Annotated in this window: 48 protein-coding genes, 1 tRNA gene and 1 rRNA gene (1 of these 50 running past the window's edge); 33 read left to right on the top strand and 17 right to left on the bottom strand. The window is 39.0% G+C overall.

The annotated features are described in order from the left end of the window. The 6 genes from prmA to MR054_RS15935 all read right to left on the bottom strand — a co-directional run. Positions 1 to 79, bottom strand: the beginning of a protein-coding gene (gene prmA, locus MR054_RS15960) for a 50S ribosomal protein L11 methyltransferase (RefSeq protein ID WP_242158823.1). 758 nt of this gene lie to the left of the window's left edge; the window shows 79 of its 837 coding nt (coding positions 1-79); it begins with the start codon at positions 77 to 79; its stop codon lies beyond the left edge, outside the window. Positions 80 to 239: 160 nt separating this feature from the next. Continuing rightward, positions 240 to 989 carry a triose-phosphate isomerase gene (gene tpiA, locus MR054_RS15955; RefSeq protein ID WP_242158821.1) on the bottom strand — a complete coding sequence of 250 codons (750 nt, stop codon included), beginning with the start codon at positions 987 to 989 and terminating at the stop codon, positions 240 to 242. A gap of 67 nt (positions 990 to 1,056) precedes the next feature. Next, positions 1,057 to 1,548: a TlpA family protein disulfide reductase gene (locus tag MR054_RS15950; RefSeq protein WP_242158819.1), complete on the bottom strand. Its 492-nt coding sequence runs from the start codon at positions 1,546 to 1,548 to the stop codon at positions 1,057 to 1,059. Between the two features lie 2 nt (positions 1,549 to 1,550). Next, positions 1,551 to 2,627 carry an ABC transporter permease gene (locus MR054_RS15945; RefSeq protein WP_242158857.1) on the bottom strand — a complete coding sequence of 359 codons (1,077 nt, stop codon included), beginning with the start codon at positions 2,625 to 2,627 and terminating at the stop codon, positions 1,551 to 1,553. A gap of 24 nt (positions 2,628 to 2,651) precedes the next feature. Beyond that, positions 2,652 to 3,746: a BT_3928 family protein gene (locus MR054_RS15940; RefSeq protein WP_242158817.1), complete on the bottom strand. Its 1,095-nt coding sequence runs from the start codon at positions 3,744 to 3,746 to the stop codon at positions 2,652 to 2,654. Positions 3,747 to 3,839: 93 nt separating this feature from the next. Continuing rightward, positions 3,840 to 4,379, bottom strand: coding sequence for a DUF1599 domain-containing protein (locus tag MR054_RS15935; protein ID WP_242158815.1), 540 nt, complete (start codon positions 4,377 to 4,379; stop codon positions 3,840 to 3,842). A 190-nt stretch (positions 4,380 to 4,569) separates the two neighbouring features. On the opposite strand from MR054_RS15935, the gene folP reads away from it, so the two are divergent. The 3 genes from folP to MR054_RS15920 are packed head-to-tail and all read left to right on the top strand — an operon-like array spanning position 4,570 to position 6,910. Next, positions 4,570 to 5,400, top strand: a complete 831-nt coding sequence (folP, locus tag MR054_RS15930; protein ID WP_242158813.1) for a dihydropteroate synthase — start codon at positions 4,570 to 4,572, stop codon at positions 5,398 to 5,400. Between the two features lie 5 nt (positions 5,401 to 5,405). Then, positions 5,406 to 6,089, top strand: a complete 684-nt coding sequence (locus tag MR054_RS15925) for a hypothetical protein (protein WP_242158812.1) — start codon at positions 5,406 to 5,408, stop codon at positions 6,087 to 6,089. A gap of 35 nt (positions 6,090 to 6,124) precedes the next feature. Then, positions 6,125 to 6,910, top strand: coding sequence for a diadenylate cyclase (locus MR054_RS15920; RefSeq protein WP_242087423.1), 786 nt, complete (start codon positions 6,125 to 6,127; stop codon positions 6,908 to 6,910). 22 nt (positions 6,911 to 6,932) lie between these two features. Here the strand turns inward: MR054_RS15920 and MR054_RS15915 are convergent, their stop codons facing one another. Both MR054_RS15915 and truA read right to left on the bottom strand, forming a co-directional pair. Continuing rightward, entirely contained in the window at positions 6,933 to 8,702 is a 1,770-nt protein-coding gene (locus MR054_RS15915) for an ABC transporter ATP-binding protein (RefSeq protein WP_242158810.1), read from the bottom strand. Further along, positions 8,703 to 9,446 carry a tRNA pseudouridine(38-40) synthase TruA gene (gene truA, locus MR054_RS15910; protein ID WP_242158808.1) on the bottom strand — a complete coding sequence of 248 codons (744 nt, stop codon included), beginning with the start codon at positions 9,444 to 9,446 and terminating at the stop codon, positions 8,703 to 8,705. Positions 9,447 to 9,536: 90 nt separating this feature from the next. Here truA and MR054_RS15905 point away from each other — a divergent pair, with 90 nt between their 5' ends. Continuing rightward, entirely contained in the window at positions 9,537 to 10,031 is a 495-nt protein-coding gene (locus tag MR054_RS15905) for a metallophosphoesterase family protein (RefSeq protein ID WP_242158806.1), read from the top strand. A gap of 56 nt (positions 10,032 to 10,087) precedes the next feature. Here the strand turns inward: MR054_RS15905 and MR054_RS15900 are convergent, their stop codons facing one another. After that, the gene (locus tag MR054_RS15900; RefSeq protein WP_242087417.1) at positions 10,088 to 10,504 is read right to left on the bottom strand and encodes a DUF4293 domain-containing protein; all 417 of its coding nucleotides are present in this window, start codon (positions 10,502 to 10,504) and stop codon (positions 10,088 to 10,090) included. A 194-nt stretch (positions 10,505 to 10,698) separates the two neighbouring features. Here MR054_RS15900 and rho point away from each other — a divergent pair, with 194 nt between their 5' ends. Continuing rightward, the gene (gene rho, locus MR054_RS15895) at positions 10,699 to 12,291 is read left to right on the top strand and encodes a transcription termination factor Rho (protein WP_242158804.1); all 1,593 of its coding nucleotides are present in this window, start codon (positions 10,699 to 10,701) and stop codon (positions 12,289 to 12,291) included. Positions 12,292 to 12,446: 155 nt separating this feature from the next. Here rho and rpsT read toward each other — a convergent pair whose 3' ends face one another. The 3 genes from rpsT to proS all read right to left on the bottom strand — a co-directional run bounded on the left by rpsT (position 12,447) and on the right by proS (position 14,422). Next, positions 12,447 to 12,698, bottom strand: coding sequence for a 30S ribosomal protein S20 (gene rpsT, locus MR054_RS15890; protein WP_242087413.1), 252 nt, complete (start codon positions 12,696 to 12,698; stop codon positions 12,447 to 12,449). Positions 12,699 to 12,725: 27 nt separating this feature from the next. Then, positions 12,726 to 12,797 (bottom strand) — tRNA-Glu (locus MR054_RS15885). A 146-nt stretch (positions 12,798 to 12,943) separates the two neighbouring features. After that, entirely contained in the window at positions 12,944 to 14,422 is a 1,479-nt protein-coding gene (gene proS / locus MR054_RS15880; protein ID WP_242087411.1) for a proline--tRNA ligase, read from the bottom strand. Between the two features lie 99 nt (positions 14,423 to 14,521). On the opposite strand from proS, the gene MR054_RS15875 reads away from it, so the two are divergent. The 5 genes from MR054_RS15875 to yidD all read left to right on the top strand — a co-directional run bounded on the left by MR054_RS15875 (position 14,522) and on the right by yidD (position 20,038). After that, on the top strand, positions 14,522 to 15,697 hold the full coding sequence (locus tag MR054_RS15875) for a hypothetical protein (RefSeq protein ID WP_242158802.1): 1,176 nt from the start codon (positions 14,522 to 14,524) through the stop codon (positions 15,695 to 15,697). Between the two features lie 81 nt (positions 15,698 to 15,778). Further along, positions 15,779 to 17,293, top strand: coding sequence for an OmpP1/FadL family transporter (locus MR054_RS15870; RefSeq protein WP_242087407.1), 1,515 nt, complete (start codon positions 15,779 to 15,781; stop codon positions 17,291 to 17,293). 201 nt (positions 17,294 to 17,494) lie between these two features. Continuing rightward, positions 17,495 to 18,172 (top strand): GTP cyclohydrolase I FolE, encoded by a 678-nt coding sequence (folE, locus tag MR054_RS15865; protein ID WP_242158801.1) that lies wholly within the window; start codon positions 17,495 to 17,497, stop codon positions 18,170 to 18,172. 37 nt (positions 18,173 to 18,209) lie between these two features. Continuing rightward, positions 18,210 to 19,691, top strand: a complete 1,482-nt coding sequence (gene cysS, locus MR054_RS15860; protein WP_242158799.1) for a cysteine--tRNA ligase — start codon at positions 18,210 to 18,212, stop codon at positions 19,689 to 19,691. Between the two features lie 125 nt (positions 19,692 to 19,816). Continuing rightward, positions 19,817 to 20,038 (top strand): membrane protein insertion efficiency factor YidD, encoded by a 222-nt coding sequence (gene yidD, locus MR054_RS15855; protein WP_242087401.1) that lies wholly within the window; start codon positions 19,817 to 19,819, stop codon positions 20,036 to 20,038. Between the two features lie 299 nt (positions 20,039 to 20,337). Here the strand turns inward: yidD and MR054_RS15850 are convergent, their stop codons facing one another. Then, on the bottom strand, positions 20,338 to 21,807 hold the full coding sequence (locus MR054_RS15850) for an aminoacyl-histidine dipeptidase (protein WP_242158798.1): 1,470 nt from the start codon (positions 21,805 to 21,807) through the stop codon (positions 20,338 to 20,340). Positions 21,808 to 21,880: 73 nt separating this feature from the next. Here MR054_RS15850 and MR054_RS15845 point away from each other — a divergent pair, with 73 nt between their 5' ends. The 8 genes from MR054_RS15845 to MR054_RS15810 all read left to right on the top strand — a co-directional run bounded on the left by MR054_RS15845 (position 21,881) and on the right by MR054_RS15810 (position 30,280). Further along, on the top strand, positions 21,881 to 22,951 hold the full coding sequence (locus MR054_RS15845) for a DUF3810 domain-containing protein (RefSeq protein WP_242158796.1): 1,071 nt from the start codon (positions 21,881 to 21,883) through the stop codon (positions 22,949 to 22,951). 29 nt (positions 22,952 to 22,980) lie between these two features. After that, a complete protein-coding gene (locus tag MR054_RS15840) occupies positions 22,981 to 23,778 on the top strand; it encodes a TrmH family RNA methyltransferase (RefSeq protein ID WP_242158795.1) in 798 nt (265 codons plus the stop codon). Between the two features lie 94 nt (positions 23,779 to 23,872). Beyond that, positions 23,873 to 25,105, top strand: coding sequence for a M48 family metallopeptidase (locus MR054_RS15835; RefSeq protein WP_242158794.1), 1,233 nt, complete (start codon positions 23,873 to 23,875; stop codon positions 25,103 to 25,105). Between the two features lie 193 nt (positions 25,106 to 25,298). Next, on the top strand, positions 25,299 to 27,059 hold the full coding sequence (locus tag MR054_RS15830; RefSeq protein ID WP_242158793.1) for a DEAD/DEAH box helicase: 1,761 nt from the start codon (positions 25,299 to 25,301) through the stop codon (positions 27,057 to 27,059). Positions 27,060 to 27,160: 101 nt separating this feature from the next. Then, positions 27,161 to 27,937: a carboxypeptidase-like regulatory domain-containing protein gene (locus tag MR054_RS15825; protein WP_420868353.1), complete on the top strand. Its 777-nt coding sequence runs from the start codon at positions 27,161 to 27,163 to the stop codon at positions 27,935 to 27,937. 88 nt (positions 27,938 to 28,025) lie between these two features. Continuing rightward, positions 28,026 to 28,658 (top strand): class I SAM-dependent methyltransferase, encoded by a 633-nt coding sequence (locus MR054_RS15820; RefSeq protein ID WP_242158792.1) that lies wholly within the window; start codon positions 28,026 to 28,028, stop codon positions 28,656 to 28,658. A 134-nt stretch (positions 28,659 to 28,792) separates the two neighbouring features. Then, the gene (locus tag MR054_RS15815; protein ID WP_242158791.1) at positions 28,793 to 29,848 is read left to right on the top strand and encodes a hypothetical protein; all 1,056 of its coding nucleotides are present in this window, start codon (positions 28,793 to 28,795) and stop codon (positions 29,846 to 29,848) included. Positions 29,849 to 29,893: 45 nt separating this feature from the next. Beyond that, positions 29,894 to 30,280, top strand: coding sequence for a hypothetical protein (locus MR054_RS15810; RefSeq protein ID WP_242158789.1), 387 nt, complete (start codon positions 29,894 to 29,896; stop codon positions 30,278 to 30,280). Between the two features lie 81 nt (positions 30,281 to 30,361). Here MR054_RS15810 and MR054_RS15805 read toward each other — a convergent pair whose 3' ends face one another. Together MR054_RS15805 and MR054_RS15800 are read right to left on the bottom strand one after the other, a co-directional pair. Further along, complete coding sequence (locus tag MR054_RS15805) at positions 30,362 to 31,018, bottom strand: TrmH family RNA methyltransferase (protein ID WP_242158787.1); 657 nt, start codon at positions 31,016 to 31,018, stop codon at positions 30,362 to 30,364. A 93-nt stretch (positions 31,019 to 31,111) separates the two neighbouring features. After that, positions 31,112 to 31,486: a VOC family protein gene (locus MR054_RS15800; protein ID WP_242087383.1), complete on the bottom strand. Its 375-nt coding sequence runs from the start codon at positions 31,484 to 31,486 to the stop codon at positions 31,112 to 31,114. A gap of 203 nt (positions 31,487 to 31,689) precedes the next feature. Here MR054_RS15800 and rplS point away from each other — a divergent pair, with 203 nt between their 5' ends. The 6 genes from rplS to MR054_RS15770 all read left to right on the top strand — a co-directional run bounded on the left by rplS (position 31,690) and on the right by MR054_RS15770 (position 39,451). Beyond that, positions 31,690 to 32,040 (top strand): 50S ribosomal protein L19, encoded by a 351-nt coding sequence (rplS, locus tag MR054_RS15795; RefSeq protein WP_242087382.1) that lies wholly within the window; start codon positions 31,690 to 31,692, stop codon positions 32,038 to 32,040. A gap of 847 nt (positions 32,041 to 32,887) precedes the next feature. Next, positions 32,888 to 35,098 carry an NADP-dependent isocitrate dehydrogenase gene (locus MR054_RS15790; protein ID WP_242158785.1) on the top strand — a complete coding sequence of 737 codons (2,211 nt, stop codon included), beginning with the start codon at positions 32,888 to 32,890 and terminating at the stop codon, positions 35,096 to 35,098. A 69-nt stretch (positions 35,099 to 35,167) separates the two neighbouring features. Then, entirely contained in the window at positions 35,168 to 37,543 is a 2,376-nt protein-coding gene (locus MR054_RS15785) for a TonB-dependent receptor (protein WP_242158783.1), read from the top strand. A gap of 3 nt (positions 37,544 to 37,546) precedes the next feature. After that, entirely contained in the window at positions 37,547 to 38,362 is an 816-nt protein-coding gene (locus MR054_RS15780; RefSeq protein ID WP_242087376.1) for a DUF4249 domain-containing protein, read from the top strand. Between the two features lie 47 nt (positions 38,363 to 38,409). Next, positions 38,410 to 39,228 (top strand): N-acetylmuramic acid 6-phosphate etherase, encoded by an 819-nt coding sequence (gene murQ, locus MR054_RS15775; RefSeq protein WP_242158781.1) that lies wholly within the window; start codon positions 38,410 to 38,412, stop codon positions 39,226 to 39,228. Beyond that, entirely contained in the window at positions 39,215 to 39,451 is a 237-nt protein-coding gene (locus MR054_RS15770) for a DUF6095 family protein (protein WP_242158780.1), read from the top strand. Before murQ ends, MR054_RS15770 begins: the two co-directional genes overlap by 14 nt. Here the strand turns inward: MR054_RS15770 and MR054_RS15765 are convergent. Then, on the bottom strand, positions 39,448 to 39,948 hold the full coding sequence (locus MR054_RS15765; protein ID WP_242158779.1) for a DinB family protein: 501 nt from the start codon (positions 39,946 to 39,948) through the stop codon (positions 39,448 to 39,450). The genes MR054_RS15770 and MR054_RS15765 overlap by 4 nt on opposite strands. Positions 39,949 to 40,211: 263 nt before the next feature. Here MR054_RS15765 and MR054_RS15760 point away from each other — a divergent pair, with 263 nt between their 5' ends. The 9 genes from MR054_RS15760 (at position 40,212) to MR054_RS15720 (ending at position 57,404) form a co-directional block, all read left to right on the top strand. After that, positions 40,212 to 44,228, top strand: coding sequence for a hybrid sensor histidine kinase/response regulator transcription factor (locus MR054_RS15760; RefSeq protein WP_420868355.1), 4,017 nt, complete (start codon positions 40,212 to 40,214; stop codon positions 44,226 to 44,228). A gap of 558 nt (positions 44,229 to 44,786) precedes the next feature. Beyond that, positions 44,787 to 45,683 carry a hypothetical protein gene (locus tag MR054_RS15755; RefSeq protein WP_242158777.1) on the top strand — a complete coding sequence of 299 codons (897 nt, stop codon included), beginning with the start codon at positions 44,787 to 44,789 and terminating at the stop codon, positions 45,681 to 45,683. Positions 45,684 to 45,694: 11 nt separating this feature from the next. Further along, positions 45,695 to 46,630: a DUF4412 domain-containing protein gene (locus MR054_RS15750; protein ID WP_242158776.1), complete on the top strand. Its 936-nt coding sequence runs from the start codon at positions 45,695 to 45,697 to the stop codon at positions 46,628 to 46,630. A 71-nt stretch (positions 46,631 to 46,701) separates the two neighbouring features. Further along, positions 46,702 to 47,913 carry a hypothetical protein gene (locus MR054_RS15745; RefSeq protein ID WP_242158775.1) on the top strand — a complete coding sequence of 404 codons (1,212 nt, stop codon included), beginning with the start codon at positions 46,702 to 46,704 and terminating at the stop codon, positions 47,911 to 47,913. A 4-nt stretch (positions 47,914 to 47,917) separates the two neighbouring features. Beyond that, complete coding sequence (locus tag MR054_RS15740; RefSeq protein WP_242158774.1) at positions 47,918 to 48,658, top strand: hypothetical protein; 741 nt, start codon at positions 47,918 to 47,920, stop codon at positions 48,656 to 48,658. A 121-nt stretch (positions 48,659 to 48,779) separates the two neighbouring features. Further along, entirely contained in the window at positions 48,780 to 52,244 is a 3,465-nt protein-coding gene (locus MR054_RS15735) for a GEVED domain-containing protein (protein WP_242158773.1), read from the top strand. Positions 52,245 to 52,474: 230 nt separating this feature from the next. Beyond that, positions 52,475 to 53,563: a hypothetical protein gene (locus MR054_RS15730; protein ID WP_242087360.1), complete on the top strand. Its 1,089-nt coding sequence runs from the start codon at positions 52,475 to 52,477 to the stop codon at positions 53,561 to 53,563. Between the two features lie 3 nt (positions 53,564 to 53,566). Further along, complete coding sequence (locus MR054_RS15725; protein WP_242158771.1) at positions 53,567 to 56,518, top strand: MopE-related protein; 2,952 nt, start codon at positions 53,567 to 53,569, stop codon at positions 56,516 to 56,518. Positions 56,519 to 56,528: 10 nt separating this feature from the next. Further along, complete coding sequence (locus MR054_RS15720) at positions 56,529 to 57,404, top strand: PorP/SprF family type IX secretion system membrane protein (RefSeq protein ID WP_242087356.1); 876 nt, start codon at positions 56,529 to 56,531, stop codon at positions 57,402 to 57,404. 143 nt (positions 57,405 to 57,547) lie between these two features. Here the strand turns inward: MR054_RS15720 and rrf are convergent. After that, positions 57,548 to 57,655: ribosomal RNA gene (gene rrf, locus MR054_RS15715) — 5S ribosomal RNA — on the bottom strand. Between the last annotated feature and the right edge of the window lie 16 nt (positions 57,656 to 57,671).

Raw genomic sequence — 57,671 nt, 5'->3', positions numbered from 1 at the left:
ATTCTGCAATCAAAATATCAACCGCAGGTTGCAGCGGCATCACTTTAAAATGGTATCCAAGATAGATTTCGTTTGACATTTCTAACAATTTTTCGCTCTTATGGAATGGTAATCAAATACAGGCAGAGACAAATCATTTGACCTGAATCCAGTACCATTTACTCCTGTTAGGAGAATATTGGAATGAACTGATGAACGCGGAGACGGTGTGGGCCTGACTACCCTTAGCCTCTTAAAATTTAAAAGGCATTGACGATAGCAAAAAAATCTTCGGCATTTAATGAAGCACCTCCTATTAAACCGCCATCGACATCCGGTTTGGTAAAAAGTTCCTTAGCATTGCTTGGTTTACAACTACCACCATAGAGTATGGAAACTCTATTGGCAATATCATATCCAAACTGATTGGCCAAGGTTTTTCTTATAAATGCATGCATGTCCTGTGCTTGTTCAGGAGTTGCAGTTTCCCCGGTACCAATGGCCCAAACAGGTTCATAGGCGAGAATAATATCCTTAAATTTCCATCCCGGCAAGTGGAATAGGGCATTTTTTATTTGACTTGCCACAACCATTTCCTCATTTCCCGATTTCCTATCGGCCAACTCTTCACCAAAACAAAAAATAATGCGCATATCGTGGTCTAATGCGGTATCTACTTTTTTGGCAAGCGCCTCATCCGTTTCATTAAAATACTCGCGTCGTTCACTATGACCCAAAATAACCGTATTCACTCCAATACTTTTTAACATCCCCGCACTTATTTCACCAGTGAATGCTCCATTTTCTGCATAATGCATGTTCTGTGCAATGACTTCAATATTTAATCCTTTTAAAGACTCAAAAGCATGGTATAGATTGGTAAAGGCTGGAGCTACCATTACTTCTGCACTCGACGTTTGTATTTGTTTTTTTAAATTGATCAACAACGCTTCAGTTTGAACTAAATCGTTATTCATTTTCCAGTTTCCTGCAACAATTTGTTTTCTCATAATAATGAACTTAGACTCTTTGCGTAAAGGTTATTTTATTATATCTAATGATGATTTGTCAAAAATACTATTTTTTTAACGCCTTTAACAACTTATTGTCATCGGCTTTTATGGCTTTAAATATTTCTATTTTTCCCGCTTTATTTATTACCATATATCTCGGAATCCAATCGATTTTTACAAAATCGGCAAAAGGTCCCTGTTTCCCTTTAAACATAAAGTAATGTTCCCCTTGCACTCCATGCCTTTCAATCCCTTTTTTCCAGGCCTCTTCACTTCGGTCCAGTGACAAAAAGATGTAGACCACATCTTTATAACGGGATTGCAGATCTTTTACCAGGGGTAACCCAACTAAACAGTCCTTACACCACGATGCCCAAATATCGATTAAAATGGTTTTCCCTTTATGGGGCTGTAAAATGGCTTCTAAATCTCTTGTTCCACCATCTAAAGTCGTAAATGTGTCCTCCAGAGTTGCTTTATTAAACTTTTTCTTGTTTACAAAATCACAACTATAAAAACAGATTAACAGTAATAATAGGGAGGTTTTTTTCTTCATATTTATTGTAATTTTACTTTGGGATCTAACCATACATAAATTAAGTCGACTAAAATATTAATCATTACAAATACCGTGGCAACGACCAGGACCGCTCCCATAATTACGGGTAGATCCAAAGTATTAAGGGCATTTACGATCTCCTTACCCAAACCATTCCAACCAAAAATATACTCCACAAAGACTGCCCCTGCCAACATGGATGCAAACCATCCCGAAATGGCCGTAACAACAGGATTCAAAGCATTTTTTACCGCATGCCTTTTTATGATTTGAAATTCACTTAGCCCTTTCGCACGTGCGGTTCGGATATAGTCTTGACTTAAGACTTCTAACAAAGAATTTCTCATCAATTGAACAACCACCGCCAAAGGACGAATACCTAATACCACCGATGGTAATAGGATGTTTTTCCATTTAATATGCATGGCTTCTCCAAAGTCATCCAATTCATATAAGCTCCCTGTCATTTCTAAATGGGTATACTCATGGAGCACAAACCCGAATACCCACGCAAATAGTATCGCACTAAAAAATGAAGGTACACTCATACCCATTGTGCTCAACACCTGTATGGATTTATCCAACCATTGATCTTTAAACAAGGCCGAAATTATTCCTAAAAGAAGTCCGATAACTATAGCAATGATAATGGCCGATATGGCCAAAATAACAGTATTGGGCAAGGTTTCAGCTAACACTTTTGTGACTTTTTTACCCTGTTTGGTAAAGGATTCACGCAAATAGGGTGTTTTTAAAACGGCATTAATGTTCCCAAAAGAAAACAATACCAGGGCACGATATTTACCATCCCTTAAAAAGGTATAATCTTCTGGCCTTTGAGAATGCAAGGATAAAGGGGATAAATCGTTTAGATAGTATAAATACTGTATACTTACCGGTTGATCAAATCCATATTTTTGTCTTACCAAAGTTAATTGTTCACTGTCGTCATTTTGCCCCATCATCATTTGTGCCGGGTCACCTGGAAGAACATTAAATAAAAAAAATATAACCGTTATCACTCCAAACAAAGTGAGTATCGCGTAAGTAATTTTATTTAAAAAATAGTTTAGCAGTTGTATAGGACGCGTTATAAAATGTTAAAAATCCAAATCTTCAATATCATTCCAATGTACTTTTTGTTTGATCGTCCCTTTATGCAACTTCAAAACTCCAGGATTTGATCGAACTACCGTTTTTAAAGCCTTTTCATCGCACAAATACCATTCAAAATCAATATCATAAGCATCACTTATAATCTTTTTAGTTTCAGGACCGGAAGCGGTTAAACCAATGATATTATACCCATTATTAAGAGCCCTCTCCTGTAAGGCTTTAAGTTTCACGACACCGCCACTTTCAATGGTCTCAAGACTGTATGATATGACAAGTATTAAATGTTCCTCATTTAAAAACGTATCGGTTAAATCCTCGTCTTCACTTTCAATAGAAAAATCAACAATGGGAGGCATATACCCTTCCTTGATAACCTTGGTATCCACTCCTACAAATTCTCCCTCAATGGATGGATAAGATCCATCAGTAACAATAACCTGTTCTTTACCATTAACCCTGAACGTCCACGTGTACTCCAATACCGGTTTTGGAGCATCTTCAGGAGTGTCCATGCCTTCTTTTATGTTATTCCCTATTTTATATGCTCTAAAATCTATAGTTGGTAAATGCATTAAAACATGATATCCAAACCATAAACAAAAAATAAAGCTTAATAAAGCTACAACCGATAGCGTTAACGTCTTAAATATTGGTTTTACGTATTTCCTTCCAAAAAATAAGACTAAAATTAAAAGTAATAAAACGAGGTCTTTAGTAAAACTTTCCCAGGGGGTCAATTTTAAAGCATCGCCAAAACAACCACAATCTTTTACCTTATCAAAATACGCCGAATAAAAGGTTAAAAAGGTAAAGAATACGATCATTGCCAATAAACTCCATATCGTAAATTTTGGTTTGTAGCCAATTAACAGAAAGACCCCTAAAATCACCTCGAAAACAACCACAAATACAGAAATTCCCAAAGCATAAGGTTCTAAAAAAGGCATATTTAAAACGTCTACACTAAAATACTCCTGCAATTTATAAGAAAATCCCAGGGGATCATTCAGTTTTATTAATCCGGAAATGATAAATAAAACCCCTACAAATATTCGAGAAATCAATACTAATATCTTCATAATTCTTTTTGTCCTGCCAAAGCAGGTATCATTTTAATTGAAACATGGTGTTTAATAAAGACGTGAGTGCTGTCCTTAAAGGAATGCCCATTTCTATTCTTCATTTAAATGTATTAAAGCAAAAACGGCATAATTGATCATATCCTGATAATTGGCATCTATGCCTTCACTAACCACTGTTTTACCTTTATTATTTTCAATTTGTTTAACGCGCAAAACCTTTTGCAAGATCAAATCGGTTAAACTGCTAACCCGCATATCTCGCCAGGCTTCACCATAATCATGGTTTTTATCTTCCATTAATGTTTTGGTAATAGCAATTTGCTTATCATACAACTCGGCAGCTTCTTTGGTGCTTAAATCAGGATGTTCGGCTATTCCTTTTTCTAACTGAATTAAAGCCATTATACAGTAATTAATAATACCTATAAATTCACTTTCCTCACCTTCATCTACCTTTCGCACTTCATTTTGTTGTAAACTGCGTATGCGTTGGGCTTTTATAAATATTTGGTCCGTCAATGACGGTAAACGTAAAATCCGCCATGCACTGCCGTAATCCCCCATTTTTTTTACAAATAGATTTTTACAGGTCTCTATGACCGCATCATATTGTTTTAAGGTGTCTTGCATAAATAAAAATCAATTTGGGGTAAATTTCGCATAAATTATTAGAAAGTTCAAAGTTTCATTTATAAACTTTCAAGTTACTTATACAAACAGCATATTGAATGCACCAATAATTGTTTTAAAAGTCTGTTATACCACTAAAGTGTTATATTTTTACCAGACAATTTGTGTATTCGTGATTAAAACATAAAACATGACTATAAACTGTAAAGGCCAGCTCATCGATTTATCAATTCCTAAAATAATGGGAATTTTAAATGTCACTCCAGATTCATTTTACGATGGTGGAACTTACAACAGTGACACAGCCATTTTAAATCAGGTTGAAAAAATGCTTCATGAAGGGGCCACTTTTATTGATGTTGGTGCATATAGCTCCCGACCAAATGCCGATGTCGTGACTGAAGGTGAAGAACAAAAACGCCTTCTACCTGTTATTACTTCCATTTTAAAACGTTTTCCGGAAATATTACTTTCTGTGGATACATTTCGAAGTCAAATTGCCAGGCAGTGCATTGAAGCCGGGGCTGTTTTGATAAATGATATTTCTGCGGGAAAGTTGGACGACAACATGTTGCCTACCATTGCCGATTTAAAGGTCCCTTACATCATGATGCACATGCGTGGTACCCCCCAGACTATGAAACAGCATACGCATTACGACCATTTAGTGAAGGACATTTTATTCTATTTCTCTGAACGCATTGCTGCTGCAAAAGCGTTAGGTATTATTGATGTGTTGGTTGATCCCGGATTTGGTTTTGCCAAAACATCAGAGCAGAATTTTCAGTTGTTAAACCAATTGGAATTATTTCAGCTCATTGAAAAACCGATAGTAGTCGGGTTATCCAGAAAATCTATGATTTATAAAACTTTAAAAACCTCAGCGCAGGAAGCATTAAACGGTACCATCGTTTTAAATACCATAGCCTTACTAAAAGGAGCTTCAATTTTGCGTGTTCATGACGTCAAGGAGGCCATGGAGTGTATGACCTTAGTCCAACAGTTAAAAGTTAGAAGTTAGAAGTTATGAAATATACGTTGCTATTGGCTTGGACGCTATTAATCCTTTCCTGCAATAACAAAACAATCATTCAGTTAGCTGAAATTGATCATTCTAAAATAAATCAAATCAGGGAGGTGTCCGCTGTATATTTATTTTATGATGAAACCCAAATAGACAGTGTGAGACTCAACAGAAAAAATAGTATTAGCACTACCAACTGGCTGGTTAATGTCGATAAGCGTTTAACCTTAAAACAAGTTATCCCCCATATCAAATTTGTGCAGGATAAAAAACAACAGGCAGGGCACCATAACCCGAATGCTAAAAATTATTTTACTTGTCATGATACCAGTAGAAACAATTTGGGTTTCCTGGAGTTTACTAACACAAAATTTGAAGATGAGGTGTCCGATCAAGTCTTTTTGAACGAAGCCGAAAGATCCCATGTCATCCATATCCGTGTCGGTTCATTATCACAAATCCAAATAACATGCTTTTTTGATACCTTGGCCTTTAAATGGTCAACTATTGAAAATTTGAAAAATGACATGACATCGCTTTGGCCTCAGGACAATAAATACACAAAAATTATTCTGAGCTTCGATAATAAAATGAGTTTTCAAGATTATGTAACTATAAAATCTGTGTTATCAAATATTGAAATGGAAAATGTTGTAATATCAAATACGGAATACATTCTTAATTAACCATATTTTACTAAATTTACCAAAATCACCAACCTTTGGATATCTTTAAAGATCTTTTAAAATTTACGGTTGTAGACGTTATAGACGTTATACTGGTTGCCCTACTCCTCTACTATCTCTATAAATTGGTTAAAGGTACCGTTGCTATTAATATATTTATTGGTATTATCATCATATATGGCGCCTGGCAATTAACCGACTTCCTTAACATGGAATTGTTAAACGGTATTTTTGGTGGTTTTATGAAGGTTGGAATTATAGCCTTAATTGTAGTCTTTCAGCCTGAAATTAGAAAGTTTTTGCTCATGGTGGGTTCTACTAACTTTGGAAAACGTGGTAAATTCATAAAACAATTCAAATTTTTAAAAACTGAGGCTACAGACACAACCGATGTCGAAGCTATAGTTTCCGCCTGTAATAAAATGGCCATGACTAAAACCGGAGCTTTAATCGTGTTGGAACGTAACAACAACCTTGATTTTTTATTGGCTTCTGGTGATGAAATGAATATTAAAATCACCCAACCCATTATTGAAAGTATTTTCTTTAAAAACAGTCCGTTGCACGATGGTGCCATTATTGTCAGCAACAATATTGTAAAAGCCACCCGAGTAATTCTCCCGGTAAATAATGAAAAATCAATCCCACAACGTTTTGGACTGCGTCATCGTGCTGCCATTGGTGTTACAGAGAAAACCGATGCTCTGGCCCTGGTCGTTAGTGAAGAAACAGGCCATATATCCTATTTTAAGGATGGTGAGTTTGTAATTTTTGAGAATACGGATGAATTGATTAAAATTATTAAAAACGATTTAGTTTAATTCACAGGTAGTAAAGGAAGACCTAAAACACTTCTTCTTTTTGCAGAAATTGTACCTGATAAAGGTGTTTGTAATACCCGTCTTTCTTTTTAAGCAATTCCTTATGAGTACCTTGCTCAACAAGCCTTCCCGATTCCATCACTAAAATTTTGTCTGCTTTTTTTACAGTGGCTAAGCGATGGGCAATAATTATGGATGTTCTGCCCTTAGTAATCTTGTCAGTAGCATTTTGAATGAGCTGTTCGGAATACGAATCAACGGAGGATGTCGCTTCATCCAATACTAAAATACTTGGGTTCGTTACATAAGCTCTCAGGAAAGATATGAGCTGTCTTTGACCTGAAGACAGCATGGCCCCTCGCTCTTTAACGTTATAATGATATCCGCCGGGTAAACTGCTTATGAATTCATGAACACCTATGGCTTTAGCAGCCTCGATGACTTCAGCTTCTGAAATTTCCGGATGGTTAAGGGTAATATTATTTAAAATAGTGTCGGCAAACAAAAACACATCCTGTAACACCACTGCAATTTGGTTGCGTAAGGAGGCTAAAGTCACTTCTTTTATATTCATGCCATCGATGGTAATAAGACCATCATGAATTTCATAAAAACGATTCAATAAATTAATAATAGTGGACTTTCCAGCTCCAGTAGCACCAACAATAGCCACTGTTTCACCTGCATTTACTTGAAAAGAAACCCCTTTAAGGACTTCCTCATGTTCCACATAACTAAATCGCACCTTTTCAAATCGAATCGTACCTTCAAAGTGCTGTGCTACATAGGTTCCCGCATCATCAATTTGTGAAGTGGTGTCCAATACCTTAAACACCCTATTGGCCGCAACCATGCCCATTTGCAAGGTGTTAAATTTATCGGCTATTTGACGTAATGGCCTGAACAGCATAGGGATATACATAATAAAAGCGATCAGCACACCTTGTGTCACATTAGTGTCCAAAACCACATTTAATCCACCATACCAGGCTACCAAACCTATGGTAACTGAAGACGCTAAATCTGCAATGGGAAAAAAGAAGGAGTTATACCAAACGGTTTTCAACCAGCCCTTTTTATGACGTTCATTTATGGCTTTAAATTTTTTGTACTCAATATCTTCTCGGGTGAATAACTGCAGAATTTTCATTCCGGTTAAACGTTCCTGGACAAATGAATTCAAATTGGACACTTCGGTACGCACCTCCTCAAAAGCCCTTTTCATATATTTTTGAAAAATTCGGGTAGCATAGATTAATACCGGTAGCATGATAAAGACGATTAAACTCAACTTTAAATTAGAATAAAGCATAAAAGTAAACACCACGGTCATGGTCAGTAAATCTCTAATGATCATAAACAGCCCTTGACCAAAAATATCCGCGATGCGCTCCATATCTGTAACTGCACGGGTAATAAGGACGCCCACAGAGGAGTTATCAAAATATTTCATTTTAAACTTAAGCAAATGATCAAAAAGCTTGACACGCACATCCATGACTAAATTTTGCCCCAACCAGGATGCATAGTAAATAAATAATAATTGAAATATGGTCTGCAAAAACAACACGCCCAGCATCAAGACAATATAGAACGAAAAATCCTCCTTTTCCTTCGTAGCAATACTATTATCAATGGCATATTCGGTTATCTTAGGGGTCGCCGCACTCACTACTGCTAAAAGAATAACCAGGAGTACCAATGCGATAAAGACCATTTTATAAGGCCTGATATATTGGAACAGGCGCTTAAATAGTTGAAAATCGAAAATATGTTCTTTTTTTGCTTTCATTTAAAGTTTGATGTCGTCCGGATATGCGACGGCTGTTAAATACAATGCATGTGCGGGAACCGAATATCCGGCCTCACTCCTATCTTTAGACTGTATGATATGATGTAAATCCTCAACCATTATTTTCCCAGTTCCAATACCAATCATGGTGCCAACAATCGCTCTAACCATATTTCTTAAAAACCGGTCAGCCGTAATCCATAACTGCAACTCATCTTCCTTTAAAACCCAATCACAGGCCATCACAGTGCAATGATACGTTTTTACATCGGTATTACTTTTTGAAAAGCATTTAAAATCTTTATAGTCAAATAGTATTTTTGAAGCTTCCTGCATTTTTGAAATATTCAGTTGCTGCTTTACGTAATAGGCCTCCCTACCGGTGAAGGCATTTTTTTTTAAGGCTATTCTATATAAATAGGTTCTGCTTATAGCGTCAAATCGCGCATGAGCATTAGCTTTTACCTGAAAAAGGTTGTGAATGGCTATATCTTTTGGTAAGAAGGCATTCAGTTTATACACCACGTCGGTTTCCACTAAAGCGATTCCTGTATCAAAATGTGCAAACATTTGTTTGGCATGCACTCCGGCATCTGTTCGTCCTGCGCCTGTTAGGGATATCGGTGTTCCCAAAAGGGTGGAAAGGGACTTCTCTATGACTTCCTGTACCGAAAGGGCATTAGGCTGGCTTTGCCAACCATGATAATCGCGGCCGTTATAAGAAAGTTCAATAAAATACCTCAAATGCTTTTTATATTTTTGTCCACAAGACAAAGATATACAGTTTTACAATTTTCGCATTAGTGGAACTCTTAATTATATATTAAAATTAATATGACCAAAATACTGTTGCTTTCAGATACTCATGGCTATATAGATAACGACATATTAAAATATGTAAAACAGGTTGATGAGGTTTGGCATGCCGGTGATATCGGTCACGCCAGGGTTACCGATGCCATAAAGGCCTTAAAACCATTGAAAGCGGTTTTCGGTAATATTGATGATGCCTCTATAAGACAGGAATTCCCGGAACACCATCGTTTTTTATGTGAAGCTGTGGATGTTTGGATAACCCATATTGGTGGTTACCCCGGTGCCTATAACGTGAGCGTCCGCGATGCGATTAGAAAAAATCCTCCTCAACTATTCATTAGTGGCCATTCCCATATTCTAAAAGTAATGCCCGATAAAAAGTTAAACCTGATACACATGAATCCCGGTGCAATAGGTAAATATGGATTTCATAAAACCCGTACCATGCTTCGATTTACCATTGACCACAAAAAAATAGATAATTTGGAAGTTATCGAATTCAATAAAAGATAAAAAACCCAAAGTTTTCACTCTGGGTTTAACGCACTAATACTACTAAGATATTAGGTTTATCGCAATCGATCTACAGATTTTACAAGATCTTCATCCTTTTTAATGGCTTTATTGGCTAAAACCAAAAACACGATAGAAACAATAGGAAGAAGCATCCCAATACCCTTCTTGGAAACTAACGTTTCTCCAGATACATTTAGAGATTGATATACAAAAAATCCTAGTAAAAAAAAGTTTAATATGATATTAAGGCGCCCCAGGATAAATTGAGACTTCCTGTTTTTATATTTGAAAATTGAAATCAAGGATAACAATGCCGAGCCCAAAAACATACTCAAGGTCACCACCTGATCCTCAGCAAATACCCATACGCCTTCATTACCGGTAATCTGGAATAAAGGAAACACAAATATTAACCCCGAAGAGGTTATTGCGGCTAATAATAGATATATGGTTTGTATGCGTTGTAACATGTAATTTTTAATATGGAACGCAAAAATAATAGTTTCTTTTATAATTTAAGCAGTAAAAATTAAAATAAAGTTGTATAATTGCATTAACAATTCTCAACCATCACAATTGCAGATTGTTAATTCTTCAGAATAAAAAATCATTTTTTTCAGAATAACTCAAAAATAAAAGTAAAAAAATTTTCAATTAAACATAAATGTTTGAAATTTCACAATTAAAAGCAAAGAAGCTCTCTGATCTACAAGAGATTGCAAAACAATTACGCGTTCCTAAGTACCGCTCTCTTAAAAAGTTAGATTTAGTATATCAAATTTTGGATGTACAGGCGGCAGATCCAAAGACTGCCAAAGAGATTGCCAAACCCGCCCAGGAACAAAAAGATAATTCTGGCACCCAACAAAAAGATAAACCTGACACTCGAAGACCACGAAAGCGAATGCAGAAAGAGAATACTCCCAAACCTGAACCAAAACAAGAGAGTCAAAATGAGTCCGGTTCTACTAAAAATATGGACGATAAAAAGCAGAAGGAAGACCATGTCGGTGCTAAAGACAAGCAGCATACCCCACCAAAGAAGGAACAAAATCAACCGCATAAGAACAAAAATCAAAAAAGCCCCCATAACAATGGGAACAAGGATAACAGAAACCGCTATCGTGAACCGGATTATGAGTTTGATGCCATTATAGAAAGTGAAGGTGTTTTGGATATCATGCAGGACGGTTACGGTTTCTTGCGATCTTCGGATTATAACTACCTGTCTTCTCCGGACGATATCTATGTCTCTCAATCCCAAATACGATTGTTTGGATTGAAAAAAGGGGATACCGTTTTGGGTCAGGTACGTCCGCCAAAGGAAGGTGAAAAATATTTTCCTTTAATAAAGGTGACCAAAATAAATGGCCAAAAACCTGAAGTTGTTAGAGACCGGGTAGCTTTTGAGCATTTAACACCCTTATTCCCTAAGGAAAAATTTAATATTGCCGAAAGGCAAAGTACCATTTCCACGAGGATAATGGATTTATTTTCCCCTATTGGGAAAGGACAACGAGGCATGATTGTGTCCCAGCCTAAAACAGGTAAAACGATGCTTCTAAAAGATGTGGCCAATGCGATCGCCGCCAATCACCCGGAAGTTTATCTTATGATTTTATTAATCGATGAACGCCCGGAAGAAGTGACAGACATGCAACGAAATGTTAGAGGTGAAGTGATATCATCCACATTTGACAAAGAAGCCCATGAGCATGTAAAGATTGCGGATATTGTTCTTGAAAAAGCAAAACGTTTAGTGGAGTGTGGACACGATGTGGTAATCTTGCTCGATTCTATTACCCGATTAGCCAGAGCCTATAATACGGTGCAACCGGCATCAGGTAAAATATTGAGTGGTGGTGTAGACGCCAATGCGTTGCATAAGCCAAAACGTTTCTTTGGTGCCGCTAGAAATATTGAAAACGGCGGCTCACTTTCCATTATCGCCACTGCACTTACTGAAACCGGTTCGAAAATGGATGAAGTGATTTTTGAGGAATTTAAAGGAACAGGTAATATGGAACTGCAGTTGGATAGAAAAATATCCAACCGTAGAATTTTCCCTGCTATAGACCTGACCTCTTCAAGTACGCGTCGAGACGATTTACTCCTGGATGACAACACCATTCAACGCATGTGGGTTATGCGCAAGTACCTGGCCGATATGAATCCGGTTGAAGCCATGGAATTTATTAACGAGCGCTTTAAGCAAACCAGAAATAATGAAGAGTTTTTAATTTCAATGAATGGTTAAAAGATTTTAAAAATAATGTTCTGTGAAAGCCTTGAAAATACCATTCAAGGCTTTTTTTAACTTTGATGTCATCTGACCAGTCCAATGGTATTACAGATAAGCAAAAAAGCCTTTCATTTCTGAAAGGCTTTATATGTTTTGTAATCCTTAATTTATTAAAGAGCAGCGACGTACTTCGCTAAACCAGACTTTAGGTTAGCAGCTTTATTGGCGTGAATTACATTTTTCTTTGCTAGTTTATCCAACATGGATGCCACCGATGGATACATGGCCTCAGCTTCTTTTTTATCCGTCAATTCACGTAATTTTTTAATAGCAGTACGTGTGGTTTTATGTTGATACCTGTTCGTCAAGCGTTTAGCTTCACTACTTCTTATTCTTTTTAATGCTGACTTATGATTTGCCATTTTATTTTTTTACTTATTAAAATATTGTAGCCCGTAGGGGAATCGAACCCCTCTTACCAGGATGAAAACCTGGCGTCCTAGCCGATAGACGAACGGGCCATTCGGTAATGAGAAGGCAAATATAAATTTAATATCTGCTTCCACAAAATTTTTCAAATAACCTACAACGTTTCCATTGCGGATGCAAAAATACAACTATTTTTAAATGCTGCAAGCCCTAAATAATTTTTTTTATTTTTTTTACTTTAATACGCTTTAGCGAACAATACCCTGCCTTTAGAAGGTTTTCCACTATATACACAAACCCCTTCCTCCGCTACCATATCCAAAGGAATGCAACGAATGGTAGCTTTTGTCAACTCCTTAATTTTATCTTCGGTTTCATTGGTGCCATCCCAATGAGCCGAAATAAACCCGCCTTTATGTTCCAGAACGGTCTTGAAGTCATCAAAGTGATCGACTTCTGTAATGTGGGAATTTCTAAATTCCAGAGCTTTATGAAACAAGGAATCCTGAATTTCATGTAACAGTTGTCCTACCCTTTCAACCACAGTGTCCAAAGCAATAACTTCTTTGGTACGGGTATCACGTCTAGCCAATTCTACCGTACCATTATCCAAATCTTTTGGTCCAATGGCTATACGAATGGGCACCCCCTGCAATTCGTGTTGTGCAAATTTCGCACCTGGTCTAAGCGTATCTCGGTCGTCATATTTAACCGAAATATTGTTTTTAATTAAATCCTGCCTAATGCTGTGTACAACATCTGAAATGGTTTTTAGCTGTTCTTCCCCTTTATAAATAGGGACTATAACCACCTGGTTCGGGGCTAAGCTTGGCGGGAGAACTAATCCGTCATCATCGCTATGGGTCATAATCAGGGCTCCCATCAATCTAGTAGACACCCCCCATGAGGTCGCCCAAACATAATCTTGCTTACCGTCCTTATTCACAAATTTAACATCAAAAGCCTTTGCAAAATTCTGTGCAAGAAAATGGGAGGTTCCGGCTTGCAATGCCTTACCATCCTGCATTAATGCTTCAATGCAAAACGTTTCTTCGGCACCGGCAAATCGTTCATTTTCTGTTTTTACACCTTGAATTACCGGAATCGCCATAAATTTCTCCGCAAAGGTGGCGTATACATTGTTCATTAATTTGGCCTCATCCATAGCCTCAACTTCAGTGGCATGTGCGGTATGCCCTTCCTGCCATAAAAATTCGGCCGTCCGTAAAAACAAACGTGTACGCATTTCCCACCGTACCACATTGGCCCATTGATTTACCAGAATGGGTAAATCCCTGTAGGATTGAATCCAGTTTCTATAAGTACTCCATATTATAGCTTCGCTGGTAGGCCGAACCACTAACTCCTCTTCGAGTTTCGCTTCGGGATCCACACGTAACTTGCCAGGATGTTCCGGATCGTTCTGCAAACGGTAATGGGTTACAACGGCACATTCCTTTGCAAAACCCTCCGCATTTTTTTCTTCGGCCTCAAACAAACTTTTGGGAACAAAAAGTGGAAAATAGGCGTTTTGATGTCCTGTTTCCTTGAACATTCTATCCAATTCTGCTTGCATTTTTTCCCATATCGCATAACCGTAAGGTTTTATGACCATACAACCTCTAACCGCCGAATTTTCTGCAAGGTCTGCCCTAACAACCAATTCGTTATACCATTTGGAGTAATCTTCAGCTCTACTTGTAAGTTTTTTGCTCATACTAGTGTTTTGGCACAAATATTGTGATTATTTGTAATAAAGAAATAGTTTGGCAAAACTAACTATTTTTGTGATGTTCAACAATAAAATTCTAGAGATATGCAATCAAATAACTACCTATTAAGAAAAATGCCAATATTAGCCATTTTAGGGCTAGTTATTGGTTTGACATCGTGCGGTTCATATCAGTATGTTGGAGTTGACAATGATGGTATCTACAATACCGATGAACGACCTGTCCAATACGGGGAAACTGTTGTTGAAATACCCAATCAATCCAATAGTAATTACTACAAAAACTACTTTAGGAACAAATCTCTGGAAGCCGAACTAATAACCGCCGATGACGCTATTTTTACTGATATAGACTCCTACGCAAGTGACAATTTTGTGGAAAATGATTCCCTGACCAATGATTATCAAGGCTATGCTGGTTGGGGACAAGATAGTCAAAGTGTTACCATAAACTACATAGATAATGGTTGGAATAACTGGGGCTGGTATGGAGGCTTTGGTTGGGGCTGGAATAGCTGGAGATGGAACCGTTGGAATAACTGGGGCTGGAACAGTTGGAATAACTGGGGCTGGAACAGTTGGGGCTTTTATGACCCCTTCTGGTGTTCTCCTTTTTACGGCGGATTTTATGGCGGCTGGGCTTTTAACAGTCCGTACAGATATGGTTATCCTTATGGCTATTATGGTTATAACCGGCCTTATAGATCCCGTTATTATGGTTATGGTAACTACTATAGTCCAAGAGTCTCCTACAGTGCAAGCAGACGCGGCAGCTATGCGACTAGTAGAAGAACCAGCAGTGCTTCAAATCTGGCAAATTCAAAATACTACACCTCAAGGCGTGGCAGTGTGGCATCATTGAACAATCGTAGATCCAGTTCGGATATTAGATCAAATACCGTCCGAAGATCATCCGGTAATGCAACTAGAACCTACACCTCAAGTCCTAGAAGTTCATCGTCTTCAACCATAAGAAGAAGTCAATCCTTAACCCCTTCGACGAATTCTACGAGACGCTCCTCATCTTCAAATGTGAGAAGAAGTTCGAGTACTGTTTACCGTTCGTCCCCTTCTTTTTCCAGGAGCAATAGCTCTAATTACAGCAGAAGAAGCAATTCGTCGTCAAATAACAATAGTTACAACAGTAGTCGCAGTAGCTCAAGATCTTCAAGTTCTTACTCTAGACCAAGCAGTAGTAGCAGTAGTAGTGGCAGGAGTTCTGGATCATCCAGAAGTAGCGGTGGCGGCAGAAGGCGTTAATATGAAATCATTTCCGTAATTTTAATATCATTAATATTGATAAGAGGATGATTACATCCATTATTTTAAACACACCTATTTATGAAAAAGTTAAACCTATTGCTGTTAAGCTTAATTTTTGTTTCTGCCTTAAATGCACAAGACTTAAGTGATGCTTTACGATATTCTCAGGATGAAATTCAAGGAACAGCTCGATTTCGGGCATTAAGTGGTGCTTTTGGTGCCCTCGGTGGCGATATGAGTGCTGTAAGCATTAACCCTGCAAGTTCAGCAGTTTTTAGTCAAAGCCATGCGTCGTTAAGTTTGTCGAATGCCGATATTACCAATGATACCCGCTATTTTAATGGTTCGGGCTCAACCAACGATTCCAATTTTGATATTCACCAAGGCGGGGCGGCCTTCGTTTTTGCCAGCAGGAATGATTCTCCCTGGCGTAAATTCTCCATAGGTATTGCCTACGACAGAACCAATAATTATGATAACGCCTGGGTTGCTCGTGGAACAAATACGAACAATCAATCCATTGATCTGTATTTTCTAAACTATGCCGATGGCGTGAGATTGGGGGATATATCGTTATTGGATGGTGAATTTATTGAGGAAGCCTACAACGATATTGGGAATATATTTGGATTTGCCCATCAGCAAGCGTTTTTAGGTTATCAGTCATACATATTGGAACCTGATGTGGATAATGATAACAATACATCCTACTTTTCGAATCTATACGACGGTACTTTTAACCATGATTACATCTATACAAGCTCCGGCTATAACGGTAAAGTCGCATTCAATTTTGCAACGCAATATCAAGATAATCTTTACCTGGGATTAAACCTTAACTCTCACTTTATAGATTACCAAAGAACCACATCACTGGAAGAAACCAACGCCAACACACCTCCAAATACAGATCCTGATCTCAATTTTATCAGATTCGACAACACCCTGTCAACAAGAGGCAGTGGGTTTTCCTTTCAGTTGGGTGCTATCCTTAAATTATCTCCAGAATTCAGGGCCGGATTAACTTACGATTCCCCTATTTGGTATACCATCGAAGAAGAAACAACCCAACTTATTGATTCGAACCTCGCGGATCCGGACATTGTTTTTGTCTCAGATATTATAAATGTGTATCCCGAATATAAAATTCAGACCCCGTCTAAAATAACAGGCAGTTTGGCTTACGTTTTTGGGCAACAAGGGTTGATTAGTTTCGACTATTCCCTGAAAGATTACGGTAAAACGAAATTTAAACCTGAAACAGATTATACAGGGCTTAATGCCGATATTAATGATGCCTTTGCACGTGCTGCCACATATCGATTGGGTGGTGAGTACAAATACAAAGAATTTAGTTTTAGGGGCGGATATCGCTTTGAGGAAAGCCCGTATAAAGATGGAGTTACCGTGGGCGACTTGGATGGCTTTTCATTAGGTATCGGCTACAATTTTGGCAATACCAAATTGGATATTACATTCGACCAGTCGAACCGAAGTTTTGAAACACCAATGTATAATGTGGGATTAACCGATCCGGTTTCCATAGACAAAACCAATTCTAATATAGCACTTTCATTGAGTTTTAATATATAAAACACCTTTTATCCCCATAAATAAGAGCTTGAATTCGGGTATTCAGGCTCTTTTTTTTGGAGTGATTCAAAGGCTTTTACCGAGGCCCATAGCTCGAAAATTAAATGTTAGTTAAAGACTAACCATTAAAAAGTGAAATGTTTATCTTTGCAAACTAAATCTTAATTAATTTTAAGAAGTATCAATAAAAAATTTAGACACGTGAAACTTAATAACGACTTCGAAGAGTTTGATGCTTTAGGTAATGATCATATTGGGACATCCCAGGATACGCCCCTTAGAAGTGATGCCTTCATATTATCGAAAGATGAAAAAATAGATATCATAAAGGATGATGTTCGTCACATAATGGAAACATTGGGATTGGACTTAAGTGATGACAGCTTAAGTGGGACCCCTTTGCGTGTGGCCAAAATGTTTGTCAAGGAATTATTTGGCGGTCTGGATCCGGAAAAAAAACCAAGTGCTTCCACATTTGAGAACAAATACAAGTATGGTGAAATGCTTGTTGAAAAAAATGTTACAGTATATTCCACATGCGAACACCATTTGTTGCCTATTGTGGGTAAAGCCCATATAGCTTATATTTCAAACGGAACGGTCGTTGGACTTTCTAAAATGAACCGGATCGTTGATTATTTTGCAAAGCGTCCTCAAGTACAAGAACGTTTAACGATTCAGATTGTAAGGGAATTACAGAAAGTTCTGGAAACCAAGGATGTGGCATGTGTTATAGATGCAAAACATTTATGTGTGAATTCCAGAGGCATTAGAGATGTAGAAAGTAGTACCGTCACTTCAGAATTCGGTGGGCGGTTTAAGGATAAAGCCACAAGACAAGAGTTTTTAGATTATATTAAATTGGATACAAAATTTTAAATCACTCGCTATCCATTTGCCAATTTATAGAACACCCATGTTACTATACCCATCCCAAAGTATAAAAATTTATAACTCCCTTTCCGGACAAAAAGAAACCTTAAAACCTATTAATGCAGGCCATATAGGGATGTATGTCTGTGGCCCAACTGTTTACAGCAATGTTCATTTGGGCAATGTGAGAACTTTTATGTCTTTTGATGTTATCTTCAGATACTTAAAACATTTGGGCTATAAAGTACGTTATGTGCGGAATATAACCGATGCCGGTCATTTAGAAAATGATGCCGATACCGGTGAAGATCGTATTGCTAAAAAGGCTCGGATTGAGGAAATAGAACCAATGGAAGTGGTTCAGCGCTATACGGTCGACTTTCATAATATTCTCAATGCCTTTAATTTTTTACCGCCCAGTATTGAGCCTACGGCAACGGGACATATTATCGAGCAAATTGAGTTGATTAAAAATATCGTTGACAATGGTTTTGCTTACGTGGTAAACGGCTCGGTATATTTTGATGTCCATAAGTTCAACGAAACGAACGATTATGGCAAATTAAGCAAGCGCAAATTGGAAGATTTGATTCATAACACCCGTGAATTGGATGGACAAAGTGATAAAAAGAACCCACAGGATTTTGCCCTATGGAAACGTGCCGAACCACAGCACATCATGCGCTGGCCGTCACCCTGGAGTGATGGTTTTCCCGGCTGGCATTTGGAGTGTACGGCCATGAGCACCAAATATTTGGGCGAACACTTCGATATTCATGGTGGTGGTATGGATTTGAAGTTTCCCCATCATGAGTGTGAAATCGCACAAAGCGAGGCAGCCAAAGGCCAAACGCCGGTAAATTATTGGATGCACGCCAATATGTTGATTATGAATGGTAAAAAAATGGCAAAATCAACTGGTAATTATATTTTGCCGGGTGAAATTTTTACGGGAGAGAATCCCCATATTTCAAAATCGTATTTACCCAGTGTCGCACGATTTTTTATGCTACAAGCACATTACAGAAGTATTTTAGACTTTACTGACGACGGGCTTTTAGCCAGTGAAAAAGGTTTTAATCGCCTCATGGACGCCCTAAGTATTCTGAACGACCTAAAGGCCTCAAATACCTCGTCTGTAGCTATAGGAGCATGGAAACAGAAATGTTATGATGCGATGAACGATGATTTTAACTCCCCCATATTAATTGCACAATTATTTGAAGCCGTAAAATATATCCATCAAATTAAAGAAGGTAAAGCATCCATTTCTTCTGAAGATTTGAACCTTTTAAAAGAAACCATGAACATCTTTATTTTTGATGTTTTAGGTTTGGAGAACAGTTCCGGAACAGCTGCAGGAAGTGATAAATTGGCAGGCGCAATTGACGTACTCATAAAAATAAGACAGGAAGCCAGGGCGAATAAAGACTTTGCCCTATCTGATAAAATTAGAGATGAATTGGCCGAAATTGGAATCCAACTTAAAGACGGGAAGGATGGAACGACATTTAGCCTTAACTAAATCGGCGCCAAACCGGGAAATGTCTTATGCTACAATTCAATGCTTTCGTATTCCCCGGTTCGTTGAAATGCAATAGTACATCACTTGTATGTAATAGGATTTCTACTCTTGTGGAATAACATAACATGAAAAAACTTCTAATTGCTCCGTTTTTGTTTTTAATCAGGATATACCAAACCCTAATATCCCCAATGACGCCTTCAACGTGCAGATATACCCCTACATGTTCGCAATATTCAAAAGAAGCACTGGAAAAATACGGATTGCTTAAGGGGGGGTGGTTAGCTTTTAAACGGATTATTAGTTGTCATCCCTGGGGAGGTTCTGGCCATGATCCCGTCCCTTAATCGCCATAAGAATGGCGCCATTACGCCAAAAATGGCCATGTTTCAAATGCGCCCCCGGCAGCTTAATACAGAATAAAGCTAAAATCCGTTTTAAAAAAGGACCGCTGTATTTGTTACATGAATCCACAAGGATAACATTGTAACATATAACGAAGAAAAAGCATGATTCGAATGTTTCTTTTTAGAGGCAGATTGGGGTGCTTACTTTATGTTTCATTCAAAAAATGCTTTTGGCATTAATTGCTTATCAAATATACAAATTTATCGTTTAAAAGCAAATTATTTCGATAAAATGTTATTTAATGGGGTGCTTTCTCGGGAATATGCTTCAAAATTTCCAAGACAAAGGTCCAATATTTTTGCACTGAGGAGATTTGGACACGCTCATCTGGTGAATGGGCCCCTCTAATTGTCGGTCCAAAACTAACCATATCCATATCCGGGTAATTCTGTCCCAGTATACCACATTCCAGTCCGGCGTGGCAGGCAGCCACATGCGGTTTTTCGCCATATAAATTGGTATAAAGATTCCGCATCACTTTCAAAATGGATGAATCCATATTAGGTTGCCACCCGGGATAATCACCAGAAAATTTTACCTCACAGCCCATTAACTCAAATGCAGCACGAAGGGCATTGGCCAGATCCATTTTTGAGCTTTCAACCGAAGAACGGGTTAAACAGGCAATATGAATATGCCCCTCCTTAACCTCAACTTTTGCAATATTATTGGAGGTTTCCACAAGATTGGGTATATCGGCACTCATTCTATAAACGCCATTCCAAGCCGTATATAACGCCCGGATCAAATCCTCTTGAACGCCTAATGCCATTATCCTTTTTGGCATATCGCACCTGGTTACCTCTATGTTTAAATCAGGTTCCATAGTTTTTAATTCCGTTTTAATGGCTTTGGTGCGCGAATCCATTTCCCCTAAAAAGGCATTGTCATGAATGGCATCAATAACTACTATTGCAACACTTTCTCTGGGAATGGCATTTCGAAGACCTCCGCCATTAATTTCTGAAATTCGCAATCCAAAATGGTCATAACCCTCAAATAAAAGTCTATTCATAATCTTATTGGCATTTCCCAGCCCCTCATGAATTTGCATTCCCGAATGCCCCCCTTGCAACCCTTTTACCTTAATTTGATACCCCACCTTATTATTTGAAATATCCTCTTCCTCGTAGGGTTTTGTCGCTGTGACATCTATTCCTCCAGCACAGCCAACACCGATTTCATCATCTTCCTCAGTATCCAAATTCAGTAAAATCCCACCTGTAAGTAAGCCTTCCTTTAAACCCATGGCTCCGGTCATACCTGTTTCTTCATCAATGGTAAACAAGGCTTCAATAGCAGGGTGTTGTATGGCATTACTCTCCAAAACAGCCATAATAGTAGCAACACCAATACCGTTGTCCGCACCTAAGGTTGTTCCCCTGGCTTTTACCCAATCTCCCTGTACCACCATGTCAATGCCCTGAGATTCAAAATCAAAAACGGTATCATTGTTTTTTTGGTGTACCATATCCAAATGCGATTGCATAACAACAGTGGTCTTGGTTTCCATTCCCTGGGTTGCAGGTTTTTTAATAATGACATTCCCAACCTCATCCACCAGGGTCTCCAGTCCTAATTTTTCACCAAAGGTTTTCATAAAAGCAATAACACGATCTTCTTTTTTTGAAGGGCGCGGTACAGCATTTAAATCAGCGAATTTATTCCAAAGTGCTCTGGGTTCCAGTAATCTTATTTCTGAATTCATCCTATTTGTATTTACAATGTACAAAGGTACATATTCTCTATAGGAATTATAAATTGTTTCCTATTTTTGATTTATGCTGAAAAACACAAAACTATTAATGGCCCTCGGGCTTATACCACAATATATTTTAGTTAGAATATTGTCCCGGTTTCCTGAATTTGTTGAGCACTATTACAGCAATGGTATTTATCCCATTATATCAGCATGCTTTAGATACATTTTGGGCTGGTTGCCTTTTTCCTTTGGAGATGTAATTTATACCGGTATGACCATTTATGCCTTAAGATGGTTTTATAAAAATCGTCGTCGATTACGAAAGGACACCAAAAACTGGATAATCGACCTACTTGCCACGGTTTCCATTTTTTATTTTGCTTTTCATATATTATGGGGTATCAACTATTATCGGCTTCCACTCCACAAAAATTTAAATTTGAATGCGGATTACACCGAGGAGAAGCTCATACGGGTTACCGAGAAACTCATTCAGAAAACAAACCACCTGCACTCAAAAATCACTCAGAACGACACGCTTAAAATTGATTTGCCCTACAGTAAAAGTGAGGTTATATCTCTAGCACCCATGGGTTATCAAAATTTAAAAAAGCTATTTCCACATTTGGAATATTACCCGAGCAGCATAAAAAAATCATTGTATAGTTACCCCCTCACGTATATGGGTTTTAGTGGTTACTTGAATCCTTTCACCAATGAATCTCAGGTTGATGGCATCATCCCAATTTTTAAATTCCCAACCACAACAACTCATGAGATTGCGCATCAATTAGGTTATGCAGCAGAAAACGAAGCCAATTTTATTGGTTTTATGGCTGCTTCAAATCATGATGATGTCTATTTTAAATATTGTGGCTATGCCTTTGGCCTGCGCTTTTGCCTTAATGAAATTTACATGCGGGACGAATGTCTTTTCGAGGATATGATCGCCGATGTAAACCAGGGCATCTTAAAAAATTATAAAGAAACAAGGGAATTCTGGGAAGCACATGAAAATCCTCTGGAACCTTTCTTCAAAATCTTTTACGGCAATTTTTTAAAGGCAAACAATCAACACAAAGGTATGGAAAGCTATAGCTATGTGGTAGCCCTGTTAGTTAACTATTTTGAAATTAATGAAATGCAGTAATACTTTTAAAACCTATCTTTAGATGCATTATGGTTAAGGAAATTACAAGTATCCAAAACAGCTATATCAAGCATTTGGTGCAATTAAGAGACAAATCCCGGGAACGTAAAAAAAGTGGCTTATTTTTAATTGAAGGCAAACGTGAAATACTACTGGCCTTGAAAGGGGGTTACAAATTGGAAAACGTATTGGTTTACCCTGATCTTTTTCCTATTGAACAATTAGATGCTTTAATGAACCAACATAGCCCTGCTATTACAATATCCAAAGAGGTCTATCAAAAATTAGCCTATCGTGATACCACTGAAGGCATACTTGCTGTTGCCCAGGCTAAAAATCATAACTTATCAACATTAAGGTTTCAACATCAGGCCCCAATCATCTTAGTCGCCGAAGCTCCGGAAAAACCGGGTAATATTGGTGCCCTGTTACGCACTGCCGATGCGGCCAACGTGGATGCGGTAATTATTGCCAACCCAAGAACCGATATCTACAACCCTAACATAATCAGATCCAGTGTGGGATGCCTTTTTACCAACGCAATTGCCACTGGCAATACTACTGAAATCATTGCTTTCTTGAAAGCAAAGAAGATGGTGATATACTGTGCAGCATTGCAAGAATCCGTGCATTATCACACTCAGGATTATACCAAACCAACTGCTATTGTAGTCGGTACCGAGGCAACCGGATTAAGTAATGAATGGCTTGAAAATTCATTTCAAAACATTATGATCCCCATGAAAGGTGAAATTGATTCCTTAAATGTTTCGGTTGCCGCAGGAATTCTTATTTTTGAAGCCAAAAAACAACGGAATTTTGAATAACTATCAAGGTGAAGGAAGCATAACCAAAGTAATCGCGGCTCATTGTAAGATTGCCGGGGCTCTGTACTCCCGACCATGATATCAGACTAAACCTATGACGGCAAACACGCTATTTTATATCATTATTGCATTATTGATTATCAATTTTTTAATCGATAAAATTATTGATGCCCTAAACGCAAAACATTATAAGGATGACCTTCCCCAGGAGTTACATGACGTTTATGATCAGGAAGAATACAAAAAATCGCAACGGTATAAAGCCACAAACTATAGGTTCGGTATTATCACCTCTACATTTTCCCTATTGCTAACACTGGGGTTTCTTGGGTTAGATGGCTTTGAGATAGTCGACAATTTAGCAAGAAGCATCACGGATAATCCTATTCTCATTGCTTTACTTTTTTTCGGTATCATCATGTTGGGGAGTGATCTAATAACCTTGCCGTTTTCCTATTACAGTACTTTTGTAATCGAGGAGAAATTTGGGTTCAATAAAACTACTGTAAAAACATTCGTTCTCGACAAGATAAAAGGCTGGTTCATGATGGCCCTTATTGGTGGTGGTCTTTTAACGCTCATACTGTGGTCTTATCAGGCTACAGGACCAAATTTTTGGTTGTATGCGTGGGCCCTGGTGGCACTGTTCACCATTTTTATGAATATGTTTTACTCCAAACTCATCGTGCCCTTGTTCAACAAGCAAACCCCTTTAGAAGCAGGATCCTTGATGGATAAAATTTCAGCCTATGCCAAAACCGTTGGATTTAAGCTTGATAAGATTTTTGTGATTGACGGCTCTAAACGCAGCACTAAAGCCAATGCCTATTTTTCGGGATTTGGAAATGAAAAAAGAGTGACCTTATTTGATACCCTGATTAACGATTTGGAGGATGAAGAAATTGTTGCGGTTTTGGCACATGAGGTAGGTCATTATAAAAGGAGGCACATTATTTTTAACCTCTTTGCCTCCATCCTATTGACAGGTGTCATGTTATATATCCTGTCTTTGTTTATCTCAAATCCTTTGTTATCCCATGCACTGGGGGTGAAAACAGCTAGTTTTCATATCGGATTGATTGCTTTTGCACTTTTGTATTCTCCCATTTCTGAAATCACAGGCCTGGGGATGAATATGTTGTCCAGGGCCTTTGAATATGAGGCCGATAATTATGCTAAAACAACCTATAAAGCCGAACCCTTAATTAGCGCTCTTAAAAAACTTTCAAAAAACAGCTTAAGCAATCTAACCCCACATCCGGCATATGTTTTTATGCACTATTCACATCCAACCTTGCTGCAACGGATAAAAAATTTGAGGACTTGAAAGCCGTTGAATAGGGAATTCTTAAGATAGGATGTAATATTCGTGTTCGTGAACCTTATATCCAAATAAAAATGTATCTTTGCCGCTTAAATTCCTCAGGGTGAGGATGTGTTGCCGGAAGTTTTAGGTTTAAGTATGTCGATTCGCTTCTTATGTAACACCACATAACATAATCGAATACTTATACAAAAGAATGAGTACTTTCCAAAACTTAGGTCTCAATGACGACCTATTACAAGCTATTAATGATTTAGGGTTTTCTACACCGAGTGAGGTACAGGAAAAAGCCATTCCCGTTTTATTACACGCTGATACCGATTTAGTGGCCCTGGCCCAAACAGGGACCGGAAAAACGGCTGCGTTCGGTTTTCCCATGCTACAAAAAATTAATGTCGATAGCCGAACCACACAGGGACTTATCCTATCGCCTACACGTGAACTTTGTTTACAGATAACCAATGAAATGAAGCTTTACGGTAAATATTGTAAAGGATTGAACGTTGTGGCAATTTATGGTGGTGCAAGCATTACCGAACAAGCTCGTGACGTAAAACGCGGGGCACAAATTATAGTGGCTACACCCGGTAGAATGAAAGATATGATTAGCCGTAATTTGGTGGATATATCTAAAATAGAATACAGTGTTTTAGACGAAGCCGACGAAATGTTAAACATGGGCTTTAAGGAAGATATTACAGATATTTTATCCCATACCCCCAAAGACAAAAATACCTGGCTGTTTTCGGCTACCATGCCCAGTGAGGTGGCTTCCATTGCGAAGCATTTCATGCACCAACCACAGGAAATTACCGTGGGCAACAAAAATGAAAGTACCAATCAGGTGTCGCACGAATATTATTTGGTGAATTCACGGGATCGATATCTCACCTTAAAACGATTGGCCGATGCCAATCCGGATATCTTTTCTGTCGTATTCTGCAGGACCAAACGCGATACCCAAAAGGTTGCAGAAAAATTAATAGAAGATGGATACAATGCCGGAGCCCTGCATGGTGACTTAAGTCAGAATCAACGTGACCTGGTAATGAAGGCCTTTCGAAATAACCAGATTCAAATGCTGGTAGCGACCGATGTGGCAGCTCGTGGCATTGACGTTGAAGATATCACCCATGTGATTAACTACCAATTACCTGATGAAATAGAGACCTATACCCATCGTTCAGGGCGTACGGGGCGTGCCGGTAAAACCGGGGTGTCCATGGTCATCGTTTCAAAAAGTGAAGTGCGTAAAATCAAAAGCATTGAGCGCATTATTAAAAAGCAATTCGAGAGGAAAACTATTCCAAACGGCATGGAAATTTGTGAAGTGCAATTGATGTCCCTGGCGAATAAAGTCCACAATACCGAGGTCAATCACGATATAGATAATTATTTAGGAAAAATCAATACACTTTTTTCAGACACCACTAAAGATGAATTGATTAAAAAATTCTTTTCCGTAGAGTTCACCCGTTTTTACAATTATTATCAAAAAACACCAGATTTGAACACCATAGAAAGTTCCGGTAGTGATGATAAGGACAGGGGCGACTCCACGCGATATTTTATCAATGTCGGAAAAAAGGACGGCTTCGATTGGATGAGCCTAAAAGACTTCTTGAGGGAAATTTTGGAACTTGGTAAAGAAGACGTCTTTAAGGTCGAGACCAAAGACAGTTTTTCATTTTTCAATACGGAAAATGCGGTTAAGGATAAAGTCTTAAATTTCTTTACGGACTTTAAATACAATGGTCGATTTGTAAACGTGGAAGTGTCTGAAAACCGCGGTAACGGTAAGAGAAGGGACAGAAAACGAAATGGAAGTAACAGAAACTTCAAACAAAATGATTCTAAAAACAGAACAGAAAGAAGATCGACATCCGGAAAATCAAAACCAAGACGTTCAAAATCGAATGACTTCGCCGCTTCAAGACCCAGGCGTTCTCGCAGATAGTTAAACTTTTTTGTTAATTTTAAGTCAAAATAAAATCACAACGGGATTACTAATTTTTTCTTTAGTATTTTTATATCAGAATATCAGTTTTAGCTTAAACCATGAAAAAACGCCTACTTCTTTTTGCCTTTTGCATCGCTTCTGCCTTCAGTATGGCTCAGGAAGTGGGTAAAGCAATTGGAGTGGTCACCAATGCTGCCGATGGGGTTCCACTTGAAAATGTCAATATCGTAAACTTAAACCAGGTTATTGGGACATCGTCCAATATTAATGGTGAATTCGATATTGTGGCTCAGGTTAACGATACCCTGCACTTTTCCTATTTGGGTTTTAAATCCATAAAAGTGCGGGTGACCAACGACTGGTTGAAATTTGGAAATGCGAAAATTGAACTGACTGAATTGGCATTGGCTCTGGAGGAAGTCGTCGTAAATCAACTAAAACTTACGGGGTACCTGGAAGTAGATATCAAACAAGTCCCTATCATAAACGAAAATTACCGATACAGTATTTCCGGTTTGCCCAGTACAGGGTATGAGGCCAGAAAACCTACGGGTGTAAACAAAATTCTGGGGTCCATTTTTAATCCGGCCGATTTCTTGCATCGCATGTTTGGAAAAAAACCGAATGAGATGCGCAAGCTAAAAAAGATGAAGGAGGATGATGAAATTCGGAATTTGCTGGCCACCCGCTTTGACCGGGAAATGTTAACGGTTTTACTCCAGGTAGATCGGGTTGATCTGGACGAAATCGTAAGCCAGTGCAATTACTCCAAAGGCTTCATACAATCGGCCAACGACTTACAAATACTCGATGCCATAAGTGAATGCTACGAAGAATATAAGGTACTTAGTCGTGGAAGAAGTAAGCGGCTGTAGATACCATAGGAGACCTTCCTATATTTTTTAATGCATTCTGAGGTTTCACTATTCTGCAAAATCTAAAATTGTCCGTCCATCCACAACTATGACGACACATAAAGAAACATTACAGACCTGGAATGCCATAGCCAAAATCTACGAGAACAAGTTTATGGATTTTGACCTCTATAATGATACCTACGACGCAATTTGTAAAGCCCTTGAGAAACGCAACGCGACAATACTGGATATAGGCTGTGGTCCGGGAAACATCTCAAAATATGTATTATCGAAAAGACCCGACTTTAAAGTTTTAGGCATTGACATGGCCCCAGATATGATCGAGCTTGCCCGAAAGAATAACCCAACTGCTCATTTTCAGGTAATGAATATTACAAATATTAAGGGACTTAAAAGTAAGTTTGATGCCATTATTGGTGGGTTTTGTGTACCCTATTTATCACTAAAGGAATGCAAAGATCTTATTTCCAATGCCTACCAGTTATTGAATGAAAGGGGCATAATCTACTTAAGTTTTGTAGAAGGTGACCCTGATAAATCGGGTTTTAAAGAAGGCCATTCCGGTCGGGTATTTTTTTATTATCACCAATTAAAGGACCTAATGAAACCATTGGTTCAGATGAAATTTTCCGAAATCAAAACCTCCCAAGTGGCCTACAACATATCGGAAAGTGAATTCGAATTACACACCATTTTGACCGCAAGAAAGAATGCCTAAACGCTATGGCTTATAGCGTGGCACTTTTCATCTCATTTTTTTTATTGACTTATCCCATAAATTTTTGTGATGTCATTCACAAAAAGTTACATTTGTTAAGATCACTGAATACTAATCAAAATGATTAAAATCCCATGAAAAAGATTCGAATTCCATTTATGATAGCCATTGGAAGCATTTTACTTTTAAGTTTCCAGATCATCAATAACAAATTACATCTCTTACAATCACCGGGTGCCGTTATTGAAGATTATGAAGAACCCGATTATGGTTTGGGGGCCGGGCATATCGATTCCCTGCTGCCTTACCCTAATTTAAAAAAGGGAGAACGGACCCCTTTTGATTTATGGCGCTATGGTGGAAAGGGAAAAAGCTCCTTTACCACACCAGAATTACCCATGAGCTGGGACGAATGGGTAGCCTTCCACAAAAAACAGAAGCCGGAGTTAATGGCCGATGTTAGAACCTATATGAATTCACGTTACGACTTCAACGGTGAGGTGTATGAAGGCAAAGTGATGTCCGGCGGAAGAAAGCCTATAATGAAAGGCCCCATTGCCAGACTCCCTCGCGGCATTTCTTCCTTTGAAGCCTTATCTGCCTATTCGGCAGACGACATTAAAAACAAGGATCTGTTCCCGTATAAACCTTTGGCGCATCCCTTACAAACCACGGCACATATGTTATTTCCGGACACCTGGAATGAGGTGCACCCGGAGCATGCCAGGATAGATGTGGATCATGATTTCCCGGATGACTATCTGCCGGAATTTCCGCCACCCATGTTCCTCTCCAATCACAAGGAGCTGGGGGACGTCACCAAAGGACGAGAAGTAACACTGGCCAATTACTATGAGATTTTTGATGGCTTGCTTACACCGGAACAAATGGAAGGCTTAAATGAATTATTAACACCAACTCCAACAACCTGGTTTAACCATACGCCGCACAGAGTGACCTTAGAACCCAGTGCGGGAGTATCCTGTTTCTCGTGTCATGTTAACGGCCATACCAATGGCGCCATTGAACTGGGCCCGGACAGCCGGCCCAATTTAGCCCGACTGCGGGTAGATACCCCAACGATGCGCGGTAATTTCAATGCCATGCAATTGGCGTCCAAACGTTCCATTCGTAGCATGGACCATTTTGCCGAAGTAGAAGAGTATTTCGATGGAGACCCGGGCATGTAACAACATATCGGGCAAAGGGGTTTACAAAGGGCCTTATCGAATAGAATGGGTGATTTTAATTCTATGCTCGATTTTCCTCCTGCACCGAAATTGGATGCCATGAGTAATTTAATACCGAGCAAATCTACTGAGCAGGAATTACTGGGCGAACGGTTATTTAAAGGGAAGGCGAAGTGTGCCTCATGCCACTATGGACCGGCCTTTGTGGATGACTATTTGCACGATCTCAAGGTAGAGCGCTTTTATAAGGGAAGACCAGAAGGCCCTATAAAAACATTTCCGTTAAGGGGGATTAAAGATTCTCCTCCATATTTTCATGATGGTCGACTCCCGACCCTCGATGATACCGTAGAGTTTTTCAATTTGATATTAGAATTACAATTGAATAAAAAAGAGAAGGACGCCTTAACCGCTTATATGATGTGCCTGTAGCGTCAATTCCATTAAAACAAACACAATCAAGAGGTATATGCAGCATATGCCTCTTGATGTTTTAGGGAGGGCATGACCCTTTTATAAAGCATCGTAATACCGATCTATAATCCTTTGATAGCTTTTAATGGTTGTTTTACACCAGTCCATTCGTTTTTGTAATTTTTCGGCTTCACCGAGTTGCCATTCAGTTGTGGTTTGTTTCAGCCTGGTCATGGTATCGTGCAAAATAATGGCCACTGAAACAGAAATATTTAAACTCTCCGCAAACCCCACCATGGGAATCCTGATAAAACCATCAGCGGCATTCAGCACGTCGTCCGAAAGACCTTCGGTTTCCTTACCGAAGAAAAAGCACGATTTTTGGGTAACGTCAAAATCTTTTAATTCACCATGGGTCACATGAGGCGAGGTAGCCACAATCCGATAGCCCTGTCCTCGCAAATGCGCCAAACAATCCTTAACCGAACGATAACGGTTTATGTCTACCCATTTTTGGGAGCCCATGGCAATTTCCCTGTCAATCTGTTTGGTATTAAGCTCCTCAATAACATGCAGTTCCTGTATCCCAAATACGTCACAACTTCGCATAACCGCACTTGTATTGTGCAGTTGGTATACATCTTCAATAGCTACCGTAAAATGCTTGGTACGTTGGGATAAGACGTTCAGGAATTTTTCTTTTCGTGATTCGGTTAAATAGGTCTCTAAATAGTTTAATAATGCAACATCCATCATAGTACAAAAGTAAAACTATGGATCATAACACCACAGGTTGAACCCGGGAGAACCGTTACTATCATGTATTACAATTATAGATTAGTCCCTTGTTTAGTGTTTTGAGTGTAATGCAATGCGATTGCCCTCACTATCAATAAAAGCAGCCATGTAACCGTATTCCGGTGAAATCTGTGTTTTGGGCTGATAAATCTCACCCCCGGAGGCCACCACTTTATCCAATTCATGCTGAACATCATCACTCATAAAATAAATGAGAACCCCTTCCTTACTGGGGATATAAGAGTCCTGCTTAATTAATGTGCCCTGGGCACCATGGGCTTCCCCTCTATCGGGGAACCAACCCATTAATACGCCACCAAAGTTATGGATTTCTATTTCCACATTAAAAACGGTTTCATAAAATTGTTTCGCACGATCCATATCATCAACTGGTATCTCAAACCAGCCTACCATGTTGTTTTTCATAATAAATCCAAGTTTAGATTAACCGCTTTAAAATTACGAAAAATTGCCGATTACATAAATTTGAGATCCTGAAAAAGAATTAAAAAAACTGACACAAAGTGTTGTACATTGGTAATTAATAATTATTTTTGCACCCAATTTCGGATTAACCTCTGGCGAAAATCGTGCATGTTGTTTCGAATAAATCACTTAAATTTAAAGATATGGAATCTTTAGTAAAATATGTTCAGGACGAGTTTGTAACCAAAAAAGACTTGCCGGAATTTGGAGCTGGTGATACGATTACGGTGTATTACGAAATAAAGGAAGGCAATAAAACCCGTACCCAGTTTTTTAGAGGAACCGTAATTCAAAGAAGAGGATCCGGTGCTTCAGAAACGTTTACAATTAGAAAAATGTCCGGTTCTATTGGTGTAGAACGTATTTTTCCAATCAATTTACCGGCTTTACAAAAGATTGAAGTAAACAAACGTGGTAAGGTGCGCAGAGCACGAATCTTCTATTTTAGAGGATTAACCGGTAAAAAAGCAAGAATTCAAGAACGTAGACACTAAACCATTTTTAGTCTCAACACATGATAAAAGAGCCTTTAACATTAAGGCTCTTTTTTTATTAACTATTGTTAATAACTATGGTTCATAACTGGTTGATATTTAAGAAGGTGAAAAATTTGCAAATTTAAATTCTTGCTCTATATTAGCAGAAGAATCTTGGACAAACTCGTTTTGGTTCCACGTAAAAAATGGATTTACCGCGATTCTAAATTAAAGTAACGTTCTTTAAAACTAGTTGTTTTTTGAGGTTCGGATGTGCCGCGTGTAGGCGTGGGTGAGCAGAGAACCATGATATCACAAAAAGTCCCAGGTGCGCAAGCAAATGGCAACTGGTGTGGTTGAAAGCTCAGAAAAGCAGTAGTACTGTACTATGAGCAATGCTTACAATCAATACAAACGTGCAAACGAGTGCATTGTAGAATAAGCATCAAGAAAAACAATTAAACTGGAGCATTTAGAGTAATACGTCAATACATTTTGAAAATTGCACGAATGCTTCATTGAAATAACTGCACTTGAATTGAAAAGATTTGATGAAAATTCAAATCGATTTGGCAGCAATGCCAAATAGGTCACGGAATGTTATTTCAAAGAAAGCCATGTCAGAGTAGATGAACTTCTACAGTGATATGGCTTTTGTTTTTTTATTACCTGAACTAAGCATTTTTTATCGATGGCCTATTGATTCCTAAGTTTTTTTGTATTCCTGTTAATAAGCTTGTTTTATTGCGTTTTCATTTAAAAATCAACCTTAATAACTCCCATTTTTTTGTATATTCGCAACGCCAAAAAAGGCACTGGTTGTAATCACCTCATTGACCCTATTTTTTAATTAAAACAGACACGAATGTCCAAAATTATCTACACAAAAACAGATGAAGCACCCGCGCTGGCAACACGCTCTTTTTTACCCATTGTGGAATCCTTTGTTAAATCCTCAGGTATAACCATCGAAACAAGGGATATTTCATTGGCAGCAAGAATATTATCTGTTTTCCCGGATTTTTTAGAGGCGCATCAACGTGTTTCCGATGATCTGACCTTTTTAGGTGAATTGGCAACCAAACCAGAGGCCAATATTATCAAATTGCCTAATATTAGTGCTTCCATCCCCCAATTAAAAAGTGCGATAAAAGAATTACAAGATAAAGGATTTGCTATCCCTGATTATCCCGATTCACCGCGAAGTGATGCTGAAAAAGAAATCAAAACAAGATATGATAAAGTAAAAGGTAGTGCGGTCAATCCCGTACTGCGCGAAGGTAATAGTGACAGGCGAGCACCAAAAGCAGTAAAAAATTATGCCAGAAAGAATCCCCACAGTATGGGCGCCTGGTCCCGGGATTCCAAAACCCATGTGGCAACTATGGCACAGGGCGACTTTGCCCATAATGAAAAATCGATCACCGTACCGGAAGCCACGACCATAACAATTCAACACAGGAGTCACAAGGGTGATATCACCCTCTTAAAGGATAGCTTTCCATTGCTAAAAGGTGAAATTATCGATGCTACGGTAATGAGCAAAAATGCCCTGATCGCCTTCCTGGATCAACAGGTCTCCGATGCTAAAGATAAAGGCGTTCTTTTCTCCCTGCATATGAAGGGAACCATGATGAAGGTTAGCGACCCGATTATATTCGGGCATGCCGTGAAAGCCTATTTCAAGGATGTTTTTGAAAAGCATGGAAAACTCTTTGAAGACCTCGGTATAAATGTCAACTCGGGATTGGGTAATTTGCTCGAGCGTATCAAGGAATTGCCTGAAGCTAAACGCAAAGAAATTGAGTTTGACATTGAGGCAACTTACAAAAAAGGGCCCGCTATTGCCATGGTAAATAGTGACAAGGGCATTACCAATTTACACGTCCCAAGCGACGTTATTATTGATGCATCCATGCCCGCAATGATACGTACCTCGGGAAAGATGTGGAATGCCAAAGGTGAATTACAGGATACCAAGGCTGTAATTCCGGATAGTAGCTATGCAGGGGTTTATGCTGCAACCATTGCGTTTTGCAAAACGCATGGTGCCTTTGATCCCACTACAATGGGTACCGTTCCCAATGTAGGGCTCATGGCCCAGAAAGCCGAGGAATATGGCTCGCATGACAAAACTTTTGAAATCCCCTCCAATGGAACGGTTAGCGTTATTGATGGACTTGGAAACACCCTTTTGGAACACCAGGTAGACGCTGGTGATATCTGGAGAATGTGCCAAACCAAGGATGCTCCTATTCAGGATTGGGTAAAATTAGCCGTCACAAGGGCAAGAGCTTCCAAGACCCCTGCGGTCTTTTGGCTGGATCAAAACAGAGCTCACGATGCCGAATTAATTAAAAAAGTAAACACCTATTTAAAGGATCACGATACATCCGGATTGGATTTGAGAATTCTATCCCCTACCGAAGCCACTACCTTTACCTGTGAAAGATTAAAAGCAGGCAAAGATACCATATCGGTAACCGGTAATGTTCTGCGGGATTACCTGACCGATTTATTCCCCATTTTGGAAGTAGGAACGAGTGCCAAAATGCTTTCCATTGTACCCTTAATGAATGGCGGCGGTCTGTTTGAAACCGGTGCCGGTGGTTCTGCACCTAAACATGTTCAACAATTATTGGAAGAAAATCACCTGCGCTGGGATTCTTTGGGAGAATTTTTGGCCCTGGCGGTTTCTTTGGAACATTTTAGTGAAGTCAACCAAAATGGAAAATCCAAAATTCTGTCCGAAACCTTAGATAGGGCTACTGAAAAACTATTGGAACATAAAAAAGGGCCGTCCCGGAATGTTGGTGAATTGGATAATAGAGGAAGTCATTTTTATTTGGCCCTGTATTGGGCAAAAGAATTGGCCGAACAACATCAAGACAGTAACTTAAAAACGGAGTTTTCTGCTCTGGCCAAACAATTATCCGATATGGAATTTGAAATCCTGGATGAATTGAACCGTATTCAAGGTGCTCCAACGAGTTTAGGAGGGTATTATGTGCCCAACGATGCCTTGGCCAACCAGGTTATGAGACCGAGTAAAACCTTAAATCATATTATTGGTTAAAAAATTAAAATCTGTGAGATAAGCTCCTTTTTAGGGGCTTTTTTTATATTTATAAACAAAACCCTTTTCATGCCTAAAATCCCATTTTGGTTTATTGTCCTGTTAATTTTTAATAGTTTACGCATAAACGCTCAAGAAAAATTCACCATAAGCGGTACTGTTTCTGAAATGAGAAGTAACGAAACCTTGATAGGGGTGAACATCATCCTGCCGGAAATTCAATCGGGAACCACTACCAATGAGTACGGATTCTATTCGATTACGCTCCCTAAAGGACCTTACAAACTCATTATCAGTTACCTGGGGTTCAATCCCATTTATGAAACCATAAATTTATCTGAAGACCTGGTTAAAAATTTTAATTTGACAGAAGTCACAGAGAATCTGGATGCCGTAATTATAACGGAAGACGTGAATAAACGCAACATCAGGACCCCTCAAATGAGTGTGAATAGATTATCTGCTTCTGTGATCAAGGAAATACCCATGGTTTTTGGGGAATCCGATATCGTTAAGGCCATCACCTTACTGCCCGGAGTTACCTCTACCGGTGAGGGTGGTTCCGGATTTAACGTTAGAGGAGGTGCGGCAGATCAAAACCTAATCCTTTTGGATGAGGCCATTATTTATAATTCTTCCCATTTATTCGGGTTCTTTTCCGTTTTTAACCCGGATGCCATCAAAGACCTTCGTCTGTACAAAGGAGGCATTCCATCCCGCTACGGTGGCCGGGTATCTTCCGTCCTGGATATTTATCAAAAGGAAGGAAACAGCAAATCCTTTCATATGAATGGAGGCCTGGGTTCGGTTACCAGTAAACTCCTTGTTGAAGGGCCGTTAAAAAAAGATAAAGGCTCCTTTTTGTTTGGAGGGCGTTCCAGTTATGCCCATTTATTTTTCCCCCTTTTCGATTTAGACAATAGTGCCTATTTCTATGATCTGAACACCAAACTGAGCTATAAAATCAATGATCGCCATAACCTTTTTCTTTCCGGGTATTTTGGACGCGATGTATTTAGAATTCAGGATTCCTTCGAAAACTCCTACGGCAATGCCGTTTTCAATTTTAGATGGAATTATTTGTTTTCCGATAAACTGTTTTCAAACTTATCCTTGATATTTTCAAACTACGACTACGATTTAAAGCTCAGCTTTGTTGAATTTGATTGGATTTCAGGTATTAGGAATTTCAATTTAAAATACGATTTCAAACACTATATCAGCAATAACTTTAAACTTCAATATGGCGTGAATTCCATTTATTACAAATTTAATCCGGGCGATATTAGACCAACTACTGAAACTTCGGGCATCAACCCGTTTAAACTCACCGACAAATATGCCCTTGAGAATGCCGTGTATGTGGATGCGGAGCATAAGTTATCGGATAAATTGTCACTTTCCTACGGCTTACGCTGGAGTATGTTTCATCGTTTAGGACAAAATGAATTGAACATTTATGAGGACGACCTGCCCGTTGTCTTTAATGAAGAATTTCAAATTTATGAAAAAGCACAACCTGTTGACGTGAGAACCTATAAGCGGAGTGATGTCATTTCAAAATTCGCAAATATCGAACCTCGAATTTCTGTCGCTTACCAACTCAATACCGAAAGTTCAGTCAAAGCAAGTTATAATAGAATGAGTCAGTATGTCCATTTATTATCCAATACAAACTCCCCTACACCGCTTGATGTTTGGACGCCTAGTGGTAAATATGTTAAGCCCCAGCTGTTGGATCAATTCGCTGTCGGGTATTTTAAAAATTTTAAGAATAGCGCCTATGCTTTAGAGGTGGAAAGCTTTTATAAAAAGGTCAAGAATAGAATGGATTACATTGATGGTGCCGATTTAGTGGCCAACAATGCCATAGAACAGGTCGTTTTAAATGGAAAAGCAAGAGCGTATGGTACCGAATTACTCATACGCAAAAATAAAGGACGTCTTAAAGGGTGGTTGGCCTATACCCTTTCCAAATCCGAACAGCAAACTAAAGGCAGGACACCCCGGGAAACCGGTATTAATAATGGGGAATGGTATAAATCCCCATTCGATAAGACCCATGATATTTCCTTAACCGGAAGCCTGGAACTTAGTGACAAATGGAAATTAAGCTCCAATTTTTTATTCCAGACCGGACAACCCGCAACCTTTCCAAATGGGCAGTACCAATTCAATGGAGTCACCATTCCCAACTATGGGGGCAGAAACACGAGTCAATTGCCTTCCTATCACCGCCTGGATCTGTCGGCCACCTACGCACCAAAAAAAAATAAATCGAAAAGATGGCAAAATTATTGGGTTTTTAGCCTTTATAATATTTATAACAGACGTAATGCCGCTTCAATTTCATTTAGACGAAATCAAGATAGTGGCATGAATGAAGCCTTGCGATTATCCATATTTGGGATTGTCCCGTCGATATCTTATAATTTTAAGTTTTAGGTTATGAAACACCTCTTATACATTTTAATATTAAGCCTAAGCCTGATGTCCTGTGAGGATGTTATTGATGTGGAGTTACAGACTGCAGAACCGAGATTGGTCATTGATGCACCCTTAAATTGGATAAAAGGCACTACTGGAAATTATCAACGCATCACACTTTCGCTAACCGCTCCATTTTTTAACGATGACATTCCGCCGGCATCCGGTGCAACCGTTTTTGTGTCTGATGCCTTTGATAATACCTTTAATTTTATAGAAGAAAATGAAACCGGCAGGTACATCAATGATGCCTTTATCCCGGAAATTAACGGCATTTATCACTTGACGGTAATCTATAATAACGAGGTCTATACCGCAACAACCCAATTAATGCCTGTGAGCGCCATTGAATTTGTGGAACAAAATAATGGTGGTGGTTTTAGTGGTGATGAAACCGAAATTAAAGCCTATTATACCGATCCCGCCGATATCGAAAATTACTATCTGTTTGAATTCATCAATACCGAAACCAACATTCAAAGCCTGGAAGTCTATGACGATGAATTCACGGATGGCAATCAAATTTTTGCATTCCATTCCGATGAAAACTTAAACCCGAATGCTATTTTAGAGATCAGAAACTATGGCATAACACAACGCTTTTATGACTATATGAACATCTTACTTCAACAAACCGATGAAGAAACCGCCGATCCATTTGAAGTGCAACCTGCAACAGTGAGGGGCAACTGCATCAACGAAGCCAATCCGTCTCATTACCCCTTGGGATATTTTAGGGCCTCAGAAGTTTCGATTTTCAGCTATACGGTAGAATAACACAGGTCCACTATAGCTGGTATTCATAAAATGTATATTTTTGACCTATGGATTTTATTAAGACAACAGAGCAGGATTCCAATTACAACCATCTGGAAAAGATGGGGATAGCAGAATTACTGCAACATATCAATACGGAAGACAAAACTGTTCCATTAGCTGTTGAAAAAGCGCTTCCTCAAATTGAAGCATTAGTTAAACAAGTGGTCGACCATTTAAAAATTGGAGGACGTTTATTTTACTTAGGTGCAGGCACCAGTGGCCGATTAGGTATTTTGGATGCTTCAGAATGCCCCCCAACCTATGGGGTGTCTCCGGATTTGGTTATTGGATTAATTGCCGGTGGAGATATCGCTATACGGAATGCCGTAGAATTTGCAGAAGATTCCACGACACAGGGTTGGGAAGACCTGAACGCCCTTAATATTTCAAGCAAGGATGTTGTAGTGGGAATTGCCGCCTCAGGGACCACCCCTTACGTTATAGGAGCGCTGCAACGCTGCAATGAAAATAACATTACTACTGGTTGTATCACCTGTAATCATAACAGTCCCTTGTCCCAAACCGCACAATATCCTGTTGAGGTCATTGTCGGACCGGAATTTGTAACCGGAAGTTCCAGAATGAAAGCGGGTACGGCTCAGAAATTGGTCTTGAACATGATTACTACCACTACCATGATTCAGTTGGGTCATATTAAAGGCAACAAAATGGTAGACATGCAACTCAGTAACAATAAGCTTGTGGACCGAGGGGTTAAAATGCTGATGATGGAATTACACGTTTCAGAACAAAGTGCCCAAAAATTATTGGATCAATACGGAAGTGTTCGCTCAGCGATAAAAAACTATAATGCCAAAGCCTAAAAACACCAACAAAATAATTTTAATCACAGGGCTCAAGCTAATGGGCGGTTCCTTAATTTGCATGTTTTTGGGACCTACCCTCATTTACATCTCCCAAACCAAATTAAATAGCCCGATAGATACGGTTGTCCTGGTGTTATCCATAGTAATTTGCTGCTTCGCCATATACTTGGCTTTTAAAGGGATCCATACCATTTTGGACAGCATGTTTAAAAAAGGTTAATTCAAACTGGACGCGCGTGGTGTGGTGGGATTATAGCCAAAAACAGAATCGTTAAAAATAATCCCCAGTCGGTCTAAAATATAATTGATAATGGCATAATGATGTATGGTGTGACTATTGGCTTGCGCAAATAAGGCCGCATACGTATAGGGCATTTCAATCGTTCCCATACCGAGATCATCAATCACCATAACCTGTCGTTCTAAATCCGTACCCCGTTGTTTTAAGGCAGCCATAATGTGGTTAAGATAGCTTGAGGCCTGTTCACAACAGGTTTCCACGTCTTTATTACGCTTTCTGGCCGTTAAATCAATTTTGTTATGCTCATCTGGATTTAAAATGCAATCGTAAAAATCTAAAATATGTCGCAGATGACTCCCAATGCTGGAATAATAAGGAGATACCGATACATTGGAAAGGGTGGCATCATCTAAATTGGACAATAGGTGTTCTGATTTCTGAAGTGTTTTTAAAGTTGATTCGAGAATGCCGTTCATAGAAGACTAAAATACTAATTTTATTGCATAAAAAATTATGCATTTAGTCTAAAAAAAGAAACAAACTTACATTGGTGTTCCTTTTAGGGGCTAATCAACCGTAATTGTGACGTTGAGTCAGTAAAATTAATAGTACAACCTAAGCCTTACACTGCCAAAACCGTCCGTTGTTAAAAGGAATGACCAGGTTGGCTAAAGGCACTGCAGATCTATGGAATTTAATATGTATTAGAAACATAGGTCATCGTCAACCGAGGACATTCATTCTTATTTTATATATTTATGTAAACCTTTGCTTTATTTTAAACTATAAAATCATATTATTTTTATTCGTTTTTCCTGTCACAGGTGTTTCACAAAACCCGGATCAAGGAGGATCTGTCCCATTAAATAATCTCAGTCCAATCTCATTCCACAACCTCTCCGTGGAAGATGGTTTATCTCAAAACAGTGTTATAAGTATGGCGCAAGACAGTATTGGGTTTTTATGGTTTGCCACACAGGATGGATTGAATAAATACGATGGTAAGTCCTTTACATATTACAATAAGCAATTCGAGGATGTGACCAAGGTCACCCATAGCAAACTGGGTAAAATCTATATGGATCATCAGAACCACATGTGGATCATCACCAATTCCGGTATTCTGGAAAAATACAATGCCGGTACAGATGATTTTGAACACATAACCACGATTAAAAACGTCAGTAACCTGATTCAGGACCAAGACCACAACTACTATATTGGAACATTCGATAACGGCATTCACGTGGTGAACGCACAAAAGGATACCATTTCAATTTTAGATCCTAAAGACAGGGATGGTCCTATATATCATTTTTTAGAACATAGGGACTCCATTTATGTCACCGCCGCAAATACCATTTTTAAAATATCAAAAAAAAATTTCGGGTATACCACGGTGGATCTTAATGGGTACACGTCCATGAACTTCAGTTCCATAATTACAGCATCGGACCATAAGGTATGGGTAGGCAGTTTTGGTCATGGTCTCTACTTTATAAGACAAAATACCCTGAACAAGTTTCATGGATTTGAAGAACATCCCTTCCCGGATGACCTAAATATCGAAACCACCCTGTTAGACAAATATAACAGATTATGGGTGGGCACCTACGGTAAAGGCGTATATGTCATTGATTTTAATAATGAAAGAATCGACAATTATACCGTTCAAAACAGTAACCCCTTTGCCTTACACTACAATGATATTTTATGCCTGTTTAAGGACAATACCGGAAACATTTGGGTCGGTACAGATGGCGCCGGGTTAAGTTATTACGACGAACATTTGTTGAAATTTAACGTCCTAACAAATAATCAACTGCCTCAAAACATCAATGTGGATGTGACGCGAGCCATTTGTGTAAATCCAAAAAACAACAGGTTGATTGTAGGGACTTCAGGAAAGGGACTCACGATTATTGATCAAGAACACAAAACCTATAAAACCTATACGACCAAAAATTCGTTGTTTTCTTCAAACCGTATCATGAGTCTCAGATACATTAACAACGATTTATGGATAGGCTATCAGGACCTGGGTTTGGATATTTTAGAACCTAACGGCAGCATTACACATTACAACCATCACACCAAAGTAAAACTCAATACAAACGCGGTTTGGTGTATTTACCAGGACAGAAAAGGCCATAATTGGTTGGGAACAGGTGGTCGAGGATTAGTTCGGTTCGACAAAACTAATGGGATTACCGAAAGTTATACCTTTAATCCGTACGACAATGCCTCCATTTCCAGTAACAATATAAGAGCCATAACCGAAGGAAAAACGAATCAGATTTGGATCGGTACAGAAGACAATGGTGTTTGTGTTTTAAATACAAATACAAAAGAAATATACAGGATAAAAAGTATTCCAAAAAAAATCAAATCTTTACTATATGAAAGCGACAATGATATCTTGTGGGTGGGAACCAACGGTGATGGTTTGATCAAGTTTAATGTAAAAACTCAAGAAACCAAAACGTTTACCACTAAGGATGGATTGCCCAATAATGTTATATATGGTCTTTTAACCGATAACCAAAATAATCTGTGGCTCAGTTCGAATCGGGGTATTTCTATGTTTAAAGAAATGGATTCCGTCCCAACCATCGTTAATTATGACAAATATGACGGATTACAGGCTTTTGAATTTAATACCGGTGCCTATTACAAAGACCATAATGATAATCTTTATTTCGGAGGCATAGAAGGAATTAATTGGTTCCAGCCTGAACAACTGACTCTAAATCAGGTCAAGCCCAAGACCATTATTACTGAAATACAATTGTTTAATACCCCATTAGAACTGATACCAAACCGGGAGTTTACGCATAAGGAAAACGCTATCGCCTTCAAATTTGCCAGTTTACATTATTCCCAACCCAATTTAAATTCCTATAAATATAAGCTCGAAAACCATGATTTGGATTGGGTGGACGCCGGCAATAACAATATGGTTAATTACAGTAATTTACCCCCAAACACCTACACCTTTAAAGTCATTTCAAGTAATTACGATGGGGTGTGGAATGAAAACCCGGCACAATACACCTTTACCATCAAGCAGGCCTGGTATAAGACCACAACCGCCATTGTCATATACCTTATTCTCATGTCATTTTTATTATGGAGCATCTATCATTACTTCAAATGGAAATGGCATATGCAGGCGCAACTAAAAATTAAAAACACGGAAGCCTTACGCCTTAAAAGTTTAGACGAATTCAAAACCAGGCTATTTACAAATATTTCCCATGAATTCAGGACCCCATTGACCTTAATCTTAGGCCCTGCCGAAAATCAATTGTCCAGACCCGGGCTTTCAGATGAAACTAAGGAAGAACTGTCGCTTATAAAGCACAATGCAAAACGCCTGCTTAATTTAGTGGATCAACTCATAGATTTAGCAAAACTGGAATCCGGTTACTTAAAATTAAACATAGAGCAGGGACACTTATCCATGTTAATAAGTCAACTTACAAGTAGTTTCAAATACAGAATAGAGCAAAAAAAGATTAAGCTTAAAACACATATCGCCACGATGGAAAATGCATGGTATGACAAAGATGTGATTGAAAAAATAATCGTGAACCTCATTGCAAATGCGGTAAAATATACACCAAAAAAGGGGTTTATTAACCTTAGTGCCATAAATCAGGATGGGTATCTGGTGTTTACCATTCATAACAATGGATGTCACATTAACCCCAAGGACATCAATCAGTTGTTCAATCGCTTTTACCAGGTCAATCCCAATACAGATGGTGTTGGTATCGGCCTGGCCCTTGTAAAAGAATTAATAACCTTAACCAAAGGACATCTCATAGCAAATTTGGTAAACAAGGATGAACTTCAATTTACCGTTACCTTACCCATAACAAAAGAAGCCTTCGAAAATGATAGCATTGTAGCCGAAAACCCAAAAAGCGAAATCACCGTATCCAAAGAACTTCCAGTTACCAATGGCTATAATAGAGAAGACACGATACCGGCAGATGAAAAAAGACCGATTATTCTGGTCGTTGAAGACAACCTCCAGTTGCGCCAATACATGAAATCTATGCTAAAGTCAGCCTATAAGGTCATACTGGCAGCCAATGGAAAAATAGGCATTGAAAAAGCCTTAAAAAAAATCCCGGACATCATTATTTCTGATATTATGATGCCAAAAGCAGACGGTATCGAATTGTGTAATACGTTAAAAAATAACACGCTCACGAGTCACATCCCTATCATACTGTTAACCGCTAAAACCGGCGAACGCAATGAACTGGAAGGTCTGGAAGTTGGAGCTGATGATTTTTTAACCAAACCCTTTAACTCAAAAATATTAATTAAACGGATAGAAAACTTTATCCAATTAAGCAAATCCCTGCAAAAACGCTATACACAATTTTCCATTTTAGCCGCTAAAGATATTGCCATTTCCAACCTGGACGAACGGTTTTTAAATGACGTGGAAAGCGTGTTTAAAACCCATCTTTCAGAACCGGATTTCAATGCACAAAAATTTAGTATGCATATGAGAATGAGCCGTATGCAATTACACCGAAAGCTAATGGCACTTACGGGGTTATCGACCACACAATTTATAAAGTCCCAACGTTTAAAATCGGCCATTAAGCTATTACAGGAAACCGATTTAAGCGTTTCGGAAGTGACTTACCACGTGGGTTTCAATTCGGTATCCTATTTTATAAAATGTTTCAAGGAGGCTTACAATACCACACCAAACAACTACTCCAGGCACTAAATGCGTTCTCCCTGTTACATATGTTCCATCCTTTGTTACATAATTTATATGGAAAATGGATGCTAACAAATACCTTTACATCGTAATTAATGCTTTAGTAATGACTCTGTGATACCAGATGATGTTATAGAAAAAAAAAGTAACGAAAAGAATATAATCTATTTGAGTACGGATCATTTAAAAAAAGGATCTTATAATTTGAGGATTACATTGAATCAAAAAGTTATAAAATCCGTATTTTTTAAAAGACCATAAATTAAAGATACGAAACCAAAGATATTAAAGACGCTATTAATCGGGAGATGAAAAAAAGAGAGTTGCCTAAAAAAACTGGTTTCCTCTCTTTTTTTATTTAATCTTGGCCTCAAACAACAAATAGAGTATGAACCATAATGATCTGGTTATGGATTTACCCATGGGAAAAAGATCCCTTGGGTGATGACACTCTAACTTCCAATATTCCTGGACTACCCTACTGTGAATTTGTTCAAGCTCCTAACTACCATCATGGGAAAGGATTTGAATGGATCGATTTAGAACACTATTAAAACATGAGATATGAATAGACATCAACTGATTTTATTCTGGGTTGTATGCCTGATGTATTACACCATGAATGCCCAGCTCATGGACAAACTGAAGCAGCGCGCCAAAGAACGGGGTATAGCCACCAGTGCGGAGGTGACCTACGACAGCACAGCCTATGATCCTAATATGTCCTCTGAAGATGACGATGAATTCGAGGGTTTAGTCATTACCTCCCCTGAGGAATTTTTTAATATGGATGTGGTCATGGCTTTATATGATGCCAATGGTGCCCTGGTACAAACCTCATATTTCGATAAGGAGACCATTGCCATGCGAACCGAGTCGAAGGCCAATCCAAAACCCCTTTATCACGACAGAAGTGGCAAGTTCTATGCCTACGACCCCGATATAGACCGGTACAAAACCATGGTCCTACTGCCGGGAAGCTCCATGGGGTTTATGACCGCAGGACTGACCACCCAGGTATATAAGCTTCCTCCAACCCCCTATTTCCAGGCCTTCGAGGCCTTGTCTAAAATGGATATTGCCATGAACTTCCTTATTCTGGAAATGGCCTTTGTTTACAAACCGGAACACTTCGAGAACAACGCTTTTTATATCAAATCCATCGAACCCTGTAAGGGTCGGACCTGTACGAGATACAGTTATAATGATGTCGAATATCAGGGAAGCTACATTCAGTTTGACGATCAGGACAGACTATACGAGTTGCACATTATTTCAACCAATCCACAACTTCGAGACGATAAGAACCCTTCCGGTCGGTTTTCATTTCGCTATGAACCGGTTAGCGTAGAACTTCCGGATGCAGTTGAACAATCGTTGGTACCCGGGCCACTTGGTAAAATTCTTCCTTTAGAAAAAGGATTGGAACCTTGGAAACACAATAAGAAAGACAAAGAATAAAACAACACGTCATGAGAACGAAGTACATTTTTTTAAGCATTTTTTTATTGGCACTATGTCAAACTACTGAAGCTCAATTTTTAAAAAAATTAAAGAAGAAAGCCGAACAGGCAGCCGAACGTACCGTATTAAAAAAAACGGATGAACTAGTCACCCATAAAACCGAAAAGACTATCGATGATGTAGTTGTAGGTCATACGGATGATGACCAGGAGGAGAATACTTCAACAGCCCCCGATACGACCAGCGATACCAATTTATCCCAGACTCCGGGTATGAACCCGTTGATGGGCTCCGGTAAAAATGCGGCGAAAAATATATTGGACACCTATGCCTTCGATTGGGAGTTTAAGACCAATATGATCATCACAGGTAAAAAGAAATCGAAAAATACGGAGACCCTGATGAACTTCCTCCTGAATACCAATAAGGATTATTATGGTATGGATGTGGAGAATGAGGAGATGTTGAATTCGGGCGGACAGGCCGTTATGATATTCGATTTCAAATCGGAAAATATGGTCATGTTCGCAAACCAGGGCGGACGAAAAATGGGTATGGTGAATAAACTAAAAGATCCTGCTAAAACAAAGGTATCCGATAAAGATCGTAACTACACCTATAAGGAAATAGGGACCAAAACGATCTTGGGATACGAATGTTATGGAATGGAAGTCGAGAATGAAGAAAACAAAGTGCAACTTTTTTTCACACTGGACGCCCCCGTCAACTTTAGTGCCTTTTTCGCCTTTTCGAGTGATGCGGCACCCAAAGGGTTCAGCGACCCCCAGCTCTTCGATATTTTAAAAGAAGAGGCCTTACTCATGGAGATGGAAATGATTAGCAAAAAGAAAAACGAAAGTATGAAAATGGTCCCGATAAGTCTGGAGCCAAAGAAAACCGTATTTCACAAAAAAGACTATCAGTTTATGAGTATGGGGATTTAATCATTTTTATCAGCAAACAGAAAACTTTTGGTACATAAAACTAAAACTTGTTGAACCTTAACATAATTAATATGAATCTTAGATATATTATAATTTTAATAATTTTAATAACTATAAATTCAATTTATTCACAAAACTTTCAGGACCAGCCTAGTAAAGAAATTGATGGAGCATTTCCTTCAAAATGGGATTTAATTAAAGGAACAGCTCAAATTAGTTCCTTCCAAGGAGAAAAAGTTATTAGTATTGGAAATAACGCCATAATCACGCCAATTATGGATAGTAAAAATTACCTTGGTGAAAGTTTTACCTTTGAATTTGACGCCTATTTTGACACCGTTGAAAAGGCTGTTAGGTATCAACACTACGATATTCGTTTTTATGATGGCACGAATACTGCCAAGGCAGAAAGGACAGTGGGATTGGTATATTTATACCCTCTTAAAATTTACAGGCATGGAGCCGATTTTGAAGAACGAATATTGAAAAATAGGTCCGTTTATAAAAATTTCAAATCTGAATTAGGAACAAAAGAACCTGTATGGAAACATATAAAAATAGATTATGATTCCGGTAAGTTTAAACTTTATATCGACGACGACCAAATCCTAAATATCCCAAAATTAGCTTTCCCCCTTTCCATGATCTCTATAGAGGCAAATTATACTCAATTTGAAAATGATTTTATCAGAGCAATCAAGAATATTAAACTGATAAATAGTCAAAGTGGAAGCAAAGAAAATAACGCCACAAAAATAGTTTTGATAGTTGATAATACGACCCAAAAAATCCAAAACATTGAGTTATACGAAACCATGAAGGATGCTGCATTGGTAAACAAAAAATATCCAAACAGTGTTTTCTATCAGGGATTACTTTATGGCGGATACTCGCTTCAGCCCCTAAACCATTCTATAATTTCAATAAATGCTAAAGACCAATATCTGCCAGGGGATCAATATCTTCCGGGAGACCAATATTTACCGGGTGACCAATATTTACCGGGTGACCAATATTTACCGGGTGACCAGTATTTACCGGGTGACCAGTATTTGCCAAGGGATCAATATCTTCCGGGTGACCAATATTTACCGGGTGACCAGTACTTACCCGGAGATCAGTATATAACAATAAAAAACCTGCTTCCAGGGGATCAATATCTTCCAGGTGACCAATATATAATGGGCAATACTTTAAACTTATCGGCTATTGAAACAAAGGTGTTAGAAGCTGAACAAGGATTGCTTTTACTTGAAGTACTAAATAACAACGTCAAACAATAAAACAATGAAATATATACTCTCTTTAATTCTATTTTTTACAAATCTCAATTTAATACCATCACAAAATAGTGTAATAACAGGCAAAATTAAAGATTACAGCAGTGGTGAAGCAGAAATAATTTTGCCAGTAAGAGATCCTATAGCCTTGGGTTCAATAACAAAAAAAGGAAAGTTTACCATTGATTTAAATGAAAGTGTAATTGAGGCAATCCATAAAGATAATGACAAATTAAGAGCTGAACGTGGAGATAAGGCTGTTAGAAATACAACGGTAAAAAGGGCTTTTTACTGTGATACTGAAGATGTCATAACCTCAAATGGAGAGGAAATAATTGAGTCCTTTACCATACAGGGAAACGTTTTGGCAGGAATCATAAAAGACAAAAAACCAATAGGGAAATTGCGGCTTTCCAGTTCAAAAGCGTTTGGTGACAGTTATTTTTCTTATGGCAAGAAGGACTTTGAGACAGGCTATTACATTGATTTCTATTATGTGAATAATGAGGCTTCGGTGAACGGTATATGTAAAACAAAAACCTACACTTTAGATATGAAAAACACATTCAACCTGACCCACAATTATAATATTAACTTAAAGAAAGGTTGGAACATCGTTAAAATAGAAGTAGAGGAGGTTTATACAGATCAAGAAGGCCATGTAAGGCCCTTAAAGTATCGTATGAGCACCATTGATAAACTTCCAAAAGACGTCAATTACATTTTTACTCCTGGTGAGAAACTTTGAAGTACGAAACCTTATTCCCAAACTACCAACACCAGCTTTCCTGCCACGTGTTGTGACCCATTAAAAAATGAACCTAAATGGCTACCTATGGATAGGCCATGAATACTAAAATCTTTAAATTATGAAAAATAAGTACCTCTTAATCCTTTTAATTCTTACCATTTGTCTCATGGGAATTCAGTCTGAAGCCCAAATACGATATATGCTCAATAGCAGTCCCTTAAAGAACACCCCGGAAATGGATCTCAGTTCGAAACAGGTGACCCATCCGGTATTTGATTCAGCTCTGAGAGCACGAACCTTCCGCTTAAATCCTGAACTAACGCATACATCGGCCTTGTTGGTTGGAAATAAAATAGCGATGCCCTTGTTTGAAGACAAGCAGTTTACCGGTATTATAAAAAGTAAAACAACAGATATTAACGAGGTTACAACGCTCGTAATACAGCTCGATAATTTCAAATACGCCTACGCCTATTTGTCCATATCAAAAGAATCCTATTTATTGCGTGTGGACATTCCCGAACTCAAAGAATATTATACCACAAAAACACCAGGATCTTTAAAAGAAGTCTATCTCATTGAGGTCAATTTGGATGAAAAAGAAATGCCAAAATGTGGAATAAATGAAGTTAACAGTCAGCAAAAATTAAATAATTCCAAACCATATTCTTCAGGCAATCAACTCATAGATCCATCTGAAACCTGTCTCACACTGCCAGCCCATACGGATATGGCCAATATCGATATTTTAATCGTTTATACGGATGCGGCAGAAACCTGGGCCAACGACAATGATGGTAATATTCAAAACACGATAGCTACGGCACTTGCAGATGCCAATCTAATATCCACCAATAATGGACTGGGCATCAATTTCACCGCGGTACATACAGCTAAGGTGAGCTATACCGAGGTTTCCGCAGGGGCCGATTTGGAGGCCTTAAGAAACAGTACCGATGGAGAAATGGATGAAATTCATGATCTGAGAAGAACACACAACGCCGATTTAGTGTCTATTTTTACTTATTTAACAGGTGATGGCATTGGCGGTATCGCCAACCTGTTAACCACGCGTTATGGCCATCCCGGGAAGGCTTTTTCGAATGTGAAGGTTAACAACGCCAACAGTATTTATACTTTTGCGCATGAAATTGGCCATACCATGGGTGCCAATCACTACAGAAGTCAGTCAGAGGCTCCCGGTCCGACCGATTGGATCGACTGGCCGGCCAATGATTGGTCCAGCGGATGGCGCGATCAAACCGGAAATGATTTTAGGACGATTATGACCTATTCAGACGGGCTCCCGGATCCCGTGATCGCCTATCTTTCAGATCCTACTTTGAATGTCGCCGGAGACCCTATCGGAGATGCCGCGCTAGCCGATAATGCCCGTACCCTCCGTGAGGTCAAACATGAGGTGTCCCGTTATAGTGACGCCATTCAATATTGTTTAGCGGGGGTTAATATTCCAAGTGCATTTTATATCTCGAATGTCGTGATGGGCGATATCAACCATAGTTCTGCAGAAAGTTTTTATTCCGACCTATCTGGTCTGGGAACCTGCATGGACCCTGGCGATACGCAAACTATAACCGTAGATATCTTTAATCCCGGGGGGTCCTCCTATCTTTCCGTTTGGATTGATTGGAATGATAACAAAACCTTTGAAGCCTCCGAACTCGAATATAGTTCTCTACCCGGGCAGGCCCAATATGCCATTGATATTACCGCTCCCCTTGGGGTCTCATCCGGACAAAAACGCATGAGATTACGGGCCTACAATACGGGATCCGGAGGAAGTTCCAACCCATGTGGCTATTTTGATTTTGGTGAAGTGGAGGACTACACCATATTATTAGGTGAAGGTACCCCCTGTAATAATTTGTCCATCCCACAGAATCTCATGGTTGCAGAAAATAACGGTACTGAGGTTGAGATTGCCTGGGACCCCTATTCCGGGGTAGACTATTACGAATTGGAATACCGTAAGGTAGGGGCCGGCAGTTGGACCTTTGTATCAAATATCGTATATCCCTTTTATACACTCACCAATTTAGACGTTAGAACGGATTACGAAGTGCAGGTTAGAAGCGTTTGTGGGTCAGCCTCGCCTGCAGTCACCGATTATTCATCGCTTTTACCATTCACTACGGGAGATTATAATTATTGTGCGTCTTCAAGTAGTAGTGCCGTCGACAGCTATATTGCCCGTGTTCAACTCAACACCCTTGATAATACAACGACCAATGAGAATGGTGGCTATTCCGATTTTACCGCCATGTCGACCAATTTAGATCAAAACACCAGTTACACCCTGACCATCACACCGGATTGGGCCGACGTAAATAATAAATATAGCTTAGGCTATGGCGTGTGGATAGATTACAATTACGATGGCGATTTCGATGATCAATTTGAGGAATTGTTACTCACACCGGGGATTACCAGCAGTTCACCCATTAATGCGAATTTCACTGTACCCTATGGTGTTATTCCCGGCCCCACGCGACTTCGAATAGTTGCCCGACAGGGTAATATAGCAAGTGCCTGCAGCCTGTATAGCAATGGAGAAACCGAAGATTATACCGTTAATTTAGGTAATGGCCTGGAGTGCACAACAGCCGATGTTCCATCCGGATTGGACTTTAATGACCCTGTTTTAAGCTGGAATATGGTCTCCGGGGCCCTCTATGATATCAGATATAGGCCAACAGGAGCAATAACATGGGTAGAGATCACAGATCATTTGTACAATTCTGTAATCCTTGAAAATCTGGTCTTTCAAACCGAGTATGAAGCACAGGTACGGAGTACATGTCCTGAAGGCACACCATCGGGGTATTCGGGTTCATTCCTCTTTACTATAGATTACTGTGAAGCAGGGGCAGATAACGCTTCCTCAGAGAAAATAGCGAATGTATCCTTCATTAATATCGACAATAACTCTGATTCAACCATCGGATATGAAGATTTTACAGGGGTGAGTACTTCAGTCGGTCTTGATGCCACCTATCCTATAGAGGTTACCATTGATGATAACTTCTTTACAAATGATGAAATTTTCGTCTGGATTGATTTTAATCAGGATGGTGATTTTTCCGACCCTAATGAAAAAGTACTAGACTTAAGAGCATTAACTAATGCGGTCGTGAGTGCCAATATCCCCATACCCTCGGATGCCTTAACAGGAGAAACCCGTATGCGTATTCGATTGCAATATCCGGCTGTCACATCAAATAGAACACCTTGTGGTAATTCCTTTTATGGAGAGGTCGAAGATTATACTTTAAACTTAATACCAACACTCAGTACCGAAGCATTTGCTTTGAAGACCTTGTCCATCTATCCCAACCCTTTTACGGACCACCTTATCCTGAATTACCAGGGGGCCACCTTCAGTGGTTTACGGTCTAGAATTATGGATATCTCGGGTAAAACAATTCGGACGCAAAAGTTTAATAATTCCGGTAATACAATTACCGTGTCGGATTTAGAGGGCTTAAAAACGGGACTCTATTTCTTAGAATTAACGGATTTAAGCACTATGAATAAGACACTCAGGAAAATAGTGAAAAAATAACGGAATAGAATATTAATTTACCAAGTTACATATGTGTTATCAATTGTTACATATGTAATGGGCATGATACCTAAAATTATATAATTTAGGTGACATTCTCACAGATTTCTATTTATAGCGCTACTTTTTTACAAAACTACTGCCTCCAATCTCTTAATTAATGATTATCCCTTGTGCATTTTATAATGTTCAAAACTTTAATAATTGTATAATATTTAAAATTAAATGAGATGGAATCAACACGACCAACGAATCAGAAAAAAGGAATAGGCTTAGTTCAAATTATTTTGATGAGCTTTGTATTTTTATTAACGCTAACCGTTTCTGCCCAAACAGTTCATACTGTAGACAACCGACCGGAATCTGGTGCCCAATTCCAACAAATTCACCAAGCTGTAGCAGCAGCAAGTCCCGGTGACATTATATATGTACACCCCTCACCAACGAATTATGAAAATACCACAATAAACAAAACAATTACTATTATTGGTCCCGGACATAATCCGGCAAACTATAACGGATTGAGAGCCAGTATTAATTATCTGTACCTTGGCGGAAATAGTCCAAATACTGTAATTAGCGGGATGAACATTCTTTACTGCGGACCAAGCAGTTTAATTGATGCTTCTGGTTTACATTTTATTAATAACAGGGTTACCAGTGGTCTGGGTGCCAACTCAGGAACAGTCGATGATTGGATAGTGGAAGGCAATTATTTTGATGCGCCATATTCTGCATCGAGCATCAGTGCAAACGCAGCGAATAATATGAAAATACAAAACAATGTTATTGAAGGAAGAATTATTAATTTAAACCATACCAATATAGTTACCAATAATTTATTTATTCACGCAGCTCCATCAGGTGATGCTCAAATATTTAGCAATGTTTCAAGTATTACCAGCCCCATCGTTACCAATAACATGTTTGTTTTCACTGATCCAGATATAACCGGAGTTACAAACACTGGAACTACTCCAGTAACATATACCAATTGTTTAACATGGAAATTAGGTGGAGCAGATTTAGCAGCACTATCGGGCACTGGAAATTTAGATAACACAGACCCTTCTTTTAATAGTATTCCAACAAACTTATATGATTTCTATAACAATGATTATTCCTTGCAAGGAGGGTCTGCAGCAATAGGAGCAGCAACAGATGGAGGCGACATTGGTATTTTTGGTCGTGGTTTTCCATTTGACACTTCTGGAAGGCCACACTCTATGCCTTATCCCACAGAAATGACCATTTTAAATACAGTAGTTCAACCTGGACAAGACCTAAATGTCACGTTTAAGGCCACACAAAAAAATTAAGCCATGAAAAAGCTAATACTCATAAGCTTTTTATGTGGTTTTTGTGTCAATTTATGTTTAGGTCAAGATATAGTAGAAGCTGAATATTTCTTCGATACAGATCCTGGTGTAGGTAATACAGGTAATCCCTTACCAGTTACACAAGGAGGTACTATAGATGAATCTTTCAATATTTCTACAACCGGTCTGACAGATGGATTGCACGTACTGCATATAAGAGCTAAGGATGCTAATGGTACATGGAGCTTATATGAGCGTCAATACTTTTTTGTAAATGCAAATAGCCAGTACCAAAGTCCACCCCAAAATGATATCGTTGAAGCAGAATATTTCTTCGATACCGATCCTGGTGTGGGTAATACAGGCAATCCCTTACCAGTTACACTAGGAGGTACAATAGATGAATCTTTCAATATTTCTACAACCGGCCTAACAGATGGATTGCACGTACTGCACATAAGAGCTAAGGATGCCAACGGTACATGGAGCTTATATGAACGTCAATACTTTTTTGTGAATGCAACGAGCCAATACCAGAGTCCACCCCAATATGATATTGTTGAAGCAGAATATTTCTTTGACACTGATCCCGGGGTAGGCAATACAGGTAATCCCTTACCCGTTACACAGGGAGGTACTATAGATGAATCTTTCAATATTTCTACAACCGGCCTAACAGATGGATTACACGTACTGCACATAAGAGCTAAGGATGCCAACGGCACATGGAGCTTATATGAACGTCAATACTTTTTTGTGAATGCAGCGAGCGAATACCAAAATCCGCCCCAATATGATATTGTTGAAGCCGAGTATTTCTTCGATACTGATCCGGGTGTTGGCAATACAGGAAATACTTTACCTGTTACCCCAGGAAGTTCTATAGATGAAACATTGGTTATTCCAATAGATATCAATATGCCTGAAGGCATTTATATGCTCAATGTTCGTGTAAAAGACGAAAATGGGACTTGGTCCTTATACCTATTAGAGGAAATCACAGTAGGTGCTCTGGATACCGATAATGATGGTGTATTGGATGTGGATGACAATTGTATTGATGTTGCTAATGCCGACCAAGCAGATATAGATAGCGATACCATTGGAGATGTTTGTGATAATTGTCCGGAAAATGCAAATGCAGACCAGGCTGATGACGATGGTGATGGTGTAGGTAATGTTTGTGATGTCTGCCCTGGTTCTGATGACACTATAGACGCCGATAACGACGGTTTCCCTGAAGGTTGCGATTGCGACGATACCAACCCAAACATTAATCCAAATGCCGTTGAAATATGTGATAATGAGGATAACGATTGTGATGGTTTTGTTGATGACGATGACCCTGAAGGTGTTTCAGGTCAAAGCACTTGGTATGCCGATACAGATGGGGATAACTTTGGAGATCCCAATAGCGTCATACTTGCTTGTAATGTGCCAGCAGGTTATGTTGCCGACAATACCGATTGTGATGACACCGAACCATTGGCCTATCCCGGTAACCCGGAAATCTGTGATGGTATTGACAACAACTGTGATGGCAACATAGATGAGGGCGTTCAAAACACCTATTATGCCGATACCGATGGTGATGGCTTTGGTGACCCTTCAAGTTCAACACTAGCTTGTTCTGCGCCGGCCGGGTACGTATCAGACAACACCGATTGTGATGATACCGAACCATTGGCCTATCCCGGTAACCCGGAAATCTGTGATGGTATTGACAACAACTGTGACGGCAGCATAGATGAGGGCGTTCAAAACACCTATTATGCCGATACCGATGGTGATGGCTTTGGTGACCCTTCAAGTTCAACACTAGCTTGTTCTGCGCCGGCCGGGTACGTATCAGACAATACCGATTGTGATGATACCGAACCATTGGCCTATCCCGGTAACCCGGAAATCTGTGATGGTATAGACAACAACTGTGACGGCAGCATAGATGAGGGCGTTCAAAACACCTATTATGCCGATACCGATGGCGATGGTTTTGGTGATCCTTCAAGTTCAACATTAGCTTGTTCTGCGCCGGCCGGGTACGTATCAGACAATACCGATTGTGATGATACCGAACCATTGGCCTATCCCGGTAACCCGGAAATCTGTGATGGTATAGACAACAACTGTGACGGCAATATTGATGAGGGCGTCCAAAACACCTATTATGCCGATACCGATGGTGATGGATATGGCGATCCGTCAAACACAGCTCAAGCATGCGCACCCCCTACGGGGTATGTTGTTGACAATAGTGATTGCGATGACACCGAACCTAATAATTATCCTGGAAACACAGAAATATGTGACGGAATTGACAACGATTGTGATGGTCTGGTAGATGAAGAGGACGATTCACTTTCAGATGCCAGTACTTGGTATGCCGATACCGATGGTGATGGATATGGCGATGCCGATAATACCACTTCTGCATGTAGTGAGCCCTCTGGATATGTATCAGATAGCACGGATTGTGACGATTCGGACCCGAGTATCTATCCCGGTGCAGAAGAAATACCAAACGATGGGATTGATCAGGATTGCAATGGCAGCGATCTGATTATTGGTGATGCCGATAACGATGGTATATTGGATAATGTCGATAACTGTATCGATACGCCTAACCCGGACCAAAAAGATTCCGATAATGATGGTATAGGTGACGCCTGTGACATTATGGGAATTATTGTTCCCAATGGATTCTCTCCAAATGGAGATGGTATTAACGACACTTGGGTCATTGAGAACATTACGTCGTTTTCCAAAAACCATATTAAAGTATTCAACAGGTGGGGCAATCTTGTCTTTGAGACTAACAATTATCAAAATAATTGGAATGGTGCCTCCACAGAAGGCGGATCCGGTAAATTACCGGTAGGACCATACTTGTATATTATTGAGTTAAATGAATCCGGATTTAGTCCGGTTCAAGGTTGGATCTATATTAATTATTAATACTAAGAAGATGAAACAGATTATAAACAAAACAGTAGTAATGTTGATCTTTAGTATGGTATCATTAATTAATGCACAACAAGATCCGGCATTCACACTTTACAATTACAATATGAACATCGTCAATCCTGCCTACGCCGGTATTGATGACAGGACCCAATTGAATATCAATTTCAAAAGTCAATGGATAAATCTGGAAGGTAGTCCTGAAACACAGAGCCTGACACTCAGTATACCAACTAAGGGAAGAGTTGGTCTGGGTTTATCTATTATTAACGACAATATTTTTGTACTCAATGAAACGGATGTATATGCCGACTTCTCCTATCGAATTCCAATATCCGACAGGACCGATCTTTACATGGGAATTAAGGCTGGAGGCGCACTTATTGATATTGATCTGGATAAGTTGGGCATTAGCAACGATCCCGTTTTTATGGAAAATGTCCATCAGTTTAATCCCAATGTGGGTGTCGGATTCCTGTTAAAAGGTGAATCTTATTATGTTACGCTATCGGCTCCTACCCTTTTGAAAAGTAAACGATACGAAAAGGATGGCTATAAGGTTACCAATGCCACCGATGAATTGCATGGGTATTTTGGTGCAGGTTACCTGTGGCAGTTGAGTGATCAAATCACCTTTAAGCCTTCAGTGATGACTCGGTATGTTGTGGGTGCTCCGATATCAATGGACCTCACAGCCGTAGTTGATTTCAGGGTATTGGATTTGGGACTTTCTCATAGACTTGATGAATCCTTCAGTGCTATCCTACTGTTCAAATTAGGCGATTGGGTGCATATCGGATATGCCTATGAAGGCACCACGACGGATGTTAAAGATTATAGCAGGGGGTCTCATGAAGTTTTAGTGCAATTTAAATTATAAAATTAGAATCACATGAAGTCTTGCTGAGGTTTTGGCTTTTATATTTTAATACCCTAACAGGTCCCTGTTAATTTTAATAGGGGCCTTTTTTATTATATTTAGTATAAAAAAAATCCCGATTCTAAATTAGAATCGGGATTCAAAAAAGGCAACGACCTACTCTCCCACTAATGCAGTACCATCGGCGCTAACGGGCTTAACTTCTCTGTTCGGAATGGTAAGAGGTGAGCCCCGTCGCTATAACCACCTTAAGCCTTAGTCCCGCAA

Origin of the sequence: Aestuariivivens sediminis, assembly GCF_022662105.1 — a bacterium.
Classification (GTDB): Bacteria; Bacteroidota; Bacteroidia; order Flavobacteriales; family Flavobacteriaceae; genus Aestuariivivens; species Aestuariivivens sediminis.
This window is presented reverse-complemented; position numbering and strand designations above follow the sequence as displayed.

What these genes read in the sequence shown, in the direction of transcription:
- MR054_RS15785 (WP_242158783.1), top strand. Translation starts at nt 35,168, where the DNA reads ATGCCTAAAATCCCATTTTGGTTTATTGTCCTGTTAATTTTTAATAGT.
- MR054_RS15830 (WP_242158793.1), top strand. Translation starts at nt 25,299, where the DNA reads ATGAGTACTTTCCAAAACTTAGGTCTCAATGACGACCTATTACAAGCT.
- MR054_RS15915 (WP_242158810.1), bottom strand. Translation starts at nt 8,702, where the DNA reads ATGAAAGCAAAAAAAGAACATATTTTCGATTTTCAACTATTTAAGCGC.
- rplS (WP_242087382.1), top strand. Translation starts at nt 31,690, where the DNA reads ATGGAATCTTTAGTAAAATATGTTCAGGACGAGTTTGTAACCAAAAAA.
- MR054_RS15780 (WP_242087376.1), top strand. Translation starts at nt 37,547, where the DNA reads ATGAAACACCTCTTATACATTTTAATATTAAGCCTAAGCCTGATGTCC.
- MR054_RS15745 (WP_242158775.1), top strand. Translation starts at nt 46,702, where the DNA reads ATGAATCTTAGATATATTATAATTTTAATAATTTTAATAACTATAAAT.
- MR054_RS15875 (WP_242158802.1), top strand. Translation starts at nt 14,522, where the DNA reads ATGCAATCAAATAACTACCTATTAAGAAAAATGCCAATATTAGCCATT.
- proS (WP_242087411.1), bottom strand. Translation starts at nt 14,422, where the DNA reads ATGAGCAAAAAACTTACAAGTAGAGCTGAAGATTACTCCAAATGGTAT.
- MR054_RS15815 (WP_242158791.1), top strand. Translation starts at nt 28,793, where the DNA reads ATGAAAAAGATTCGAATTCCATTTATGATAGCCATTGGAAGCATTTTA.
- MR054_RS15925 (WP_242158812.1), top strand. Translation starts at nt 5,406, where the DNA reads ATGAAATATACGTTGCTATTGGCTTGGACGCTATTAATCCTTTCCTGC.
- MR054_RS15805 (WP_242158787.1), bottom strand. Translation starts at nt 31,018, where the DNA reads ATGATGGATGTTGCATTATTAAACTATTTAGAGACCTATTTAACCGAA.
- murQ (WP_242158781.1), top strand. Translation starts at nt 38,410, where the DNA reads ATGGATTTTATTAAGACAACAGAGCAGGATTCCAATTACAACCATCTG.
- MR054_RS15730 (WP_242087360.1), top strand. Translation starts at nt 52,475, where the DNA reads ATGGAATCAACACGACCAACGAATCAGAAAAAAGGAATAGGCTTAGTT.
- MR054_RS15725 (WP_242158771.1), top strand. Translation starts at nt 53,567, where the DNA reads ATGAAAAAGCTAATACTCATAAGCTTTTTATGTGGTTTTTGTGTCAAT.
- folP (WP_242158813.1), top strand. Translation starts at nt 4,570, where the DNA reads ATGACTATAAACTGTAAAGGCCAGCTCATCGATTTATCAATTCCTAAA.
- yidD (WP_242087401.1), top strand. Translation starts at nt 19,817, where the DNA reads ATGAAAAAACTTCTAATTGCTCCGTTTTTGTTTTTAATCAGGATATAC.
- MR054_RS15755 (WP_242158777.1), top strand. Translation starts at nt 44,787, where the DNA reads ATGAATAGACATCAACTGATTTTATTCTGGGTTGTATGCCTGATGTAT.
- rpsT (WP_242087413.1), bottom strand. Translation starts at nt 12,698, where the DNA reads ATGGCAAATCATAAGTCAGCATTAAAAAGAATAAGAAGTAGTGAAGCT.
- MR054_RS15950 (WP_242158819.1), bottom strand. Translation starts at nt 1,548, where the DNA reads ATGAAGAAAAAAACCTCCCTATTATTACTGTTAATCTGTTTTTATAGT.
- MR054_RS15940 (WP_242158817.1), bottom strand. Translation starts at nt 3,746, where the DNA reads ATGAAGATATTAGTATTGATTTCTCGAATATTTGTAGGGGTTTTATTT.
- MR054_RS15900 (WP_242087417.1), bottom strand. Translation starts at nt 10,504, where the DNA reads ATGTTACAACGCATACAAACCATATATCTATTATTAGCCGCAATAACC.
- MR054_RS15765 (WP_242158779.1), bottom strand. Translation starts at nt 39,948, where the DNA reads ATGAACGGCATTCTCGAATCAACTTTAAAAACACTTCAGAAATCAGAA.
- rho (WP_242158804.1), top strand. Translation starts at nt 10,699, where the DNA reads ATGTTTGAAATTTCACAATTAAAAGCAAAGAAGCTCTCTGATCTACAA.
- tpiA (WP_242158821.1), bottom strand. Translation starts at nt 989, where the DNA reads ATGAGAAAACAAATTGTTGCAGGAAACTGGAAAATGAATAACGATTTA.
- MR054_RS15870 (WP_242087407.1), top strand. Translation starts at nt 15,779, where the DNA reads ATGAAAAAGTTAAACCTATTGCTGTTAAGCTTAATTTTTGTTTCTGCC.
- MR054_RS15905 (WP_242158806.1), top strand. Translation starts at nt 9,537, where the DNA reads ATGACCAAAATACTGTTGCTTTCAGATACTCATGGCTATATAGATAAC.
- MR054_RS15800 (WP_242087383.1), bottom strand. Translation starts at nt 31,486, where the DNA reads ATGAAAAACAACATGGTAGGCTGGTTTGAGATACCAGTTGATGATATG.
- MR054_RS15770 (WP_242158780.1), top strand. Translation starts at nt 39,215, where the DNA reads ATGCCAAAGCCTAAAAACACCAACAAAATAATTTTAATCACAGGGCTC.
- MR054_RS15750 (WP_242158776.1), top strand. Translation starts at nt 45,695, where the DNA reads ATGAGAACGAAGTACATTTTTTTAAGCATTTTTTTATTGGCACTATGT.
- MR054_RS15935 (WP_242158815.1), bottom strand. Translation starts at nt 4,379, where the DNA reads ATGCAAGACACCTTAAAACAATATGATGCGGTCATAGAGACCTGTAAA.
- MR054_RS15840 (WP_242158795.1), top strand. Translation starts at nt 22,981, where the DNA reads ATGGTTAAGGAAATTACAAGTATCCAAAACAGCTATATCAAGCATTTG.
- MR054_RS15790 (WP_242158785.1), top strand. Translation starts at nt 32,888, where the DNA reads ATGTCCAAAATTATCTACACAAAAACAGATGAAGCACCCGCGCTGGCA.
- MR054_RS15720 (WP_242087356.1), top strand. Translation starts at nt 56,529, where the DNA reads ATGAAACAGATTATAAACAAAACAGTAGTAATGTTGATCTTTAGTATG.
- MR054_RS15820 (WP_242158792.1), top strand. Translation starts at nt 28,026, where the DNA reads ATGACGACACATAAAGAAACATTACAGACCTGGAATGCCATAGCCAAA.
- MR054_RS15810 (WP_242158789.1), top strand. Translation starts at nt 29,894, where the DNA reads ATGGGTGATTTTAATTCTATGCTCGATTTTCCTCCTGCACCGAAATTG.
- MR054_RS15735 (WP_242158773.1), top strand. Translation starts at nt 48,780, where the DNA reads ATGAAAAATAAGTACCTCTTAATCCTTTTAATTCTTACCATTTGTCTC.
- MR054_RS15850 (WP_242158798.1), bottom strand. Translation starts at nt 21,807, where the DNA reads ATGAATTCAGAAATAAGATTACTGGAACCCAGAGCACTTTGGAATAAA.
- MR054_RS15835 (WP_242158794.1), top strand. Translation starts at nt 23,873, where the DNA reads ATGACGGCAAACACGCTATTTTATATCATTATTGCATTATTGATTATC.
- MR054_RS15825 (WP_420868353.1), top strand. Translation starts at nt 27,161, where the DNA reads ATGAAAAAACGCCTACTTCTTTTTGCCTTTTGCATCGCTTCTGCCTTC.
- MR054_RS15845 (WP_242158796.1), top strand. Translation starts at nt 21,881, where the DNA reads ATGCTGAAAAACACAAAACTATTAATGGCCCTCGGGCTTATACCACAA.
- MR054_RS15740 (WP_242158774.1), top strand. Translation starts at nt 47,918, where the DNA reads ATGAAATATATACTCTCTTTAATTCTATTTTTTACAAATCTCAATTTA.
- cysS (WP_242158799.1), top strand. Translation starts at nt 18,210, where the DNA reads ATGTTACTATACCCATCCCAAAGTATAAAAATTTATAACTCCCTTTCC.